Below are 56427 nucleotides of genomic sequence, written 5' to 3' on the forward strand. Positions count from 1 at the left end.
CCTTGACCTGACCGCCGAAACCTTGAGATAGCCTGTTCGTTCCGGCCGCAGACGGCCGCCAACCGCCCTCCCCACGGAGCCTGTCAGTGACGCAACAGCGCGCGACCAATGTCAGCGCCAGCGGCGACGCGCCGGATCAGGCTGCGGCCGGCGGTCCCCACTCCCCGCTGGAACAGCCGGGCAGTCCGACGCTGATCGCCCTGATCGTGGCGGCGGCGTTCTTCATGGAGATTCTGGATGCGACGATCATCGCGCCGGCGATCCCGGAGATGGCCAAGAGCTTCGGCACCACCGCCGTCGCCGTTTCCACCGGCATCTCCTCATACCTGATCACGGTGGCGATCTTCATACCCGCCAGCGCCTGGCTGTCGGACCGCTTCGGCGCCCGGAACGTCTTCACCTTCGCCATCGCCCTGTTCACGGTCGCTTCGGTGCTGTGCGGCTTCAGCCAGACCCTGGAGCAGTTCACGCTCGCGCGCATCCTGCAGGGCATCGGCGGCGCGATGATGTCGCCGGTCGGCCGCATCGAGGTGATGCGACGCACCGACAAGGCCCAGCTTCTGCGCACCATCGCCTTTCTGACATGGCCCGGCCTCAGCGCACTGGTGGTGGGCCCGCCGCTCGGCGGCCTGCTGACCACGTATCTGTCGTGGCGCTGGATCTTCTTCATCAACGTGCCGATCGGTATCCTCGGCATCGTGCTGGTGCAGGTTTTCTTCGATCGCGCCCGCAGGACCGCCGTCCGGCGGTTCGACCTGCTGGGATTCGCCCTGAACGGCGGCGCACTCGGCACGCTCATCTACGGCATCGAAAGCGTCAGTCGCAACGAATCGTGGATCGCCACGGTCGGGTTCATCGGCCTCGGCGCGATCCTCGGCTTTTTCGCCATCCGCCATGCCTTGACGCATCCGGCACCGCTGTTGTCGCTCGGTCCATTCAGCGTTCCCTCATTTGCGATCGGGACGCTGACCGGCGGCGGCCTGTTCCGCCTGTCCGCCAGCGGCACCGCCTTCATCCTGCCGGTGATGTTCCAGGTTGGCTTCGGCACGACGGCGTTCGCGGCCGGACTCTTGGTCGGCTGCTACCTTGCAGGCGATCTCGGCATCAAGATTGTCGCGAACCAGATCGTCCGCCGATTCGGTTTTCGCAACACCTTGCTCGGCGGCACCCTGGTCGTCGTGCTGGTCAGCATTCCGCTGCTGTTGATCAATGCGCGCACCTCGCTCTGGATCGTCATCCCCGTCCTCGTCGCCGTCGGTGCCAGCCGCTCGGTGCAGTTCACGGCGCTGAACTCGTTGATCTTTGCAGAGTTGCCCGCCGAGCAGATCGGCAGCGCCTCCGCGTTGAACAGCATGTCGCATCAGGTGTCATCCGGCATCGGCGTCGGACTCGCCGCGGTGGCGCTGGCGCTGTCCTCGCTGTCGCAAGGGCACGGCGGCGGCTCGTTGAGCATGCTGGACTTCCGCGTCGCCCTGGGCTTCACGCTGTTGCTGGCCCTGGCCGCGGTGCTTTTCTATAGTCGGATGTCACCGCAGACCGGGATGCAGGTGACGGGACATCGCCCGCGTTGATTGAACGAACCACACCATGACCGAGCGCGACCGTTATCCGAAGCGGCAGGACCAAAGACGGCCCGGCGGCAAACCTGCCGGCAAGGACCGCTGGCCGCGCAAGGGCGCGCAGCGGGGCTCGTTCCGCCGCGAACGCGCGGCCGACGACACTGTCATTCTCTATGGCTGGCATTCGGTGACGCTTGCGCTCGCCAATCCGAAGCGGACCATCCGCAAACTCTACGCCACCGAGAATGCTTTGCGGCGGCTGATGGAAGAAAACATCGCTCCGCGCGTGGCGCCGGAGATCGTCCGCCCCGATCAGATCGCGGCGAAGCTGTCGCCGGATGCGGTACATCAAGGATTGCTGGCGGAGGCCGATCCGCTGCCCGCGCCGACCATCGACACGCTTCCCGCCGAGGGTATCGTGCTGGTGCTCGACCAGATCACCGATCCGCACAATGTCGGCGCCATCCTGCGCTCGGCGGCGGCGTTTGCGGTGAAGGCGATCGTCACCACTGCCCGCCATTCACCGGAGGTCACCGGCGTCCTGGCCAAATCGGCCTCCGGCGCCTTGGAACTTGTTCCGTTCGTGACGGTCCAGAACCTCGCCCGCGCGCTGACCGAGCTGAAGCAGCGCGGCTTTCACACCGTCGGTCTCGACAGCGAAGGCAGCGAGAATTTGAACGCGGTGGCAATGAGAGAGCCGCTGGCGCTGGTGCTCGGCGCCGAAGGCAAAGGCCTGCGCCAATTGACGCGCGAGACCTGCGACGTGGTCGCCCGGCTCGACATGCCGGGCGAGATCAAGAGCCTGAACGTCTCGAATGCAGCGGTGCTCGCCCTCTATATCGGGGCGAGCAAGCTGGGACTCGTGCGCTGATCAGCGATAGCGATGCGGCCCGCGCTGCTGACGATGGCCGTACTGATGCGGCGCGACCGAATAGCGCGGCGACTGATAATGATGGCGGTGGCCATAGCGGACTGACGAACGCGCCCCAACCGCACGCGGCGCATAGCCGTAGCGCGGCGCGTAAGAACGATGCGTCGCGTAACGGACACCGGAGCGATAGGCCCGGCGATAGCTATACACGACCGGTCCCGACACCGCAGGCATGCCGTGATAGTAGTGGTGCGACGGATGCGCGTACGGCCCGCCGGTGTAACCATAGTAGCCCTGCGAATAGCCGCTCCAGCCCGCCACCGCGCGCTGCTGATAGCTCGGCGCCGGCGCGAACAGGCCAGGCCCCGTATAGGTCGGCCCCCGGTCCACGTAGTAATATTGCGGCTGCGCGGCATAGTACCGGCGCTGTTCCGGAAGCCGTCCATAGTGCCAGCCGCCACCCCACGAACCGCAAGGGGAATAGACCGGCTGGGCGCAGCCCGAGTAACTGGGGCTGTAACCGTACGGCGCGCAGCCGCCACACCCTGCTGACGCCGGTGTAGATGTCGCAACCGCGGCCAGCGCCGCCGCTGCCAGACCCATCAGATAGTGACGCATCGTGTTCTCCTGTTCGTGACCCTTACGGGTCTTGTTGCTGCTTGACGCTTGGTTCGGCTTTTCTTGTGCCTGTTGGTCTGATCGCATCCCTCTTCAGCGCGAACGCCGGTAGCGGTCGCGGAAGTCCGGCGCGTAGATGATCGGCGGAGGCTCTGTCGGGATCGGCTCGAAACCACGCGGCGATTCCGTCCCCCAGGATCGCTCGAAGCGCTCGGCCTGCGGCAACCGGCGGGGCGGCGTGTTGATCTCGTAGCGCCCATAACCCGGGCGCCGACCAGTGCGTGGATAGTAATGCCCGGTGGGCGGCGGCGCGAAAACCGGCCAGCCATAATAGACCGTCGGCTGGATGCGAACGTCCTTGCCGAGCCCCCAATCGCCCTCCACCACTGCGAACGAGGCATCCATCCCATTGATGACGATCGGCACGCCAGGACGCGAAGGAATCACGACCACCGGCCCGGTGTCGGCCATCGCCGTCACCGCCGTCACCATCAAGATCAATCCTGCAATCGTTGTCCGCATCGGTATGCCCAGAACTTGAGGCAACTGTAATTCAATAGGCACGGACAAGGGTTAAGGCTGCGCCGGAATGTGCCGGTAAGCCTAACGCGTAAGCATTGGGATCATTCAACTGTGCCGGCGCGCATACGGAGAATCGTTAACAACACGGGTATGGAACAACCGTGCGAGCCGCCGCCCTGCGGGAACGGCCAAAACACCGGCAAACACCCGCTGACACGGTCCATCCGGGCGGAATTTCATGAATGACGACCTTGTCGTAGCCGGGCGGCGCTGGTAGCTCTTGCCCCGTCGCCGGCTTAGCTCAGCGGTAGAGCAGCGGTTTTGTAAACCGAAGGTCGGGGGTTCAATCCCCTCAGCCGGCACCACCAGACATCACGATTGCAGATGATAGTGCGCACGTTGCATGTGCGCCGATTTTCAAGCGCAGCCGTTCCCTGGCGTAATGGCGAGCGGCGAACGCAACCGGGCCCATTCACACGATCGACCCGGCATCCGACCAGGACCAACGGCTGTCTCCCGCTTCCAAGGCAAACGCCACGACGAACGTGGTCCGGCGAAACAGAGTGTCCGTGCCGAAAAGATGAAAGGCTGCGCGATCAGAAAGCCCGGCGCTTCGCCATGACAGGGACCGGCATCCGCCGGTCCTCGATAAAAGCATGCACTGCGCCAGCGACAAAGGCGGCGAACAAGAAAGCAAACAAGGGCGCAACAAGGCCCCCGAGCAGCAAGGCCGCGGCCAAGACCATCAGAGCGACTGGGGAGAAGATACCGTTCATTGCAGGTTTCCCAACAAATGCGTTTGCGTTCTGAGCTGCGATGCCTGTCAGGCTCACCGATCCGTGCGGCGTAAGTTTGACAGGATCGCGAAAAATGCTGCCCACAAAACAGGCGTGTGACAATGTCGCAAACGGAAGCGGACTCGCTTTTCCACTAGAAGCAAATCACAATCGCAACCAGCAACGCCGGAACACACACGCGTTCGTTGGTACTCTGCCCACTCAGCGAGCGATCACGAGACGGCCCTTCACCTGTCCTGCGCGCAACCGATCCAGCGCATCATTGACGCCATTGAACGAGACCGTCTCCACCGGCATCGGCTTCACCTTTCCGGCCTTGACCAGCGCGATCAGGTCTTTCAGCTCCTTGAGATTGCCGACATAGGAGCCGCGAACGGTGATCGCGCGCAGGACCACGAGCGGAATCGACAAGGTGATGTCGCCGCCAAACAGGCCGACGACGACGTAGGTGCCTCCCTTGCGCAAGACGCCGGTCGCAAACTCCGCCGTCGCCTTCGCGCCGACGAAATCAACCGCGGCGCCAACGCCGCCGGGTTGTGCCTGCAGCGTCGCAACCGCTGCTGCATCGCGCGGGTCGACGGTGAGTTTCGCACCATTGGCCATCGCCAACTCGCGCTTGCCGGGATCGATGTCGGCGACGGCGATGTTGCGGTAACCCAGAGCGTTCGCGATCTGTAGTCCGCTCAGTCCGACGCCGCCGAGCCCCATGATCAGCAGCATATCCTTGTCCTTGTCGATGTCGACCTTACGCAAGGCGCTGTAGGCGGTGATGCCGGAGCAGGCGTAGGTCGCAGCCAGTGTCGGATCGATTCCGGACACGTCGATCAAATGCTTGGGATGCGGCACGAGGCATTTCTCGGCATAACCTCCCGCACGGTAAACTCCGAGCGACGACGGCTTCGGGCAATAGTTCTCCTCGTCGCGCAGGCAGATGTCGCACGTTCCACAGCCAAGCCACGGATAAACCAGGAAGGTCTTGCCGATCTCGCTGTCGGCAATCGGCGCATCGGGGCCCTTGGCGATCAGCCGTCCCAGAACCTCATGGCCCATCACCACCGGCGTCGAAACGCCGCGATCGGCCAGACTCAGCGTCTTGCCGCCGCCGAGGTCATAGTAGCCGTCCTGAATGTGCAAATCGCTATGACAGACCCCGCATCGCGTGACCTCGACCACCACCTCGGTCCCGCGAGGTTGCGGATCGCTCAATTCGATCTGCTCGACCGGCTGGCAAAACATCTTCACCGCGTAAGCGCGCATATCGCTCCTCCCTCACGTCCCTGTGCCCGGCTCTCGGACATGGCTGTCAATGCCATGAGGCCCGACGCGCTGGCCATGAGTCAAGCGAGGAACTCCGGGTGACACGCCGGCAGGTGCGCGGTGATAGATGGCATTGTCCCGGACGACGGGCGCGAAGATTTCCTCAGGCGCGGGTTACGCGACTTTGATCTGCCAGGTATCGCTCGCCTCTTTCGCCTTGAGCAGCACCTCCTCATGCGTCAGGGCGTGGAAGCTCTCGATCGGAGCCGGTCGCGCGATCAGATAGCCCTGCGCTTCGTCGCAGGACTCTTCTTTCAGGAACTGAAGTTCAGCGGCGGTTTCGACGCCTTCGGCCGAAACCACGAGCCCGAGCCCGCGTCCAAGGTTGAGAACCGCACGCACGATGGCTGCCGCCTGCTCATTGGTGTCCACCGCGCTGATGAAGGAGCGGTCGATCTTGATCTTATCGAAGGGGAACGTCCGCAGGTTGGATAGCGAGGAATATCCCGTCCCGAAGTCATCCATGGCGATGCGGATGCCGAGCGCCTTCAGGAGCCGCAGTGTCGTCAGCGCCCGGTTGAGATCTCGAATGAGTGCGGTCTCGGTGATTTCCAGTTCCAATTGCTGCGGCCGCAGGCCTGTCTGCAACAGGATATTGTGCAGTTCATGCGCGAAGTTCGGATTATAGAGTTGCACGGCCGAGACGTTGACGGCGATCGTCAATGCCTGCGGCCAGGCCGCAGCCGCGCGACACGCCGTGCGCAGAACCCAATCGCCGATTTCCAGGATGGTCCCGCTTTCCTCAGCGATGGGAATGAAAACCGTCGGGGAAATGTCTCCGCGGGTCGGGTGCTTCCACCGCAGCAGCACTTCGAAGCCGCTGAACGTGCCGTTCCTGATGTCGAACTGCGGTTGATAGGCCAGGTGCAATTCATTCCGCGCAAGGGCCTGGCGGAGATCGAAATCGAGCATCTGACGCTCACGCAGTTCGACCTGCATGTTCGACTCGAACAGATGGAAGGTGTTTCGACCATTCGCCTTGGCGCGATAGAGCGCGATATCCGCGTAGGTCAGCAGCGTTTCCCGGTCCTGCCCGTGCTGTGGATAGAGGGCGATGCCGATGCTGGTGGACACGCCTGCGGCTTCGTTGGCGTCACAAGCCGCGAGCAGAGCCTGCAGGATGGCTTTGGCGAGATCGACCGCGGCCTGTTCGTTCTTCAGCCCTGGCGCCAGAACTGCGAACTCGTCGCCGCCAAGGCGCGCCATGATTTGGCGCCCCTTCAAGACAGCGGACACCCGGTCGGCGACCGTCTGAAGGACCTTGTCACCCGCCGCGTGGCCGAACAGGTCGTTGACCTCCTTGAAGCCATCCAGATCGAGGCACAGCACGGCAAGAGTCTCGCCCGCACACACTGTAGCGATGTCCTGATCCAGCCGCAGATTGAAATGGGCGCGGTTCGGCAAGGACGTCAGTCCGTCGTGCAGGGCCAAGAAACGAATATGCCGCTCGGCCTCCTTGCGTGCACGCAGGTCGCGGACGGCAATCACCCGATGCGGCCGCCCACCGAACTCGATCGGCCGCGGTATCAGTTCAACCGGGGTTTCCGATCCATCGACATGATGGACGACCGTTTCGATCGACTGATCGCCGCCGGAGAGGATTTGCCCGCAAGCAGGTTCCGGCAAACAGCTCTCGAGCCGGACACCGAGGAGCTCCGACTGCGTCCGGCCGGTCAACAGCGTGAAGCTCGTGTTGGCCGAAACCACCTCGTCGCCGTCGCAAACCAGAAGTCCCTCGACAGCCGCGTTGGCAAGATCGCGCATCAGGCCGATCTCATGCTCGGCACGATGCCGACGGCGATCGAGCACGATTCCGGCCAAGGCGATCGCGATGATGAAGAGGCTCGCGAACGCAAGCGCGGCGGCAAGCCAGCCTGCCGGCAGCATCAGCTCGGAGATCGGGACTGTCGTGTCGGGGAGGATCGAGACCGCCCCCATCGCAGTGAAGTGATGGCTGCAGATGGCCAGCGTGAGCAGAAGGGCGCCGCTGATCTTCCAACGCTCCGCCTCACCATGCAGCCCAACCACGAGCGCCGCCGCGCCGAACGCAATGCCAACCACGATCGAGGCGACGACAAGCGGCTGGTCCCACAGGATCATGCCCTGGACATCGAATGCCGCCATTCCCGTGTAATGCATCGCGGCAATGGCGATCGCGACCACCGCGCCACCGAGCGCCGGCCCGTAGCGCCAGTCCGCGATCAGCGCAACGGCGAATCCCAGGCAGGTGAGCAGTATCGCCGCGACCAGCGACAGGCTGGTCAGAACAGGATTGAAGCCGCTCGGGATGTTCGGCTCGTAAGCCAGCATCGCGACGAAATGGGTGGCCCAGATGCCGAACCCGGTCGACAGCGCGGAAACCACCAGCCAGAGCCAGCGCATCCGGCCGCGCGATTTGCGCGCATGACGCAGCAGCGTGATGGCGGCAAACGAGGCGACCGCGCAGATGATCGCAGCCAGGAGCACCAGCCGCAGATCATGTGCCGTCGCGATGCAATTGTAGACCTTCAACATGGACGGAAGCCACAATGCGAGTGTCGATCGTCAACGTTAGACGCATCCGACGCTAAGATGCGTAAACATTGAAGATTAGCCGTCGATGGAGTTATTGCCTCCTTAAGCAGTTCCGCAGCATTTGCGAATGACGCGACTTATTCCACAAATTCGGTACTCCGCTCCGTCCTGCGACTCAGGTGTAGCGCGGATGCAATGCGCCGTCGGTATCGATATAAGGCCGATTTCGGCCAAACCGGTCGCCTTCTTCGAGGCTGCACCTCATCAGATCATCTTCATCCAACCATCATCGCGGCCGTCCAAAACGCTGGCGCGGAACACCGGATGATCAGATTCCCCGGCCGCCCATCCTCAAGCCAACTGGCGAACGGCAGCCGAACTCGTTTTGCGACCGCATGTTGGCAGCCGGCAGACGCCGCGATGCAGGCGCGGTTTGATTACGCCTTCGAGATAAGCGTTGCCTCGCACCGGAGCGCACGATAGTCATGCCGCGCTTTCGCAACGTGAGTAGCGGCCGGCCATGATTCGCCACATCGTCTTCTTCAGCGCCAAGGACAAAGCCGAGATCAATCAAGTGATCGACGGCCTGTCGATCCTGACCGGCATCCCACACGCTCGTAAGCTGGAGGTTGCCCGCAACAAGAAGACGGACCAGCTCGGCAACGATATCGACGCGGTGGTCTATGGGGAATTCGACGACGAAGCGGCGCTCGCTGCCTTCAAGGCACACGAACTCTATCATGAATCGATCCGCCGGGTGCGGCCGATCCGCGAGCTGCGGTTCGCAGCCGATTACGACACCGCGAAGGATATCCGTCAGACTGCCGTAAAGGCCGACTAGACACGCTGCCGATGGCCGGAGCCGGTTCGGCATCGATCCCGCCCGCGCCCTGGTCCACCATCCCAAGCATGCACAGGGAAATCCGATCCAGCGGCGCTGGACCGGATTGCTCCTCATCGTTCGCTAGCTTGCGTACAGACCGCTGATGATCGGCAGTCGGGCGGCGCGCAGCGCCGGAAACAGGCCGCCGATCAGCCCGACGATCAGCGCTAGCGCAACACCCTGAACCATCAGCGCCGGGCTGAGCTTGAAGTCGAACACGACCTGCGTGAAATTGCCACCGAGGGTCGAAGCGGTGACGCCATCGAAGATCAGGTAGGTCGCAGCCGCACCCAAGAGACCACCGACCGCAGCCAGCAGCAGCGACTCCGCAAGCGTCCCGACAAACGCCGGAAATCCGCCGAAGCCGATCGCCCGCAAAGTCGCGATCTCCGTCGCACGCGCCGCGACCGACGAATACATCGTGTTTAGCGCACCGGCGAGCGCACCGAAGGCCATCGCGATCGCCAGCGGCCAGCCGAGCTTCTGAATCAGGTCGGAGGTTTGCGATGCCTGTTCGGCGAAGTAGGCCGCTTCCGACTTGACGTCCAACTTCAGCCGCGGATCGTTGTCACTGTAACTCTTGAGTTCGTTCAGCGCCGCAGGGCTCGTCAGCCGCGCGCGCACGGTCTGAAAGATGTTGTTGCGATTGAACAGGCTCTGCACCACCGGCAGGTCCGCCCAGATCTCCGATTCGAACACGCTGCCGCCCGCGTCGAACACACCGACCACGGTCCACCGCGTCGTCCCGAACGACACCGTGTCGCCGAGTTCGAAGCCTTCGAACTCCCGCTGCAACGACTTGCCGACCACGATCTCGTTGCTGCCGCTGTGGAACATGCGGCCCTGCGCCATGGTCACGCCCTTGCGCAACGCTGCGCCCTGCTCGCCGATACCGCGCAACGGGAGATTGGCCTTGGTCTTGGTGGAACGCTTGATCCCATCGACCACGAGATAAAGCTCCGACGAGATCAATGGCTTGCCGTCGGTGCCACGGGCGATGCCCGGTCCATCCTCGATCAGACGCATCTGATCGCGGGTTACCGTGCTGTTGATCTCGGCTTGCGAACCCGCGCGCAGGATGATGGCGATATCGTCGGCACCGGAGCCGGCGATAGTGCGCTGGAAACCATTGGCCATCGCCAGGAACGCGAGCAGCACCACGACCACGAGCGCAATCGCGATCACCGTCGACAATGACAACCAGCGCCGCTGCGGGATGCTCCTGAGGTTGATGGAGGTGACCGCCGCCACCTGACGCCAAAGCGAGCCCATGACTTAACCTCTTCCGAGCGCGGCGGCGATCTGCAGCCGCATGGCGTTGATGGCGGGAATCATGCCGGTGATCAGGCCGAGCGCGATCATCAGGCCAAGCCCTTGCAGGACGATGTCCCAAGACACCGAGAACGCAGGCGCGACATTCTGAAGGCTGGTGCGCAGGGCCATGGTCGCTAGCCAGGCAAGCACGAGCCCTGGTATACCGCCGAGCAAGGCCAGCAGGATGGATTCGCCGAGCACCATGCGCAGGATGCGCGGACCGGAGAAGCCGAGCGTCTTCAAGACGCCGATCTCGCGAGTCCGTTCGCGAATCGACAGCGCCATGGTGTTGCCGACGATCATCAGAATGGTGACGAACGCGGCCCCCACCACCAACGTCACGATCAGCGCGATGTTGCCGAACTGCGCGGCGAACGCCTTGCCGAACGCCTTCTCGGTGTCGGTCGATGTCTCCGCGCTGGAGTTGGCAAACATCGCATCGATCGCCTTGGCGACGCGATCATTGTTCTCAGGCGCCGTGGTCTGCAGGATCATCCAGCCGATCGTGTCCTTGCCGAACGATCGGGTTTCGTCGAAGTAATTGTATTGGAACAACAGGAAGTTGGTATCGACGTGCTCGGCCTTGCCCTTGACGATGCCGGCAATGGTGAAGTCCCAGGTCTGTCCGCCGCTCCGCTGGGAGAAGATGTTGCTCTTCAGCGGAATGCGATCGCCGACCTTCCATCCCCATTTGCGCGCGAGCGCCTCACCGACCACGGCGCTGCTGCGGTCACGGATGAATGCCTGCAAGGCATCCGGCGCAATATCGAATTCGTTGCGGTAGACATCGAAATACGTCGCCGGCTCGATCGCCAGCGCGATGATGAAGTTCTTCGGCTCCTGATAATACCCGCCGAACCAGTTGGCGAAGGTAACCTGCCGCACTCCCTCCACCGCCCGCACCCGATTGAAATAGGCAATCGGCAGCGGCTGGGTGAAATTGATCTTGTTGACGGTGATCAGCCGATCGGCGGCAGCGCGATCCTCGCCCGCATTGAACGCGCGATAGAATCCGGCCAGCACGCCGAAGATCAGGAACGCGACCAGGATCGAGACGATCATCAGGATCGCGCGCAGCTTGCGGCGGAAGAGATTCTTCCGCACCAGGTCGAAGTCGTTCACGCGGCCAGCTCCCGTTCGACGAAACGGCCCTTGTCGAGGTGCAGCGTCCGCTGCGCGTATTGCGCGGCGGCCGGGTCGTGCGTCACCATGACGATGGTCTTGCCGAGTTCCTTGTTGAGCAATTGCAGGATCGACAGGATTTCGTCAGCGGAGGTGCGATCGAGGTCGCCGGTCGGCTCGTCGCAGAGCAGCAGGTTCGGATCGGAGACAATGGCGCGAGCGATGGCGACGCGCTGCTGCTGACCGCCGGACATCTCGCGCGGACGGTGCTTGACGCGATCGGCAAGACCGACCACCGACAGCGCGGTATTGACGCGCGCGGCGCGGTCCTTGCCGCCGAGTTTGGTCAGCAGCAGCGGCAGCTCGACATTCTGCGCCGCCGTCAGCATCGGCATCAGGTTATAGAACTGGAAGATGAACCCGACGTTCCTCGCGCGCCATGCCGCAAGCTGGCCTTCGGACAACCCGTCGATCCGCTCGTCGGCGATGGTGATCTCGCCTTCATCGACATGATCGATGCCACCGAGCAAGTTCAGCAGCGTGGTCTTTCCCGAGCCCGATGGACCCATCACGGCGACGAAATCGCCGCGCGGGATCGTGAAGTCGAGATGATCGAAGATCGAGATCGTCTCCTTGCCTTTGGTGAAGCGCTTGCTCACGCCGGCAAGGCGAACCATCGGAGTTTCCGGTGTCACTTTAGTCTCTCCTCGGGTCGATTGGAGCTAGTTGGCCGCGGTCGTTTCGGTGGTCGCCGCCGTGCCCGCCGCAGCGCGCAGGAACGTCACCTTCACAGCCATGTCGGGAAGAATACGCGGGTCCTTCTGCTCGAAGCGAATGCGGACTTTCACCGTCGCCTTCTCGCGGTTGGCCGTCGGCACGATCGCGATCACCGAAGCGGGAATCGTCCAGCCTGGATAAGCATCGAGCACGGCGTTGACCGCACCGCCTGGCACCACGCGGCCGATGAAAGCCTCGTTCACATCGACTTCGATCTCGATCGAATCCATGTCGACGACGGTGCAGATGCCGGTTCGGGTGAAGCCGCCGACCGACATCGGCGAGATCATCTCGCCGGGCTGCGCGCTACGATCGACGATCACGCCGGCGAACGGCGCCCGGATCTGATGTTTATCGAGCACCGATTTGCTGCGGGCGGCATCGATCTTGGCGGTTTCGAGTTGCGAACGCGCCTGACGCAGTTGCGCCGTCAGGACGCCGACGCGTGCCTGCGCCTTGGTGAAGTCGGCTTCGGTCGCGACGTTCTTCTGCTGCAGCGCTTCGACGCGCGACAGGATTCGCGTCGCGTCCTGCAGATCGGCATTGATCGCGCTGATGGCCGCGTCAGCCGCTTCGACGCGCGATTGCGCGAGCTGATAGTCCTTTTCGGCCAGCACGCTGTCGAGACGCGCGACCACCTGCCCTTCGGTGACGCTCATGCCCTCGTCGATGTAAACGCCGACCACTTTGCCGGTGATTTCGGCCGCCACCGTCGCCTTGCGACGGGCGACGACATAGCCCGAGGCAGACAGATTGCCTGCCTCGCTCGGTGTCACCGGCTGCGACGGCGTTTGGAGCTGAGATTGCGCCGGCGCTTGTGTCGGCGCGTCGGACTGCGCAACCTGTTTCGTCGGCTCTGAGGAGCCGAACCCCGTCAACGCATAAGCCGCGAACGCCAGCACGGCGCAGCAGACGACGACAGCCGCCGCGATCGGCATCCAGCGGCGGCCGGACGGCGGCGGCGCTTCAGGCGCGCTGCGATCGATGGTCAGCGAGCGCAACAGTTTGGCCTTTTCCTCACTCATCGTAACCTTGCCCCAACCTCAGCCATCTGCGTCGTCCCGCACGGCGCTCTCATTCTCACGTTGATAGCCTTGCTCGCAGTGCGCCTGCATACCCCGCCACACCTCGACTGGCCCCCAGCCCTCCTCGGTGATACGGCGGACCAGATCGTTGACGAAATCGATCTCGGCCTTCAGCAGGGCCGAACGATACTCGCTCTCGACCATGAAGATTGCAGGAAATTTCTGTCCTAATAGCGGCGCCGGAAGATCCTGATTAGGTTCAGCAAGCTCACCTAACGTCATATCCGACAGCTGGCCGGCCAGCGCCTGCATCTGGGTCAGATTCTCCGACAGCCGCTGCACGCGCTCGCGCAGCATGGCGACGGCTTCGTCCGGCGGCAGCACCGGCAGCAGCGACAAGGCCGCCTCGAACTGGACGAACTCCTTCGCCGGCTGCGCAATCAAGTCACGCATCCAGCTCCGTAGCAGATCACGCCCCGCCGGCGTCAGCGCGTACACGGTCCGCTCCGGCCGCTTGCCGTCGCGAGAGGTCTCCTTGGGCCGGATCAAGCCACGGGACGTCAGCAGCTCGATCACTGTATAGAGCGTCCCGTACCGCAGCTTGATGCTCTCGTGCTTGTGTCGATGCTTGAGCGTCGCTGCCATCTCGTACGGATGCATCGGACGTTCAAAGATCAACGCCAGCACGGCCAGCGCCAGGGGATTTGACCGAGTCTTCGCGGACATGGGCGACTAATATCCGCATCCAATATATCCGTCAACGGATAAACGGTGGCGTACTATCAATTGCCCGTCCCTCGGACAACCCGTCCGGAGTGGAAGACATCGCGGCGAGATGCCGCCGCCCTCCTATTCGTTGATGAGAATTCCGCCGCGTGCTGGCAGGCTGGCTAAAACGCGATGGAGAATGGCTCCATAGGCACAAATGCATCGTCGGGAGGGCCTCATGAACCGCTGGGTATCCGTCACACCTGCACCGACGGGCGACTATGCAGCGGACAGCGTCCGCTTTTCCCGCTTCTGGCTCGAAGGCCTGGCGTGCCTCGACACTGCTCCGCCCCGCCTTCAACGTGATGCGTCCGACAAAGACGCCGCCGACGCGCTGCTCCGGCAGGCCCGCAGCACGCGGCAAGACTTCCTGCGCGCCCATGCGGCAAAGCTGTATCGCGACCTCACTGACGATCTGCAAACCTTCCGCCGGGTCGAGGAACTGGCGACACTCGCTGCCGCGAAAGTCCCAGGTCTCTGCCCGAGCCCCGATTACATCGCGCGCGAGGCGGCGTTGCCCCAGGCCGGCAAGGATGGCCACGAGATCGACCAGGGCCTGTTCTTCCATCATGTGCTCGCCGACACCGATTGCGGCCGGCATCTCTGTCACGCGATGCTGTTGCCGCGGCGGGAAGCGCTCGACCAGCTCGACCTTCTCAAGCGGCATGGCCACATCGATCTCGGTGCCGCGATGGTGGAGCGCCGAGGCAAGGCTTCGTTCGTGACGATGAACAACAGCCGCTACCTGAACGCCGAGGACGACGGCACGGTGGCCGCCGTCGAAACCGCCGTCGATCTCGCTTTGCTCGATCCGGCAACGTCGGTCTGCGTGCTCCGCGGCGGCGTCATCGAGCACGGCAAATACGCAGGACAGCGGGTGTTCTCGACCGGCATCAACCTCACTCACCTCTATCGGGGCCGGATTTCCTACCTCTGGTATCTCATTCGCGATCTTGGCTTCGTGAATAAATTCTATCGCGGTATCGCCAGACCCGAGGCCATTCCGGACGACGTGCATGGCGAGACCATCGAGAAGCCTTGGATTGCAGCAGTGGAAAAGTTCGCCATCGGCGGCGGCTGCCAGTATCTGCTGACGATGGACTACACCATCGCGGCGAGCGACGCCTACATGACACTGCCCGCCCGCAAGGAAGGCATCGTGCCGGGCGCCGCCAATCTGCGGCTGCCGCGCTTCGTCGGCGATCGCATCGCCCGCCAGGCCGTGATGACCGGACGCCGCATCGATTGCGACAGCCCCGAAGGCCTTTTGATTTGCGACCGCATCATCGCGCCGGATGACATGGACGGCGCGATCGACGGAACCGTCCACGCCCTCACCACCTCCGGCGTCGTCGGCATTGGCAGCAACCGCAAGGCCTTCCGCGTCGCGCAGGAGCCGCTGGACCTGTTCCGCAACTACATGGCCGTGTACGCGCGCGAGCAAGCCGCCTGTCATTTCTCGCCGGCCCTGATCGACAATCTCGAGCGCTTCTGGAACGCGCGTGAGCGCGCCGCATGATCCACCGATTGTGACCGTTTACCGCTCGTCGAGACGGCGTATATTTCGTTCAACGAACATGAACGGGAGGCCCGGATGGAGACGCTCAGCCACGTCATCGGCGAGGAGCAGCCGCCTTTGCTGGAGCATACCATCGGCGAGGCGCTCGACATGGCCGTCGCCAAATGGCCGGACGCCGAGGCGCTTGTCTCCGCGCACCAAGGCCTGCGCTTCACCTGGACGCAATTCGCCCGCAAGGTTGATGATTTCGCCGCAGGACTGCTGGCGCTGGGGCTCCGCCCCGGCGATCGCGTCGGCGTCTGGGCGCCGAACTGTGCGGAATGGACCATCGCGCAATTCGCCACCGCGCGCGCCGGCCTGATCCAGGTCAACATCAATCCCGCCTATCGCACCTCAGAGCTCGAATACACGCTGGCGAAGGTCGGCGTGCAGGTGCTGATCTGTACGGATCGATTCAAGACCAGCGATTACATCGCGATGGTCGAAGGCCTCGTGCCCGGAATCGCCACATCGGCCGGCCAGCCGCTGAATGCGGCGAAACTGCCGATGCTGCGCCATGTCATCCAGATCGGCGGCACGGCGCGCCCCGGCTGGCTGATGTTCGATCAGGTGCCGTCGCTCGCGACCGCCCGGGAGCGAGCGCAGCTTACCGCGATCGGCCCGACGCTCGACCGCAACGATGCGATCAACATCCAGTTCACGAGCGGCACCACCGGCTTGCCGAAGGGCGCCACCCTCTCCCACCGCAACATCCTCAACAACGCTTACTTTGTCGGTCTCGGTATGGGCCTGCGCGAAGGCGATCGCCTGTGCGTGCCCGTTCCGCTCTATCATTGCTTCGGCATGGTCATGAGCAATCTCGCCTGCCTCGTCCATGGCGCGACCATGGTTTATCCCTCCGATGCATTCGACCCGATCGCGGTCCTGCGAACCGTCGAGGCCGAGCGCTGCACGGCGTTGCATGGCGTACCGACCATGTTCATCGCCGAACTGGAACATCCCGAATTCGAACGCTTCGACCTGTCCTCCTTGCGCACCGGCATCATGGCGGGCTCGCCCTGCCCGATCGAGGTGATGAAGCGGGTGATCAGCCGCATGCATATGACCGAAGTCGGCATCGCCTATGGCATGACCGAGACGAGCCCGGTCAGCTTCCAGACATCCAACACGGATTCCGTCGAACGGCGGGTCTCGACCATCGGCCGCGTGCAGCCGCACCTGGAGGTGAAGATCATTGATGCGGCTGGAGCCACCGTGCCGCGGGGAACAGCCGGCGAGCTCTGTACCCGCGGCTATTCGGTGATGCTGGGCTATTGGAACGATCCCGAGAAGACCACCGAGGCCGTCGATGCCGAGGGCTGGATGCACACCGGCGATCTCGCGGTGATCGATGCGGAGGGCTACGGCAACATCGTCGGCCGGTTGAAAGACATGGTGATCCGCGGCGGCGAGAACATCTATCCGCGCGAGGTCGAGGAATTCCTGTTTCGCCATCCCAAGGTGGAGGATGTGCAGGTCGTCGGCGTCCCGGATGCCAAATACGGCGAGGAAATCTGCGCCTAGATCAAGCTGCGCGCGGGCGAAACGTCGAGCGAAGACGAGATCATCGCCTTCTGCAAGGGGCAGATCGCGCACTACAAGGTGCCGCGCTATGTGCGCTTCGTCGATGGCTTCCCGATGACGGTCACCGGCAAGATCCAAAAATTCCTGATCCGCGACGCGATGATCGAGGAACTGAAGCTGCGGATTCAACAGACGGCTTAGACATCGATCCTCGAAGATCGAGACGCCGCAACGCTGTCTAGCCGCGCTTGGTCTCGGCAATCGTTCGCATGTTGTCGAGCGCGTGACCGAACAGACGCGCATCATGTTCGGCGGGATAGACCGCGTAGGCCGGCAACAGGAATTCCGGGGCGTCGCGAACGACCGTGAGCATCTTCGTGCGCAGATGGCGCTGAATGGTTCGCATCGGGAAATAACCCGAGCCGCCATTCAGCAACACATGCTGCAGCCCGAGCCAGCCGATGTTCGCCGTCACGGCAGCGCCCTCGTAGTTCGGAAACAGCGCGCCGTGCCGCGCCTGAAATTCCGGCCCCCAATCGACGTAGACGTAACCAGGTTGCGGCTCCGGCTTGCTCCGGCGATCGGTCGAGACCAACACGAGCCTCTCCTCGAACAGCTGTTCCACCTTCAGCCCCGGACGGCTCTGTGGCGTGTACATCACGCCGATATCGACGCGCCCCTCGACCAGTCCTTGCATGATCTCGGCCTCAAGGCCGATTTCGGCCCGAACGGAGACATCCGGACTGCGCGTTCGCATCAACGGCAGCCACTCCAGCAGGAACTCCTCCCAAAGACCGATGCGGCCGCCCACCACCAGCGTCCCCAGGAAACCTTTCGGAATGCCGATGTCGTGACGCGCCTGCTCGACCGTTCTCACCAGCGTCGAAGCATGCCGCTGGAACTGCCGCCCCGCGGCCGTCAGCGTCGTGCCAGCCTTGTTGCGCACGAACAGTTCGCAACCGAGCTGCTGTTCCAGCGTTTGGATCCGGGTGCTGACGGTCGATTGACTGACGTGCAGGCGCTCGGCGGCGTTCACGAAATTGCCGACCGCGATCACAGTCAGGAACGTGCGTGCCAGCTCGGTGTCCATTTGCGTCTCCGGGATTTCCGGAAGTTTATATCGGATTTATCGATAGTAACCGCCATTTTAATTCGTTTGTCAAAACCATCGAACGGCCTACGCTGTGAATCGCCGCCAATGATCCATCGAACAATTCATAGGCTGGCACCGAAACGCGAAAGGGAGCGACGATAACCTCATGCAGGCATCACAACCGGTCATCGACGCGCTTCTTGCGACGGCTTCGGACGCGATCATGGCGACCGATCGCAACGGAATCATCCGTTTTTGGAATCCCGGCGCGGAACGGATCTTCGGGTTCTCGGCCGCTGAGGCCGTCGGCCAGTCGCTCGATATCATCATTCCCGACAACTTCCGGAAGCGTCACTGGGACGGCTTCGAACGTACGATGCAAACCGGCCAAAGCCGGTACGGCGCCGGCGACCTCCTCGCGGTACCGGCACTGACGAAAGACGGCCGGCGTCTTTCAGTCGAGTTCACCATCGCCATCCTGCGCGATGCACAGCAACAGCCGTCGGGAACGGTGTCGATCCTGCGTGACGTATCGCAGCGCTTCGAGGAGATGCGTGAACTGAAACGCAAGCTTGCGGCACGGACGGCGACAGGCTGAACACCGGTCGCGCCGGCGCCGACAGGAGGACGATATGACCAGCCTGAATACGGAATTCGAGAACTTCCTGTACGCGCCGGTCGTTGACCAAGACGGACTATCGCTCAGCGTGATTTCGGCGCTCGCGCGGCAAGGGCTCGATCCGTGGGAGGAGTCCGCACGGCTGAGCGGCCTGTCCGAACAGGAGGCGGCGAACAGCCTCGCCGCGACACTTTGGACGACGGCCAGTGCCCATCTCTCGCCAGAACAAGCAAGCGTACTCGCGACCCAACTCGTCAAGCGGCTGCCCGCGCCGGGCGCCGTGGTCGAACCTCCCGGTATGACGGTGGAAGCGGACGTGATGGTGGTCTGGCTGGTCTACGGCATCTTCATGGGCCTGGCATCGATTTCTGGCGCGGCCCAGCAGACGCGATACCAGGACACGGCCGCCACGGTCGCACAGCATGAAAGCGCCGCGCAGCATCAACCTCACGCGACCGAGGCCAAGGTGAGATAAGCCATGGTCGCAATTGGCGGGGCGGGAGTGCTCCCCGATCTTCCTGCCCCGCCAATCTTTCTCCGACGATCAGACCACACCCATCGCCCGCATCGCCTCTGCCACCCGCACGAAGCCTGCGATGTTGGCACCGAGCACGTAGTTGCCCGGCGCGCCGTACTCTTCGGCCGTCGCCGCGCAACTGTCGTGAATGCCGTGCATGATCTTGGCGAGACGCTCTTCGGTCTCTGCGAATGTCCAGCTATCGCGCGACGCATTCTGCTGCATCTCCAGCGCCGAGGTGGCAACGCCGCCCGCGTTCGCGGCCTTCCCCGGCGCAAACAGCACGCCCGCCTCCTGAAAGGCCCGCACGGCTTCCGGCGTCGAGGGCATGTTGGCGCCTTCTCCCACCGCGATGACACCATTCTTGATCAGCGCCGCAGCATCCTTGCCGGTCAACTCGTTCTGGGTGGCCGACGGCATGGCGATGTCGCACGGCACCTCCCAGATGCTCCCCTTCTCGATATAGCGAGCGCCCTTCTTCAGCGCGGCATAGTCTGCAATACGGCCGCGTCGGACCTCCTTGATCTCCTTGACGAGATCGAGGTCGATACCAGCCTCATCGATCACATAGCCATTCGAATCCGAACAGGCGATCACCGTGCCACCAAACTGCCGGATCTTCTCCATCGTGTAGATCGCGACGTTGCCGGAGCCGGAAACAACCGCGCGTTTGCCGCTGAAGTCACGGCCGATCGTCGCCAGCATCCGTTCGACGAAATAGACCGCACCATATCCGGTCGCTTCGCGCCGCGCGCGCGAGCCGCCATAGACCAGGCCCTTGCCGGTGAGCACGCCCGCTTCGTAGCGATTGGTGATGCGCTTGTACTGGCCGAACAGGTAGCCGATCTCGCGCCCGCCAACGCCGATGTCGCCCGCCGGCACGTCGGTATATTCGCCGAGGTGGCGATAGAGTTCGGTCATGAATGACTGGCAGAACCGCATGATCTCGCCGTCGGAGCGATCCCGCGGGTTGAAGTCCGAGCCGCCCTTGCCGCCGCCGATCGGCATTCCGGTCAATGCGTTCTTGAACGTCTGCTCGAAGCCGAGAAACTTGATGATGCCGAGATTGACCGACGGGTGGAAACGAATGCCGCCCTTATAAGGACCCAGCGCCGAATTGAACTGCACGCGGAAGCCGCGGTTGATATGCACCTGGCCCTTGTCGTCCACCCAGGGGATGCGAAAGATGATCTGCCGCTCCGGCTCGCAGATCCGCTCGATCAATGCATCGTCGGCATAGTCCGGATGCTTGGCGATCACCCGCCCGAGGCTTTCGAGGACCTCGCGCACCGCCTGGTGGAATTCTTCCTCGCCGGCATTGCGGCGAAGCACATCGGTAAGAATGGGCTCCAGCTTTTCGTCCAGATTGACCAACATGTCCTCCGCGGTAGCGCCGACGGCCGATCCGTCAGCCTGCAATCTTGTTTGATGGCGCCGCCGCGCCCGACAGGCGGACAATCTCGTCCGACGTCAGCGAACGCACATCCCCCTTCGGCAGATCGCCAAGCTGGAGACCGCCGATCTGCACGCGTACGAGACGCGTCACCTCCGCGCCGAGCGCCGCGACCATCCGCCTGATCTGCCGGTTGCGTCCCTGATCGAGAACGATGTCGAGCCAGGCAGCGCGCGGTCCTTCGCGCAGAAGCGAGGCGGACTTCGCCACCAGCCGCTCGCCACTGTCGTCGATGCCTGCGGTCAGCGCCGACAGGAACCCCTCATCAGCAAGCCGATCGATCTTCACATGATAGCGCTTATCGACATGGGAGACGGGATCGAGCAACCGGTCGGCCCAAAGCGTATCGTTGGTCAGCAGCAGCAGCCCTTCGCTCGCCTTGTCGAGCCGGCCGACGGCCGACAGATACGGCACATCGTGGCCAGCCAGGCAGTCGTAGACGGTGCCGCGCTGTTGCGGATCGCTGCGGGTGGTGATCAGGCCGCGCGGCTTATTGAGCATCAGATAGTGTTTGCGCGCGGCCATCACCGGCTCGCCATCGACGGTGATGACGTCGCGGGCCATGTGCACCCGCATCGCTTCGTGCTTGGCGGGTTGGCCGTTCACGCGAACCCGGCCGGCTGCGATCAGCGCCATCGCGGCGGTCCGAGAACAATAGCCGAGCTTCGACAGCGCGCGCGGCAGGCTGGCCACGTTCGCGTCCAGAGGCTGCGACGGGAACCTCTTTGCTGCAGGGCGACGCGAGGCGAAACCTGCGGAACGGCCCGATGGAGTGCGTGGTGAACGCACGGATGCTCTCTCGATAATCGACTGTTTGGAGAACCCGCGGCGCGGGCTGGCGATCATGCGGCATGGATGGCTTGGGATGGCTTGCGCGAAGCGATCCAACCCCGAACCCACCGGTCGTAACCGGGGGATTCGGGCTAAATCAGCAGGATAAGCCTGCCGGCGCCATTGAGGCGTTGCCGCTGGTGTGATGCGCGCATCCGGAACGTCTGAATAAAAGCACCGGCAAAGTCAACTGGACCAAAGAACCACTAGGCTTGACAGCCTCCCTGCCCTGGAACACCGTTGCCGACGGTTCCTGGAACGGATTGCCGGGCCATGATACGTCGGCTCCGGCAACATGGCCGGCAGGGAGCAGGGTATGGGCGAGAAAAGCACGCTGCCACGACCGGAGCTCGACCGCCGCATCGCCATTCTGCGCGACAACATCCGCCAACTGATCGAGCAAGCGGCGGCCGCGTCCGGCGGCGAAACCGAAGAGCGGAATGCCGCCCGGATCGCTCAGCAAACCGAAGAGCTCGAACGGCTGGTCAAGGAACGGGACGCGCTCCCATGATCGCCGCTCTCCCGACCGCCTCCCCGTCATGCCCATGCTCGACGCGGCCATGACAAAGTGAATCGCTCTTCGAACCGTCAGAGCAGGCTTGTAAATGTCGATCGCTGTTTCGGTCAGCCTCTCAGGATCAATCGGCTGAGATCAGCTCAGGTCTCGGCGCGGCGGAAACGCTCGCCTTTGCGCAGCAAGACGCCCTGCCCGTTCGCGATGCCAAGTTCGAGGCTCTCCGCGATCCGCTGCGCCCGCTCGATGAAATGATCCGCCGCCTTCGGCGGGCACACCTCGCGCGCGGTCGTCTCGAACAGCGCCAGCCAGCGATCGAAGTGGCGCGCATCGACCGGCAGCGGCAGATGCTTGCGCATCGGTTGGCCGTTATAACGTCCCGTCATCAGCGCGACCGAGGACCAGAACGCAAACATCTGTTGCAGATGCGGCTCCCAGTCGGTGATGCGTGCGGCAAAGACCGGGCCGATCAACGCGTCCTCGCGAACGCGGGCGTAGAATCCGCGAACCAACCGCTCGATCATCGCCTCGTCGATGCCGGTTTCCCGCTGGATCGCCTCCGCAATATCGGCGCGCCCCTGATCGGCGGACCTCACTGGAACTGTCATGCTCGATCCCTGATTGGAAGCCCTCTCTACCAAGAGCCGGGCGCGCATGTCGACCACCCAGGCAGCCTCGATCTCCCACGTCGGCTCGACTTACTGTTCCCATGTTGACTATTGCGTGCTGGCGCTCTGCAGGCCGATTGCTTATGAGGTTCCAAAAATGGAGTCTCAACGATGACAAATAGAACAAACGATCAAGACTCGCTGGACGAAGATTTCGACAACTGCGCTCTGCCGCTGGTACGCCGTGTCTATGCCTTGCTGGGGCGAGACGACAGCAAGGTGCGCTATGGCGATCCCCTGCCGCGCGGCTGGCACTTCATTCTGTTCACGCCCACGGCGCCGCAAAACGTGCTTGGCGCCGACGGTACGCCCACCAACAAGGGCGCCGTCACGCCGCCCGGGCTGCCGCGGCGCATGATGGGGGGACGCAGGTTCACATTCTTTTCCGATATTCCGATCGGCGCCGATGTCCGCCGCGTCAGTGAAGTCGTGTCGTCAACCGAGAAGACCGGTCGCTCCGGCCGCTTCATGATTACGACCACGCGCCAGCTCCTCTACGTTGCCGGCCAAAGCAAGCCCGCGCTGCAGGAAGACACCGATACGCTGTTCCGTGAACCGGCCTCGGCCAATGCCGCCGCGCCGGCAACCGATAGGCCGGTCGAGCGCATCGCTGATGTCCGCGAACAGGTCGCGATCGACGAGACGATGCTGTTCCGCTACTCGGCCTGTACCTTCAACGCGCACCGCATCCACTATGATTATCCATACACCACCGGAACCGAGGGTTATCCGTCGCTGGTCGTGAACGCGGGCCTGACCGTGCTGCTGCTGCGCGAATTCGGCATGCGCCACCTGAACGATGCCGCACTTGCCACCATGACGACCCGCAACAGCCGACCGATCTACTGCGGCACCCGTATCCATCTCTGCGCCCGCGCCGTCAATGGCGGCTACGATCTCTGGGCGGAAGATGAGCAGCGGCACGTCTGTGCCGAGGTCGGTTTGCGACAATCATAAAACAGCAACGATAGCATCACAGCGCGCTGCCACGACGGCCCCTTGTCACGATCGACCTTTGCGCCGATGCCAGATCTTCACTGTCGGAACGCACTGCAAACCACAGCGTTACCGGCATGTCATGAGAGTCACGCTTGAGAGCCCCGTTTTGCCGGGATCGCACGTCGCAGCCGCCGACTCCCTCGTCGCGCCGCGCCGAAATGTCGCAAAAGTCAAAACGTCGTACGACAAAAGACGCGCGAAATATCTTCACACATTAGCGTGATGCATCAAACTCCAGCTCAGGCTGTATAGTCGCGATGTGTTCACGTCAGCCATGCTGTCTGACATTCGAACCGTCTGCTTGCTTCATCCGCTCGGGAGACTCTCATGGCACGCTTGTCCATCAATGGCATCACTCATGACGTCGACGCTGATCCCGATACGCCGCTGCTCTGGGTCCTTCGCGAACAAGTCGGCCTGACCGGCACCAAATATGGCTGCGGCATCGCCCAATGCGGTGCGTGCACCGTGCACATCGACGGAGTCGCGACACGCTCCTGCAGCATGCCACTCAGCGCCATCACTGAACAGCAAAAGATCGTCACCATCGAAGGCTTGTCGCCGGATACCAGTCATCCGATTCAGAAGGCTTGGCTCGCGCTGGACGTGCCGCAATGCGGCTACTGTCAAACCGGCCAGATCATGGCGGCGGCAGCCTTGCTGCAGGCTACACCGAAACCGACAGACGAACAGATCATCAGCGAGATGACCAACATTTGCCGCTGCGGCACCTACAATCGCATCAAGGCGGCGATCAAGCTCGCCTCTTCGACGATGGCCGGCTGAGGTTGGAGGCACGCATGACGATCACCGCACGCAACGCCATCGAACTCTCCCGCCGCAACTTCCTCGTCAACACCGCCGCTGCCGCAGGCGGCCTCGCCATCGGCTTCCATATTCCCTTCGGCACGACCGCTGCGGCCCAGCCCGCCGCAGCCGCCACGCCGGAGATCAACGCCTGGGTGGTCGTCAAGCCGGACGACACCGTCGTCGTCCGCATCGCCCGTGTCGAGATGGGACAAGGCACCCTCACCGGTCTCGCGCAACTTGTCGCCGAAGAGCTCGAATGCGACTGGGACAAGGTGACGTGGGAGTACCCGACCCCCGGCCAGAACGTCGCCCGCGGCCGCGTCTGGGGCAACTTCCAGACCGCCGGCAGCCAGGGTATCCGTCAGTCCAATGAATATGTCCGCAAAGGTGGCGCGGGCGCACGCCTGATGCTGGTGCAGGCCGCCGCCAACGAGTGGAAGGTGCCAGCCTCCGAATGCACCGTCGCGAAGGGCGTCATCACCCACGCAGCCTCCGGCCGCTCGACCACCTATGGCAAGGTGGCCGAAGCCGCAGGCAAGCTCGAACCGCCGAAGGACATTCCGCTGAAGGACGTTAAGTCCTGGACCATCGCGGGCAAGCCGCTGAAGCGGCTGGATACGCTGGACAAGACCAACGGCAAGCTCGTCTACAGCATCGATGTCAAGCTTCCCGGCATGCTCAATGCGGCGCTCAAGAATTGCCCGGTGTTCGGCGGCAAGATCAAAAGCTTTGACGCCGCGAAGGTTCAGGGCATGCCGGGCGTCAAGAAGGTCGTTCAGGTCGCCGATACGGGCGTCGCCGTTGTCGCCGACACCTGGTGGCGCGCCAAGACCGCCCTCGATGCCCTTCCGATCGAATGGGACGTCGGCCCGAACGGCAATGTGCAGAGCGCTGATATCGAAGCGGCACAGAAGGAGGGCCTTACCGCGACCGACGCCTTCCTTGGCAACCAGAATGGTGATGCAAAGGCCGCACTTGCGAGTGCGGCGAAGACGGTCGAGGCCGTCTACGGCTTTCCGCATCAGCACCACGTCACCATGGAGCCGATGAACGCCACCGCGCTCTGGACCGAGGACAAGTGCGAGGTCTGGACGGCGACGCAGAATGGCGAAGCAGCGCTCGCCACCGCAACGCAAGCCTCGGGCCTGCCGACCGCGAAGAACGAAGTCTACCGGCATCATCTCGGCGGCGGGTTCGGCCGCCGCGCCACCAGCCACGACTTCGTCCGCTATGCCGTGCTGATCGCCAAGCAGATGCCCGGCACGCCGATCAAGACCATCTGGTCGCGCGAGGAGGATATGACGCATGGCGTCTATCATCCGACCACGCAATGCCGGCTGGTCGGCGGCTTCGATGCGGCCGGCAACCTGACCGCACTGCATATGCGGATTTCCGGACAATCGATCCTCGCCGGCGTCAACCCGCAAGGCCTGCAGAACGGCCGCGATCCGACCAACTTCCAGGGCCTCAACCCGCAGGGGCCGGAGGGCCAGTTCGGTTACACGGTGCCGAACCTGCTGATCGACCATGCGATGCGCAATCCGCATGTGCCGCCGGGCTTCTGGCGCGGCGTCAACAACAACGAGAATGCGCTCTACCTCGAATGCTTCATGGACGAGCTGGCGCATGCGGCCGGACAGGACCCGCTCGCATTCCGTCGCAAGCTGATGGTCAATCACCCGAAGCATCTGGCGGTGCTGAACGCGGTTGCGGAGAAAGCCGGCTGGGGCACGCCGACCCAGCCCGGCGTGTTCCGCGGCATCGCCCAGCACATGGGCTACGGCAGCTATGTGGCCGCCTGCGCCGAGGTCTCCGTCAGCGACGGCGGCGTGCTCAAGATCCACCGCATCGTCGCGGGAACGGATTGCGGTACCGCGGTCAATCCGCAGCAGATCGAGGCACAGATCGAAGGCTCGTTCGTCTATGGCCTGACGGCGATGCTTTATGGCGATATCACCATCAAGGATGGCCGCGTCGAGCAGGAGAATTTCGACACCTATCAGATGATGCGGATGGACGAGATGCCCGCCGTCGAGTCCGTCATCATGCCGTCTGGAGGCTTCTGGGGCGGCGTCGGCGAACCGACCATCTGCGTCGCAGCGCCTGCGGTGCTGAACGCGATCTTCGCGGCGACCGGCAAACGCGTTCGTCAGATGCCGCTGTCGAAGACCAGCCTGCGCAAGGTTTGAGATCCTTGCCACTAACGGCGGCCGTTGCAGAACGGCCGCGGGAGACCTGATCATGCGACCATTGCTCGCCAGCACCGCGGCACTGCTGCTCATGATCGGTGGGGCTGCCGCCCAGTCGGCGGCCCCCGCGGGCGCATCCTCATGTTCGGGTTGCCACGACGCGAAGAATGCCGGCACCTCGCTACCGCCACTGAAAGGCCGACCGGCAGCAGAGATCGTTTCTTCAATGCAGGATTTCCGCGAGGGCAAGCGCGAGGCGACGGTGATGGGCCGCATCGCCAAGGGTTTTTCCGAGGAGGAGACCCGCGCAATCGCCGCGTGGCTCGGCCAACGCTGAGGACACGACCGATGACCGCAACCCTCGACCGCCGTTCGCTTTTGAAATCGGCCGCGCTGCTCGGCGCATCGGCGGCGTTCGCGCGGCCAGCCGCGGCGCAGACGTCGGCGCGCGTCGTGGTGATCGGCGGCGGATTCGCCGGCGCTACCTGCGCCCGCGAACTGAAACGCGGCGGCGTCAGCGTAACGCTGGTGGAGCCGAACGCGACCTACACCGCCTGCCCGTTCAGCAACGGCGTGCTGGCGGGGTTGCGGCCGCTATCGGCGCAGCAGTTCGGCTACGACGCCCTGAAGGCGGATGGCATCACCATCGGCGCGCAGAATGCCACCCGTGTCGAGCCGCATGCGAAGCGCGTCACCCTCGCGGACGGAGCAACCCTCGACTATGACCGCCTGGTGCTGGCACCTGGCATCGATCTCCGCTTCGACGTGCTGCCCGGCTACAACGAAGAAGCCGCACAGGTCATGCCGCATGCCTGGAAGGCGGGCGCCCAGACCACGCTGCTGCGCAGCCAACTCGAGACGATGGAGGACGGCGGCACGGTCGTCATCTCGGCGCCGGCCAATCCGTTCCGCTGTCCGCCTGGGCCGTATGAACGGGCCAGCCTGATTGCGTATTACCTGAAGACGCAGAAACCACGCGCGAAGCTGATCATCCTCGACGCCAAGGACAATTTCTCGAAGCAGACGCTGTTTCAGAACGCCTGGAAGGCGCTCTACCCCAATCTCGAATGGATATCGCTGTCGTCCGGCGGCAAGGTCACCGAAGTTGATGTGAAGGAGAAAACGCTCGTCACCGAGTTCGGCAAGCACAAGGCCGATGTCGCCAACGTCATCCCGCCGCAGCGGGCCGGATTGATCGCTCCCCTTGCCGGCGTGGCCGATCGCAGCGGCTGGTGCCCGATCGATCCGGTGACCTTCGAATCCAAGCAACAGCCGGAGATCCATGTCATCGGCGACGCCTGCATCGCCGGCGGCATGCCGAAATCCGCCTTCTCCGCCAATGCCCAAGCGAAGGTTTGCGCGGCCGCGGTGCTCCGCCTGTTGCGGGGCGAACAGGCGATCTCACCGAAACTCATCAATACCTGCTACAGCCTGGTCGCGCCCGACTACGGCATCACCATCGCCGGCGTCTATCGTCCGGCGAACGGCCTGCTGACCGATGTCGAAGGCGCGGGCGGCGTCAGCCCGCTCGATGCTCCGGCCTCGTTCCGGGCGCTCGAAGCGACATATGCGGATGCCTGGTTCAAGACGATCACATCGGAAGTCTTCGGCTGACCGCATCGCGCTGATGCTGGCGGCTTTTACCTGCGTGGTGAAACCGGCATCCGCAGAGCCGCTGCGGCCGTTCACCATCGATGGCGACAGCATTCCGCAGTCGTTGACCGGTACCAAGGGCGATAGCGGACGCGGGCGCGCGATCGTCGCCGACCGCCAGGTCGGGCTTTGCCTGCTGTGCCACACGGGCCCGTTCCCGGAGCAGCGCTTCCAGGGAACGCTCGCGCCCGACCTGCGCGGTGCCGGAACGCGCTGGAGCGAAGGCCAGCTCCGGCTGCGGCTGGTCGATAGCAGCAAAGTGACCCCCGGCACGATCATGCCCGCCTACTATCGCATCGCAGGCCTGACACGGGTCGGCGCCGCATGGCAGGATAAGCCGGTGCTGACGGCGGAGCAGATCGAGGATGTGATCGCTTATCTGATGACATTGAAGGACACGCCGTGAGCTCTGACCGCCTCATATCGATGACACGTCGCAGCGCGCTCGCCGCAGGCGCCGGTGCGCTGGCCATCCTGGTCGCGCGGCCGGCTCGCGCCACCACGGAGACGATGCAAAGCGCGGTCCGCAGTTTCACAGCCGGCGCGGAGATGAAGTCCGGCCGCATCACATTGGACATCCCACCGCTGGTGGAGAACGGCAACTCGGTGCCGCTCGCCCTCACCGTGGAAAGCCCGATGACCGCGGACGACTACGTCAAGACCATCGCCGTCTTCAACGAGAAGAACCCGCAGCCCAATATCGCCACCTTCCACCTGTCGCCACGCTCCGGCCGCGCCTACGTCTCGACGCGCATCCGGCTTGGCGACTCGCAGACCATCATGGCCGTGGCGCAGATGAGCGACGGATCGTTCTGGTCCGGCTCTGCCGATCTCGTCGTGACGCTCCCGGCCTGCGTGGAGAACTGACCATGGCCCGCGCCCTCATCAACGTTCCCGCCAAGGTCAAACGTGGCGAAATCTTCGAGATCAAGACGCTGATCTCGCACCCGATGGAAACCGGTTACCGGCCGAAAGGCGACGGCACGTTTTACCCGCGCGACATCATCCAAACGTTCGTCTGCACGCTGAACGGCGAGGAAATCTTCCGCGCCGACCTGTTTCCGGCGATCGCCGCCAACCCGTTCATCACCTTCACGACGACGGCGACCGAAGGCGGGCTTTTGATGTTCTCATGGACCGACGATCGCGGCGAGACCGCGATGGAGTCGGCCAAGCTCGTCGTCGAATGACGACCAGCCGCCGCCCACCGCCTCTCGTGCTCCTGCCTGCGCTGCTGTGCGCGGCAACGCTTGCGATCGCGGCCGACAACGGCGACAGCCGTCGTTCCGGCTTCGATGACATGAGCCCGCCCTTGCAGGCGATGCAGCGCGAGGATGTCACCAACCCCGGCATGCTGTCCGTGCTGGAGGGACAGATGCTCTGGAGCACGAAAGCCGGTGCGGCGGGGAAATCCTGCGCCGACTGCCATCGGGACGCGTCAGTCAGCATGAAAGGCGTTGCCACGCGCTACCCCGCTTATGATGCAACCACGCAGCGTCCGCTCGACCTGGAGGGAAAGGTCAACGCCTGCCGCGAAACCCAGCAGCAGGCCGAGCCGTTCGCCTGGGAGGACAGCAAGCTGCTAGCGCTGACGACCTATGTCGCAACCCAATCGCGCGGCATGCCGATCGCGCCGCCAGACGATCCCCGTCTCGAACCATTCCGCAAACGCGGCGAGACGCTCTACAACCAGCGCCAGGGTCAGTTGAACTTCTCCTGCGCCAACTGCCACGACAGCCACCCGGGACAGAAGCTCGCCGCCGCCACGATCCCGCAGGGCCATCCGACCGGCTACCCGATCTATCGGCTCGAATGGCAGAGCATCGGCTCGCTACAAAGGCGGTTACGCGGCTGCTTCGTTGGCGTGCGCGCCGAACCCTACCCCTACGGCGCACAGGAATATGTCGACCTCGAACTGTTCCTGATGTCCCGCGCCAAGGGCATGCCGATCGAGACGCCTGCGGTCCGCCCCTGACCGGCGCTTAGCCGCTCTTTCGAGCCTGCGCTTCAGCGGCGGCTTCCTCCGCGATCCGCTGGAAGATCCGCTCACGGCGCGTCAACCACCAGCTATGCTGCTGCGGCCAGGATTGGTATTCGCCCTGCGCCGATAGCGCGACCTCGGCATGCAACGGCCAGTTCGGATTGTAAAGCGCCTCGCGGCCGATCGCGATTAGATCGGCATCACCTGCCTGAAGGATCTGTTCGGCGTGCTCGGGCTCGACGATCAGTCCCACCGCCATGGTGCTGACGCCGGCGCTGCGGCGAATCTCGGCCGCGAACGGCACCTGAAAACCGAAGCCGCGACGCAAGCGGACGTTCGCTGTCGATGAATCGTGCAGCGAGCCGGACGAGCAATCGACAACGTCGATACCTCGCTCCTTCAGCCCGGCCGCGAACCGCACGCTGTCTTCGATCTGCCAGCCGCCCTCATCCACCGCCGAGATGCGGTAGAACACCGGCCACTCCTTCGGCCACACGTTACGGACAATCTCGGCCGCCTCATAAGGCAATCGCGCCCGCCCCTCGAACGATCCACCGTAGCCATCCGCGCGCAGGTTGCTTTGCGGCGAGAGGAAGGTGTGCAGCAGATAACCGTGCGCGCCATGCAGCTCGGCAATCTGGAAGCCGGCATCAAGCGCGCGCAGCGCCGACGTGCGCCAGGCTTCCAGCACCTCGCGGATTTCGGTGGCGGACATTTCCGCCGGGACCGTCCGCACCGGGCTCGCCGACACCGCGCTCGCTCCGATCGGCATCCAGGGGGTCTCGCCCCGCACGATGTCCGCGGCCGTCAGCGGACCATGGCCATCCCAGGGCCGTTGCGTGCCCGCTTTCCGGCCCGCATGCGCGAGCTGAACCGCCGGGATCGCGCCATGCTGCTTGATGACATCGGTGATCCGGCGCAGCGGCGCCACCTGATCATCGCGCCACAGGCCGAGATCGCCATAGGTGATGCGCCCGCGCTCCTCGATCGCGATCGCTTCCGAGAAGATGATCCCGGCGCCGCCCAGCGCGAATTTGCCGAGGTGGAGAAGATGCCAATCCGTCGGCAAGCCGTCGCGGCCGGAATATTGCAGCATCGGCGCGATGACCGTGCGGTTGCGCGCCGTCAGCCCGCGCAACGTGATCGGGGTAAACAACAAAGGCTTCATGATGGTTTTCGCTCTGTCTTCAGTCGTTGATCCGCGGCCGATGCCGCCGCTTAGTCGATCCTGGCGCCCGAGCTCTGCACGAGCTCCCGCCAGTAGGGAATGTCGCGCGCAATGTAGTCGGCGAACAACGATGGCCGTGCATCGAATGCCGCATCCGCGCCAAGGTCCAGAAGCCTTTGCTTGATCGCCGGATCGCCTAGCACTTGGCCGAGCGTCGCATGCAGCTTCTCGACGATCTCGCTCGGCGTTCCTGCCGGTGCCAGCAAGCCGTACCACGTCGCGATCTCGAAACCCGGCAGGCCTGCCTCGACCGTCGTCGGCACGTCCGGAACGGTCGCCGAACGTTCGGGGCTCGCGACCGCAAAGGCCTTGATCTTGCCTTCCTTCAGGAACGGCAGCGCGATCGGCGGCCCCGCGAAAACGATCTGAATGCGATTGGTGATCAGGTCGGTCATCGCCGCCGGCACGCCGTTGTAGGGCACATGCACCATCTTGGTCTGCGCGACCTTGTCCATCAGCACGCCCGCCAGGTGCGGCGTCGAGCCGAGGCCTGACGAGCCGTAGTTCATCTCGCCCGGCTTCGAGCGGATGTAGGCGATCAACTCCGGCAGGGTCTTTGCCGGAATCGATGGATGCGTCGTGATCACCAGCGGAAACGTGGCGATCCGGGAAATGGGGACGAAGTCCTTGATCGGATCGTAAGGGACCGACTTGAACAGGCTCGGGTTGATCGTCAGCGGCGCAAGCCCGAGCAGCAGCGTATAGCCGTCCGGCGTTGACCGCGCGGCGGCGCCGAAGCCGACGTTTGATCCCGCACCGGGCCGATTTTCAATGATCACCCGCTGGCCGAGCAGTTCGCCCATCTTGTCTGCGACCACGCGCATCAGAATGTCGCCGGGTCCGCCAGCGGCAAGCGGAACGATCACCTGGATCGGCCGCACCGGATAGTCGAGGGCCTGCGCGGAACGCGGCGTGGCCGCTGCCGCGAGCACCGCGATGCACAGCACCGCCCGCCGGATGAAAGCGTTTCTTCTTGTTGTCACGACAACCTCCCATGACGATTGCAGGGGAGCACCTAGCAACGGCGATCTATTCAATCCATGATTGAAGCGTGCTATCTGATATCGACAAATTCTATCGGAGCAGACGCGCCTGGACCTCGATCAGATCAGACACTTCGTCCGAATAGCCGAGCTTGGCAGCTTCAGCCGCGCCGAGGCAGCGCTCGACATCTCGCAGCCCTCGCTCAGCCGGCAGATCCGCCTGCTCGAACAGAGTCTGCACACCAAGCTGTTCGCGCGGACGGGGCGCGGCGTGACGCTGACGGCTGCGGGCGCGGTCTTCCTGCCCCATGCACAAGCCATTCTGGAATCGGTCAGCCGCGGCGAAACTGCGCTGGCCGAATCCAGCAAAGGCCTCGCTGGACGGATCGTGATCGGCCTGCCGCCGCGGATCGCGCGGGTCATCACCGGACCTCTCGTCGAGGCGTTCCGCAAACAATTCTCACAAGCGTCCATCGTCATCGCCGAAGGCCTCAGCCCGATCCTGGTGGAAGGTTTGAAACTCGGGCGGATCGAACTGGCACTGCTGTTCAATGCGCCGAACGATCCGCAGCTCGTTCTCGATCCGCTCTGCGAGGAAGAGCTCGTGCTGGTCGGGCATACCGCGAATCGCAGGCGGCTGCCGTCGCAGATCAAGTTCGACCGGTTGTCGCAATTTCCTCTGATCCTGCCGCCGATGCCGAACTCGGTCAGGGCGTCTATCGAGACTGCAAGGCAGCGCGCCGGCGTACATCTCGATATCGTCGTCGAGGTCAACACGATGCACGCAATCCTCGATCTGGTCGAACGTCGCGTGGGCTTCAGCGTCATTCCGCGTGGCATGCTGCTGGAAGCCAAGAACGGCAAAGGGTTCGAGTTTGCGGATATCCGCTCGCCGCGATTGCTGAACACGGTGCTGCGCGCGACCCCTGCCCGGCTGCCGATCACCAAGCTGGGACGGGAGACGCTGGCTTTGCTGGATCGGCTTCGCGTCCCCAACCTGCTCGGCGCGCGGCAGATCGCGCGATAGCGGCTAAAGCGCGATGAGATTGGTATGAATCATTCTCACGCTTTAGCTTATTGTTTAAGCATGATCTTTCGGAAAACCGCTTCGCACTTTTCCGGATGATGCTTTAGCGTCTCGCCGACTGGGCATCGAACGGAATCCGGATCGTCGCACACAAGCCGCCAAGCTCGGACCGGCCGAGGTCGAGCGACCCGCGATAGTTCTCGGCAAGATCGCGCGTGATTGCGAGGCCGAATCCGGTGCCGGGCTGGGTCTCGTCCCAGCGCTGGCCGCGCGCGATCTGCGAAATCAGCTCGGGCGCGAGCCCCGGCCCGTCGTCCTCGACGCGCACCGTCAGGACGCCCGTGGTGACGGCGACGGTCAGGTCGATGCGGCTCGCGGCCCACTTGCGCGCATTGTCCAGCAGATTGCCGAGCATTTCCGTCAAGTCGCCGGCCTCTCCGGCGAACATGGCGTTCGGTGCGACATGGCAGGTCCAGCGCAACGACCGTTCGTGCGGCAGCCGTTCGAACGCGCGTACGGTCTTTGTCGCGATCGGCTCGACGGCGATGGCTTTGCGGCCGAGCGCTGCCGCAATCCCCGCCCGCGCGCGCGCCAGGACCCGATCGACCTGCCGGCGCATCTGCACCACCTGCTCATCGATCGATGCCGCCAGCTCCTTGCGGCCGTCCCCCGCGGCCTGTCTTGCAACGGCGCTCAGCACGGCGAGCGGCGTCTTCAGCCCATGCGCCAGGTCCCCGGCATGGGTCTTGGCACGATCAACAGCGGCGTCCTGGAAGGCGATCAGACGGTTGAGATCGTCCACCACTCGCTGCACTTCACCCGGAAAGCTGCCGCTCAAGGCGCGGCTTGTGCCGCCATGGATCGCCTGCAGGCCGCGGGCGAGATCGTCGAACGGCCGCAGCGCCAGGCGGATGAAGATGGTCATGGCGCCCGCGAGAATGACGCCAAGCGCGACCAGCGACAAGACCAGCAGCCGGAACAACGACCGCTGAGATTCGGCGATGTCAGCACGATCGATCGCGGCGATCACCTGCAGCGCGACGTCCTTCTCGCCGTGTTCAGCAACGGGGACGGAAATGTCCTGGATCACCGCCAGCAGCTTCGCCTTGTCCGGCCCGTCGATGTCGGCAACCCTGCGCTCCTTGTTGGCGCCATCCGCCGGCGCGACGAGGACAAAATCCCACAGCGAGCGCGAGCGCGCGCGCTGTCCGTCAGCATTGCCGACCTGCCAATAGAGCCCGCCATAAGGCGTCTCGAAGCGCGGGTCCGGCGGCTCCACGTCAAGAACCGGCGTGCCGCCCGCATCGATCCGGACCTGCGCAGTGACCACCTTGACGATCTGACCAAGCTCGGACGCTGCGCGCCGTTCGATCTCCTGGTTGAAGATTGCCTGCAAACCGAAAGCCGCGAGAGTCAAAGCCAGCACGAGCAAAGCCGCTGCCGCCGACGAGAGACGGAGAAACAGCGACGATGTTTTCATGCCGGCTCGTTGGGAATGCAGTAGCCATGGCCCCGGCGGGTTTCGATCAGCGGGAAGCCAAGCTTCCTGCGCAAGCGGGCCACCAGCGCCTCGATCGCGTTGATATCGCGATCGGTATCGCCCGCATGGATGTGTTCGAGCAGTTCACCCTGCGACATGGTCCGTCCGCGATGCAGCAGCAGATACGACAGCAGCCGGTATTCCATCGTCGATAGCGACAGCGCGCGGCCATCTACTGTGGCGGCGCGCGCCCGCGTATCGAGCTCGAGCGGCCCCGACCGGATCACCGATGAGGCCTGCCCGGCCGCGCGGCGGGTGATCGCCCGCAGACGGGCAACCAGCTCCTCCATCTGGAAGGGCTTGGTGAGATAGTCGTCGGCGCCCGCGTCGATCCCCTCGACCTTTTCGCGCCAACCGTCACGCGCCGTCAGGATCAGGATCGGCGTCGCGATCCCTGCGCCGCGCAGCCGCTTGAGAACGGAAAGACCATCCAGGCGCGGCAGACCGAGGTCGAGCACGATCGCATCGTAATCTTCCGTTTCGCCCTTGAACCAGGCATCGTCGCCGTCGCTCGCCGTATCGACGGCATAGTTCGCGGCTTCGAGCCCCGAGCGGACATCGGCAGCGATACGCGGCTCGTCTTCAACGACCAGGACGCGCATGGTCAATCCACCTTGATGACGGCAAGCGTATGCGCATTGATCTCCACTTCGCGGCGGCGTCCGGCCGGCGTCAGAATCTTCACCTCGTAGACCCAGACCCCATCCTCGCGCTCGAGTTCGACTTTGACCACCTCTCCCGGAACCTCCTCGCGTGCGACCGCAAGGACGTCCGATAGCGGACGAATGTCGCCACTCTTGAAGGCATCCAGCGCACAATCCTGGCTGCGCTTGCACTCGCCCTTGCGGTCGTCGCCATGCGCACCATGGGGCGCTGCGACGGCCACACCAAGCAGCAGCAAAAACGAAACCATGACCCGAAGACGCATCATCTCACTCTCTTATCGCCTGGCCGATCACCGGGGAACCGATCTTCACTTATAAGTGAGCCGGTTTGACCGGGAATCGGCGCGGTGCGGCGCCGCGCTGGGCCGCGTCGGTCTGCCGCATCGATTCCCGTCGATCTCCGGCTCCCTGACTAGCTTCCCATTCCGCACCATCATAAAGCGGATGTGCGGTGCTGAGGCCCGCGATTGCGAAGAACAAGATCAGGAACGGAACGAAGGCCTCCGTATCGATCGCGAGCGCAGCGAAGACCGGCACGGCCACGAAAACAAGGAACGGTATGGCTTGCATGGAACCCTCCTATGCGGTGTCGCGAGGAAGCTAGCGCACCGGACCTGACAGCTCCCTGACACCGGCTGTCAGGCTCACATCGCCGCCGACCTGCCATGGTCGGATCGTAGCCGGCACGCTCGGCCGGCACTGACCACACTTTTGGGACCGCTTTGGGAAAGGACTCTCCGATGAAATACGCCCTGCTCGCGCTTGCGACCGCCACGATCGTCTCCACCGCTCAGCCGGCTTCGGCCGATGACATCCGCTGCAACGCGTCGGCCCAGGCGATGCCGATCGAAACGGCAATCGGCAAAGCCGAACAGCTCGGCTACGCAGTGAGCGAAGCCAAGCGCAGCAAAGGGTGCTGGAAGATCGAGGGTTATGACCGCAACGGCGCGGAGATCGAACTCATTCTCGATCCGCAGTCGGGCGACGTCATGAAGCCCAGCCGCTGGCGCCCGCCGGCAGTCAACCCAGGCTAAGCGCTCAATCCGGGCTAAGACGACCTGCCGGTCGTGACCATCGGCGCCGTGCAGACACCTGGACGGCGCCGCATCCACGTCTAGGCACCTATCCACTCACCTGCGCCGGTCATTGTGGTTCGAGCGCCAGCGCCTTGATGTCGGCTTCCCACTTCTGCGCATCGGTGTGGATATAGGCTGCGATCTTGTCCGGCGTGATCGGCCATGGTTCGATTCCCATCGGCCGGATCTTCGTCAGAAAATCCTGCTCTTTCGTGGCCGCGAAGACGAGATCCTGGATCGCCTTGATCGCGGGCTGCGGCGTTCCCGAGCGCACGAACAGCGCGACCCAGGTCTCGCCGCTGACCGACGGCATGCCCAATTCCTTGAAGGTCGGCAGGTCCGGCGCCAGCGTTGAGCGCTCGTCCTGGGCGATGGCGATCGCCTTCATCTTGCCGCTCTCCAGGAACGGCGCGCCGGCGGAATAGGCGGTGAACATCATCTGGATGTCGCCGGTCAGCAATGCCGTGGCGAGCTCAGCCGCCCCTTTGTAGGGAATCTTCTCGATCGTCAGCCCGGATTCTTTCAAGAAGCGATCGGTCAGAAGCTGATTGGGGCCGCCCGGCGCCAGGATGCCGATATTGAGCCGCGCCTGATTCGATTTCGCATAGGCCTTCAACTCGTCCATGGTCGAGACGCGCAGGCTCGCCGGCACGAACAGGATGTACGGATGCTTGGCAACCGGTGCGATCGGCACGAAATCCTCGGCGCGATATCCCGGATCCTTCACAAGCAACAGGTTCGTGTTGATCGGCGTCGTCGAGATCAACATCGTATAGCCGTCCGCCGGCGCCTGCTGCACGTAACGGATGCCGAGCAACGTGTTGCCGCCTGGCTTGTTCTCGATGATCAACGGCTGGGGAGAATGCTTGCGCATGCTGTCGGTGAGCGCGCGCGTCAGCGTGTCGTAAGGTCCGCCGGCGGAATACGGCACGACGAACGATAGCGGCTTCGACGGAAAGGTCTGAGCAGCGGCCGGTCCTGCGAAAGCCGTCAAAGCCAGCGCAACCGCGCCGGTAAAACCAAGATACCGCATCGCTCCCTCCGGAATTCGGTTATCGATTTTTCCGAAATGCTATCGCCCAGAGCAGATTTGGGAACGCTGAAAAAATCAAACGCCGTTTGAGTTTTGATAAGGTCCGTCTCGCGGTCCGTCGCACGGGCTCTTGCACACAAGCCTATTGCGGAGCATCCGGATTGCTCCTAGCGTTGCGTCACAAATGCGCAAGGCATTGCGCGAAAAACAAAGTCAGGGAGGCCTGCATGCAGGTTGGTCGTATTCTGTGCGCGATGGCGTTTGCATGGACGCTTGCATTGACGCCGGTCGCCACTCCGGCAAGAGCCCAGGACACGATCAAGATCGGCGCGACGTTTCCGATGAGCGGCAGCAATGCGGAGATCGGCGAAATCTTCGCGCGTGCGGCCAACCTCGCCGCCAAGCACATCAACGCCGACAAGATGCTGTCGAAGCCGTTGCAGATTCTCGTTGAGGACAGCCAGGCGACGCCGCAAGGCGGCGTCGTCGCCATGAACAAGCTCATCAACGTCGAAAAGGTGCCATACGTCCTGAGCGCTTATACGGCCGTGTCGAAGGCGATTGCTCCGCTCGGCGATCGCGCCAAGGTCGTGAGCATCAACGGTGGCGCGGTCGGTCCCGACCTCGCAGAACTCGGCCAGTATTTCTGGAACGTCATTCCGCTCGTCAACTTCGAGGCCGAGGTGGCGATCCCCTACGTCGTGAAGGAACGGGGCCTGACCAATGTCGCGCTGATCTTCGTCGACGATCCGCTCGGCGAGGCCGTGCAGAAGGTGCTCCGCGCGGAAGTGCCGAAAGCCGGCGGCAAGCTGGTCGGCGAAATCCAGATTCCCCGCGCGGCACAGCAGTTCGCGTCAATCGCCGCAAACGTCCGCCAGCTCAAACCCGACGTGATCTACATCGCTTCGTTTGGAACGCAGCAGGCGCAGATCATCAAGCAGCTGCGCGACAATGGCGTCAGCCAGCAGCTCATCGGCTATTCCGGTTTCTCGATTCCGACCATTGCCGAACTGCCCGAGGCCAAGGGCACGTTGTATACGACCCAGTCCGCCGATTTCAGCGCCAGTCCGCTCGGCCAGCGTGTTGCGAAGGAGTACAAGGAGCAGACGGGCAAGGACGCCAACGCCTACGTCGCGAACTATTACAACGCAGTTCTGCTGTTCGCGAAACTGGCGCAAGCCCTCGAGAAGGAAGGTAAACCGATCACCGGCGACAACCTGCTGGCGCAGCGCCGGGCGACACCGAGCTTCGACATGATCGGCGGAAAGATGGAATTCCGACCCGACGGCACGGTCGCCATGCCGATCCAGATCCAGGAGATCGACGGCACCGGTCCGGGCAAGCGGGTGAAGTAGCGTCCAGCAGCACATCCGATTTGCTTCGATGATCCTCCTCCAGCTTCTCGTCAACGGGCTGCAGCTCGGCGCAATCTACGCGCTGACTGCCGTCGGCTTCTCGCTGATCTTCGGTTCGACGAAGATCTTCCACGTCGCGCATGGCTCCGCCTTCGCCATCGGCGGCTATGTCTACTGGTGGTGCGTGGCGAAGGCCGGCATCGCCGCGCCGTTCGCGGCGCTGCTGGCGATCCTTGCCGCTGCCGCCTTCGGCCTGGTGATGGAGAGGTTCGTCTACCGGCCGATCCAGCGGCATGAAGCGTCGTTCTTTACGGTCTTCATCGCCGCATTCGGCGTACAGATCATCGTGCAGAACCTGATCGGATCGCTGATCGGGCGCGGCATGGAAACCGTGAGCACGCCGCTCAGCCGCAGCGTCGAAATCCTGCCGGGTCTGTTCGTCGCGCCGATCGCGTGGATTTCGCTGGCGGTCGCCCTGGTTCTGTTCTCGGCGTTGTCATGGTTCCTGAACCGGACCAATGTCGGCACGGCGATGCGGGCCTTGTCTGAGAATCCAGACCTGGTGCGCGTGTTCGGCCTCGATCCAGGCCGGATCGCCCAATACGCGTTCATGATCGGCTCGGCGATCGTCGTTCCCGGCGCGATTTTCACGGCGATGACGGCCGGCCTCAATCCGGCGATCGGCTCGCATGTGATGCTCGTCAGCCTCGCCGCGACCATCGTCGGCGGCATCGGCAGCGTGCGGGGCGCTGCGTGCGGCGGCTTTCTGCTTGGCCTCGCCGAGAACCTCGCCTACTGGAAACTCGACCCGCAATGGAGCGAGGCGGTCACCTTCATCGTGCTGTTCCTGTTCATCATCTTCCGCCCGGCCGGATTCTTCGGCCGCCCGGTCGGGGCGAAGTGAGGGACCCGCGATGCTTGCCTATATCATCAACCTCGCGATCCTGATCGGCATCAACGCCATCCTGGCCGTCACGTTGAACTTCATCCTCGGCTATGCCGGCATCTTCTCGATCGCGCATGCGGTGTTCTTCGGCGTCGGCGCCTACACCGCCTCGCTGGTGGCAATGAAGTTCGGCGCGGGCTTCATACCCGCAACGGCCGCCGGCATGCTGGTGAGCGGCATCCTATCGCTGGCGCTGGCGCTTCCCGCCCTGCGAGTCCGCGGCGAGTACTTCGTTGCGGCCTCGCTCGGCTTGCAGATGCTCGCCGTCACCATCTTCTCGGAGTGGAAGCCGGTCACCGGCGGCATCGGCGGGCTGATCGGCATTCCGCCTGCGACGATCTTCGACTTCGCCTTCACCGATCCGCTGCATTTCCTCGGCCTGACGCTCGTCTGTCTGGTGCTGGTCGTGCTCGCCATCCGCCAGCTGGTGCGATCGAGCTTCGGCCGCAGCCTGAAGGCGATCCGCGACGACGAGGTGGCGGCGTCCGCATTCGGCAAGAACGTCGCCGTGATCAAGACGCTTGCGGTCGTGGTCTCGTGCTCGCTCGCGGCGGTTGCCGGCTCACTGTTCGCCTTCTATCTCAGCTTCATCAATGTCGAGAGCTTCGTGCTCGATGTGTCGGTGCAGGTGATGGCGATGGTGATCATCGGCGGTACGGCGACGTTGCTCGGCCCGGTGATCGGCGCCATTCTCGTGCTGCTGCTGCCGGCGCTGCTGAGTTATCTGCCCTACCTGCCGCCCACCGAGATCGGCTCGATCCAGCAGATGATCTACGGCCTCGCCATGGTGCTGCTGATGATCTTCCGTCCCGCGGGCTTGTGGGGTTTCCAGGATTCGGAGGCGCGCAAGGCATGAGCGGCGAAGTCCTGCTGGAAACGAGAGAGCTGTCGAAGACATTCGGCGGCTTGAAGGCCGTCAACAACGTCTCGCTCGCCCTGCGTGCCGGAATCGTCACGACGCTGGTCGGTCCCAATGGCGCCGGCAAAACCACCCTGTTCAACGCCATGACCGGGCATCTGACACCAGATCACGGCAGCGTCACCTGGCTCGGCAAGCCGATCCTCGGCCTGCCGCATTGGCAGATCGCCCGCCTCGGCATTGGCCGCACCTTCCAGGACCTGAAGCTGTTCTCGCACATGTCCGTGCTCGAAAACGTGACGACGGTGACGGAGACCGGCTCCTGGCTCTGGCAGTTCGGCGGCGAGAGCGCCCGCGCGACGCGGCGCGAGCGGATCGAACGCGCGCTGGAGAGCACCGGCCTCGCCGGCAAACGGCGGACGCGCGCCATCGACCTCTCCTATGCCGAGCGGAAATTCCTGTCGATCGCGCGCATCATGGCCGCAGGCGCGCGGCTGTGGCTGCTCGACGAGCCGGCTTCCGGCCTCGATCCCGGCTCCTATGAGCGCTTCCTCAACCTGCTGCGCAGCGAGGTGCGGCAGGGCGTGACGATCTGCATCATCGAGCACAATCTCGATATCGTCCAAGGCATCTCCGACCGCATCGCATTCCTCGACCAGGGCAAGCTGCTCGCCGAGGGCGAGCCGAAGACGATCCTGTCCGATCCGGCGCTTGCCGCCATCTATTTCGGGGAGCGGTCCGCATGAGCACGGCAGCGGTCCTGAAAGCGGAATCGCTGGTCGTCGGCTACGGCGGCAAGCCGGTGCTGACCGGGGTCTCGATCGACCTGCGCCCGAGCGAGGTGCTGTGCGTGATCGGCCACAACGGCGCGGGCAAGTCGACCCTGATGCGGACGCTATTCGGACTCGAGCGGCCGACCGCAGGACGCATCCTGGTCGACGGCGAGCCGCTCGCCAACCACGCACCGCGCACCCTCGCCACGCGCGGCATCGCCCTGATGCCGGAGGGGCGAGGTATCTTCCCTGGCCTGACCGTCGCGGAAATCTTCAGCCTCGGCCTTTGGTCCGCTAACGTGCCAAAGAACGAGCACGAACAGCGCGTGTCGTTCGTGCTCGACGTGCTGCCGCCGATCAAGAATTTCTATAACAAGCGCGCCGGGCTGTTGTCCGGCGGCCAGCAGCAGATGGTCTCGATCGGCCGGACACTGCTCTCCCGCCCGCGCTGCCTGATCATGGACGAGCCTTCGATCGGCCTCGCGCCGAAGCTGTTTCAGGATCTGCTACAACCGATCCGGGCCCTGCAGCAGGAGCGCGGCATGTCGATCCTGCTGGTCGAACAGAACGTGCGCGAGGCGCTGAAGGTGTCGGATCGCGTGGTTGTGATGAAAGCCGGCCAGATCATCCTGGAAGCCCAGCCGGACGACCTTGCCGACAATGCCCGCCTGATGGAGCTTTATTAGCCGCTCATACGCCGATTTGACCCGCCTCCCGGAACCGCCGCGGCCCCTATACGGATAGCCTGGCGGGCCGGATCGATGCGTCCGATGCCGAAACGATTGACGACCCTCACCTCGCCAGAGCATTTTCCGGCGGATTGCCTGACGAGGAACCTCCTTTGCGATACCAGCTGCCGTCTCTCAATGCCCTGCGCGCGGTCGAGGCCGTGGGCAGGCATGGCAGCATTTCGGGCGCGGCAAAGGAGCTGCGGGTGTCTCCCGGGGCCGTCAGCCGACAGCTCACCCTGCTGGAGGCACACTTCAATTGCGGGCTGTTCGTCCGCACCCAGCGTGGCCTGATCATCAGCGAACGGGGCCAGGCCTACCTGCGGCAGGTCAGCGAGGCCTTCGACCTGATCGACGAGGCCAGCACCAACCTGCTCGGCCGCAGCAACAAGAGCACCCTGTCGGTGCGGGCCTTCGGCACCTTCGGCACCGAGTGGCTGCTGCCGCGCCTCAACGAATTCGAACGCAAGCACCCCGAGATCGAGATCACGCTCAAGGCCCAGCTCAAGCTCGTGGACTTCGATACCGAGGACGCCGACGTCGGTATCGTCATCGGCCTCGGCAACCTCGCCAACATCGACTACGAGATGCTGTGCACGCCGCACTATCTGCCGGTTCTCAGCCGCGCCCTGCTCGAGCGGCATGGTCCGATTTCCTCGCCCGACGACCTTGCGAAGTTCCGCCTGCTGCATTCGATGGGCACGAGCTTCGGCTGGAAGGATTGGCTCGACGCCGCCGGTGCGACGGGGGTGGATGGCGACAGTGGTCACCAGATGCAGAACTATTCGCAGGTCTACTCGGCGATGCGGCAGGGCGCGGGTGTCGCGCTCGGCCAGCTTCTGCTACTCGGTGATGACGTGATCTCCGGCCATCTCGTCGCGCCGCTGAACACGATGATCTCCGGGCGCAATGGCCCCTACTACATCGTCTGGCCCAAGCGGCGGCGCGTAAAGGCGGAGGTCGAGGCGTTCCGTTCATGGCTGATCGACGCTGTGCAAGCCGCAGCGGCCCGGCAAAAGGCCGCGTTACCGAAGCTGCGGCTCATCGCATCGAAGACATACAAGGCCGAGAAACGCAGCCAGGCTTGAGCGCGCAGCGCAACCATCTGCCAAAAGTGCAAACGCTTCGCGGCCTGATCCCCGCAACCGCGCGCTCGCTCCGGCCTCGATCCAACCACCCTTACGTGCCCGGCCGCGCGACCTCGACCTCCTTGCTGGTGATGAACTCCAGCAGCACCGGAATGCCCTCCTTGGTCTTCTGGATGCCGCGCTGGATCGCCGGGATGATATCCTCCGGCTTCGTCACCCGCTCGCCGTAGCCGCCGAACGCCCGCGCCATCGCCGCATAGTCGCCGGAAATATCGGTCGAACGGTACTTCTCGGTGGAGACCGGCATCACTTTAAGTTCGATCGCCATGCTGAAGTTGTTCAGCAGGATCGACATGATCGGAATCCGCTCACGCACGGCGGTCTCGAAATCCATGCCGGTGAATCCGATCGCCGCATCGCCCCACACGTTGATGCAAAGCTTGTCCGGCTTGGCGAGCTTCGCGCCCATGGCGAGACCGAGGCCATAACCGAGCTGGGTCGTCTTGCCCCAGCCGATGTAGGACAGCGGCTCGACCGACTTCCAGAACGGTGAAAGCTGGTCGCGGGGACTGCCCGCATCGTGGGTGATGATGGTGTTACGGATATCGACCGTGTTCTGCAGGTCCCACAGCACGCGATACGGATTGAGCGGCGCGTCGTTGCTGGTCAGCTTCGGCATCCATGTCTTCAGCCACTCCGCATGCAGCGCCGCGATCTCGGCCGCAACCGGCTTATGGTCGCGGTCGTCGGTCACGGTCTTGCCGATCTCGTCAAGCAGCGCATCGAGCACGAGGCCGGCGTCGCCGACCAATCCGACCTTCGCCTCGACGTCCTTGTTCAGGTGATCCGGATCGATGGTGGCGTGGATGATGGTCTTGCCCTTCGGCATCGCCACGCCGAACGAGGTCTCGGTAAAGGAACAGCCGACACCGAAGATCACATCCGCGTCGGCGAGAAACTTCGTCACCGCCCGCGGTAACGCGAGACCGCCGGCGCCGAGCGACAGCGGGTGCGTTTCCGGGAACGCCGACTTGCCGCCGAGGCTGGTCACCACTGGAATCGCAAGCCGCTCCGCGAGTTTGCGCAACTGCGGCCAGGCTTTTGCGTAATGCACGCCCTGGCCGACATACAGCACCGGCCGCCGCGCGCTGATGAGCAACGCGGCCGCGTCCCGCACATGCTGCGGATCCGGGCCGGAGCGCGTGCGCAGCACCGGCGTATAGTTCAGCGGCTCCGCCACCTCCTCGTTCCACATATCGGATGGGATTTCGACGACCACCGGTCCACCGCGACCATTCTTCAGCCGGGTGAAGGCGCGCCGGAAGATGTTGCAGACTTCGCTGGCCAGGATGATCGGCTCGGTCGATTTCGCGAACGGCTTCATCGCATAGGTTGAGCTGAAATTCGGATCGATGTGGGCAAGCCGCCGCGGATAGCCCATCGGCAGCACCAGCACCGGCACGGATTCGCCATAACACTGCGCCACGCCGCCCATCGCGTTCTCCGCGCCCGGCCCATGCTGCATGCAGAACGCGCCGATGGTCTGCCCCGACGTCACCCGCGAGATCGCATCCGCCATGTGCACGCCGATCCGCTCCTGCCGCACCATCACCGGACGGATATCGGCCGCCGCCGCATACTCGATCAGGTGGTTGACCGGATAACCGCACAGGATCTCGATGCCCTCGCGCTTCATGATTTCGGCGATCGCCGCCCCAAGTTTCATGTCAGGCACTCCATCTGCTGCATCTGCGTCAACGGCGAGCGATCTCCGGCTCACTCCTTGAGATCGTAGCGATAACTCTTCGAGACGATGCGCCAGCCATCGCTCAGTTTCATGGCGACCAGATAATCGGTGAAATAGCGCGGCGGCAGCTGGCAGCGCACCTTGATGAACGCTGTTGATTCATCCGAACGGTCGAGAGTGACGATGAAGTCGTCGCGTGGCTTGCCTTCGGCTTTGGCCGATGGACGCTTGCGAACCCGCTCGAGCCAGTCCGGCAGGCTCAGCACCTGCAGTTCGCCCTTCTCCAGCCAGCGCAGGTCGGCCGTGGGATGGAAGACCGCACCGAGCTTGTCGGCATCGCCCTCATACAGGCCATCGAAATAGAGCTGGATAATCGCCTCGGCGCTGGAACGATCGTAGGACACGTCTGCCTCCCCCGCTTATTCTTTTGGCCAAATGACCTTGGCCAAGTGGCCTTTGGCCGGGGAACTGTAGCGGCTTTGCCGGCCAGAACCAAATGCCCCCTTTCCACAGCATGGGAGAGTTGCGCGTTGACCGACATATCCGGAAAAATCGCAACCGCCGCTTTGCAATTGGTGCCCCAGCGTTAGGATAGCCCGCATGTGCTCCCGCGTAGGGAGCCGCAGGCGTTCGATTTTTCAGATTGCCATTCGTAACAATGAGAACAAACGGTCCAAGGAACGACACGCGATGAACATCCACCCTGACATTGCGGCCCTGGTCGGCACGATCGATTTTGATCCGGACGCCCTCAAGGCAAAATATCTTGCCGAGCGTGACAAGCGCCTGCGGCCGGATGGCGTCGGCCAGTACATCGAGGTCAAGGAGCAGTTCTCGCGCTACATCGAAGACCCGTATGTGGAGCCGGGTTTCACCCGCGATCCGGTGCATGACGACGTCGATTTCGCCATCATCGGCGGCGGCTTCGGCGGCCTGTTGATGAGCGCGCGGTTGCGCGAGGCCGGGTTCGAGAAGCTTCGCGTGATCGAAAGCGGCGGCGACTTCGGCGGCACCTGGTATTGGAACCGCTATCCAGGCGCCATGTGCGACGTCGAGTCCTACTGCTACCTGCCGTTGCTCGAGGAACTCGGCTACATCCCGAAGCACAAATATTCCTTCGCGCCGGAAATCCTCGAACACAGCCGCCGCATCGCGCGCCACTATCGACTTTACGACGACGCATTGCTGCAGACGAGCATCAGCGGCCTGCAATGGGACGAGGCGGACCAGCGCTGGATCGTCTCCACCGATCGCGGCGATCGCTTCCGGGCGCAGTACGTGGCGATCGCCAATGGCCCGCTCCATCGGCCGAAGCTGCCGGGCATTCCCGGCATCACCGAATTCAAGGGCCATACCTTTCACACCAGCCGCTGGGACTATCGCTACACCGGCGGCGACAGCTACGGCAATCTGACCGGCCTCAACGACAAGCGCGTCGCCATCATCGGCACCGGTGCGACCGCGGTGCAGTGCATCCCGCATCTCGGCGCCTCCGCCAAACAGCTTTACGTCTTCCAGCGCACCCCGTCCTCGATCGACGTCCGCAACAACCATGAGACCGATCCGGCCTGGGCCGCCACGCTCGAACCCGGCTGGCAAAGGCGGCGAATGGAGAACTTCAACATTCTGGTCAGCGGCGGCGACCAGGACGAAGACTTGGTGCATGACGGCTGGACGGACATCTTCCGCAATCTCACCGGTAAGGCGGCGCTGGAAGCCTCAAAAAGGATCGGCCGGCGGCTGACGAGCACGGAGCGGGCCCAGCTGCTGGAACTCGCCGACTATAAGAAGATGAACCAGATCCGCGACCGCGTGGATCAGATCGTCAAGGATCCCGCGACCGCCGCCGTGCTGAAGCCATGGTATCGGCAGTTCTGCAAGCGTCCCTGCTTCCATGACGAGTACCTGCAGACCTACAACCGCCCGAACGTCACACTGATCGACACCAGCGGCAAGGGCGTCGAACGGATGACCGAGGACGGCGTGGTCGCGAACGGACAGGAATACAAGATCGACTGCCTCATCTTCGCGACGGGGTTCGAGGTCGGAACGGCTTTCACCCGCCGCGCCGGTTACGAGGTGGTGGGCCGCGACGGCGCCAAGCTCTCCGACCACTGGGGCAATGGCATGCGGACGCTGCACGGCATGACCGCGCATGGCTTCCCGAACTGCTTCTTCGTCGGTCGCAGCCAGGCGGCAACCACCGTCAACCTGCCGCTCTCGCTGGAGAACCAGACCCGCCACATCACCTATATCGTCACGGAAGCGCGGGCACGCGGCTACAAGACGCTCGAACTCACGCCCGCCGCTGAAGAGGCTTATGTGCAGGAGGTGCGACGGCTGTCCGGCATCGGCGAAAACTTCTATCGGGAATGCACGCCGGGCTACTACAACAGCGAGGGCGCGCCCGGAAACAAGAACGGCTTCTTCTCCGAAACCTACGGCGCGGGGTCGCTGGTGTTCTTCGACATGCTCGACAAGTGGCGCTCGGAGGGCAAGCTCGCCGGCTTCGCGCTGCGCTAGCGTAGCCCTGCGAGACGCCTCGCGGTCAGGCGCGGCACATCAGCTTGAGCGTGACCGCGAAGCGGATGCTGCGCCGGCCGGTGAAAGCGGTGGCGATTGCCTCCGCACCATCGGCGTTGCACGATCCGGACAATCCCATACCGACCTCCTGACCGCCGAACAGCGAGAGCGCGGGATCGGCCGGCGTGTGCTCCTGGCTGACGATTTCACCTTTCCAGCGCCCCTCGGACGACGAGTATGAGCCCAGGTAGTAGAAAAACGCGTCGCCGCCGAGAATGCAGCCGTCCACCATCACCATGACGCCGGTGTTGCCACCGGCCACGCCGTCGAGCGCATGGATGTGGATCGCATAGAGCCCATTGGCGAGCCCGCCTTCGCCGACCGTGCCGGCCAGCGGGCTTTCCTCCTCGCGCAGCGGTCGCATCACCGCATTGAAGACGCCGGGCGCCTGCGGCGAAGAGCCCTCGAACTGGAAGGCATCATCCCGCGCGTGACCGCGCACGGCGATTGATGCCACATCGGAACCGAGCATCGCTCGGTAGTTCGGATCGTCATGATGACGCTGGGTTGAAATCTCTGCGACAATTTCGCCATCCACCTCGCGGTAGGTGCCGATATGCGCGAACGCGGAGTTGCCACCGAACATCCGTCCGCCGCGCGCGTACATCACGCTGCGCCCCGTCGCGTCACCGAACCGATATTCGACCTTGTAAAGTCCGCCAAGCCGCACGCCCGCCATCCCACGATGCCACTGCGACACATCGCCCAATGCGAACCCGTGATAGGGGCAGCTGGGCTAACCCCTTGAGCTGCAAGCCGCTCCGGAACCGTAGCACGGATATATCGCAGCTTGCGGCCGTCATCCGCCTGGGCCCGGCAGGAATCATCATCAATTCGTGAACCTCCAGGCCCCCTTGCGTGACTCACATCACGATAGGTGCGGCCATCCAGCCCTAAAAGCCGCGGAGCAGTCGTTTTGAAGGTCTGGAATATGCAAGAATCGAAATCGCCTCTTCAGCTCCGCTCCGGAGATCGCGTCCGTCTCAATCAGCTCGGCAAGGAACGAAGCCCGAAGATCGCAGTGGAGACAGGCGTCATCGTCGGACGCACCCGCGGCTCCGGTTTCTATGTTCTGCTCGACGGAAACGCGACGCCAAGCCTGTTTCACCACACCTACATCGATCGTGACGAGGACGTACCGAGCCCGAGCGTCACCTCATCATAGAGGCCGGCTACGCATGAGAAGTGATCCGGAAAAGTGTGAAGCGGTTTTCCGAAAGGATCATGCTCAAACTGAGATGAAGCGCGAGGACGATTCGTCCAAATCTCATCGCGCTTTAGGACCTCGTTAGATGGTATCGAATAGACATCAAGACTAGCCCTCGCTCGGCCTGCCCTGGATGTTCAAGATGCCCCCTGCCGATCGGCGTAAAGCCCCGCGCGTTGACTTCTCGCACGACCTGCCGGCCCGTATGATCGCGATCGACGGCACCTGGCACCATGCGTGTTGGATTTCCGACATCTCGGAAAGCGGGGCCAAGCTGCAGATCGACGGATCGATCGCCATGCCGCGTTCGACGGAATTCTTCCTGCTACTGTCGGGCACCGGAACAGCGCATCGACGCTGTGAACTTGCCTGGATCAATGGCGACCAACTCGGCGTCAAATTCGTGCGGCATCCGGCCAAGCGCACGGTCGCAAGAACCGCCAGCCGCCCGCGGGGCTAACCCACAAGCGGCTGGATATGGCTTCCAGCGACTGTCCCGCTATGACACCGCAGCCGGCGCCTCGGCGGCCGATTCAACAGGCTTCTCCGGCGGCTGCTTGATGCGGAACCAGGCCACATACAGCGCCGGCAGGAACACGAGCGTCAGCAACGTGCCCGCGATGATACCGCCCATCATCGCATAGGCCATCGGCCCCCAGAACACCTCGCGCGCGATCGGGATCAGCGCCAGGCTCGCCGCAGCCGCCGTCAGCATGATCGGCCGCATGCGGTGTTCTGTCGCTTCGATCACGGCGTGCCACGGATCATGCCCCTCACGCCGCAGTTCCTCGATCTGGACGATCAGAATGACCGAGTTGCGGATCAGGATGCCGATCAGGGCCAGCACGCCCAGGATCGCGACGAAGCCGAGCGGCGCGCGACTCGGCAGCAGCGCGGCCACCACGCCGATCAGCCCGAGCGGGGCCACCGCCACCACCAGGAACAGACGCTGGAAGCTCTGCAGCTGGATCATCAGCAGCGTCGCCATCACGAACAGCATGACCGGCACGATCGCCGCGATCGGCCCTTGCCCCTTGGCACTTTCCTCGACGGCGCCTGCCGTCTGCACCTGATAGCCTTCCGGCAGTTGCGCGATGAACGCGTTCACGGCGGGCGCAAGCTGGTTGACCACCGTTGCCGGTTGCAGGTCGCTGATGAGGCCGGCCTTGATGGTGATGGTCGGCTGCCGGCTGCGCCGCCACACCACCGGCTGCTCGATCTGATACGCGAACGTCGCGACCGCGGCGAGCGGCACCGCCTGCCCGCCCTTGGCCGGAAGCTGCAGGTTCTGGAAGGTTTCAAGCGAGTTGCGTTCGGCGGCGCGCGCGCGGCCCACCACGTCGACGAGATAGATGCTGTCGCGGACTTGGGTGATCGCCGATCCGCCGACGACACCATTCAACGACGATGCAATGTCTTCGGAGCTGACGCCGAGCTGGCGCGCCTTGTCCTGCAGCACATCCACCTTGACGACGCGCGCGGGCTCGTTCCAGTCATAAACGACGCCGCCGACATTGGGATTCTTGCCGACGATGCTGGCGAGCGATTGCGCATAGTCGCGCACCTTTTGGATCTGCGGCCCGCTGAGACGATACTGGATCGGCCGTCCGACCGGCGGACCAAGGTCCATCGCCTTGACGAACGCGTCGATGCCGACGAAGTCACGCTGAATGATCGCATTCAGCTTGGCCCGAACCCGCTCGCGCGCTTCCAGGCTCTTGGTCACGATGATGACCTGGCCGAAATTCGGACTGGCGGGCTGCACGTCGAACGACAGCACGAAGCGGACCGCGCCCTGCCCGACATAGGACGACCAGCGCTCGATGTCGTCATCGCCCTGCAGGTGGGTCTCGAACCGGTCCATCAGCGTCTTGGTCTCGGCGATCGACGCGCTTTGCGGCAGCGTCCAGTCGACGATCAGCTCAGGCCGATCGGACGCCGGGAAAAACTGCTGTTGGACGAACCCCATGCCGACCACCGACAGCAGGAAAAGGGCCGCCGTTGCGCCGATGGTGAGCCAGCGATGGCTGACCGCCCAGAGCAGCAGGCGCGAGAACGCGGCGGCGAAGCGGCCCGGCCTCTCGTCATGCTTCTTCATCGTCTCGGGCAGAACCGTAACACCGAGCAATGGCGTGAACAGCACAGCCACCACCCATGAGACAATCAGCGACACGGCGATCACGACGAACAGCGTGAAGGTGAACTCACCCGCGGCGCTGCCGTTCAGACCGACCGGAATGAAGCTGGCGATCGTCACCAGCGTCCCGGTCAACATCGGAAACGCGGTATGGGTGTAGACATAGGTCGCGGCCTTCCTCAGATTGTCGCCGACCTCGAGCCGCGCCACCATCATCTCCACGGCGATCATCGCGTCGTCCACCAACAGGCCGAGAGCGATGATCAGCGCGCCGAGTGAAATGCGCTGCAACGAGATGCCGAGATAGGCCATCGTCAGGAAGGTGATCGCCAGCACCAGCGGGATCGACAAAGCAACCACGAGACCGGCGCGCATGCCGAGACTGACGAACGAGACCGCGAGCACGATCACCACCGCCTCGAACAGCGCGCGGGTGAAGCCGCCGACCGCCTCCTCCACCACCACCGGCTGATCGGAGACCAGATGCACACCGACACCGATCGGCAGCTCGCTTTCGATGATCCGCATCTTCGCCTTTAGCGCCTCGCCGAACTCGAGCAGGTTCGCGTTCGGCTTCATGCCGATCGCGAGCCCGATCGCCGGCTGCCCCTTGAAGCGGAACAAGGAGGATGGCGGATCGGTGTAGCCACGGGTGACCGTCGCCACGTCGCTGAGACGGAAGAAGCGGTCATTGATGCGGAAGTTGACTGCCCGCAGGCTCTCCTCGGAAGCAAACTGCCCGCCGACCCGCAGCGCCACCCGTTCCGGCCCCGCCTGAATCACGCCGGACGGCGTGATCGCGTTCTGCGACTGCAGCGTGCGGATGATCGCCTGCTGATCGACGCCGAGTGCTGCGATCTGCCGGGTCGAGAACTCCAGATAGATCACCTCGTCGCGCACGCCGATCAGGTCGACCTTGCCGACATTCGGCACAGTGAGCACCTGTGCCCGCACGTTCTCGACGTAGTCCCGAAGCTGGCGCGGACTCAGCCCGTCGGCGGTGAAGGCGTAGACGTTGCCGAACACATCGCCGAACCGATCGTTGAAGACGGGGCCGACGATGCCTTGCGGGAAGTCGCCACGGATGTCGCCGATCATGTTGCGGACGCGCAGCCAGGTCGGCGTCACATCGCTGGCCTTGGTCGTATCCTTCAGGTTGACGAAGATCGTGGTCTGGCCCGGCGTCGTCATGCTCCTGGTGAAATCGAGCGACTCCAGTTCCTCGAGCTTCTTCTCGATCCGATCGGTGATCTGGCTGATCGTGTCTTCAACCGAGGCACCCGGCCATTTGGCCTGGATCACCATCGTCTTGATGGTGAAGTTCGGGTCCTCCTCGCGGCCGAGATGGATATAGGAGAAGATGCCAGCGAGCGTCGCCGCGATCATGAAATACCAGACCAGCGAGCGGTGGCTGAGCGCCCAGTCCGAGAGATTGAAGCCCTTCACGGATTTGCCTCTTGCGCAAGTTTCACGGTCTGCCCCGGCTTAAGACTGTGGACGCCGGCAATCACCACTCGCACCCCCGCCGCCAGTCCATCGACGACCTGGAAATCCTGATCGTTGCGCTCGGCAACTTTGATCTCTTGCAGGCTGACCGTCTTGCTGGCGGGATCCACGGTCCAAACCATGGTCTTGCCGTCGCGCTCCAGCAGCGCCGAGGCCGGCAACTGGATCGCCGGCTTCGACGACGTGGTCAGGTAGGCGGTAATGGTCGTGCCGAGACGGAAGTTCTCCGGCGGCTTGTCGAGCGTGATCTTGACGCGCCGGGTCCGCGTGGTGGCGTCGGCCTGCGGCGCGACCTCGCGCACCTTGCCGTCGATCATCAGCGTGGGATCGACCTGCAGCGCAACCTCGAAGCGCGCGCCAGGCGCAAGCGTGTTGGCGATGTCTTCAGGCACGTCCACCACCGCCTCGCGAATATCGGGGCGCGCCACGGTGATCACCGCCTGCCCCGGCGAAACCACCTGCCCCACCTCCGCATCCACCGACGTCACGATGCCGTCGAAGTCGGTGCGCAGCTTGCTATAGCCGAGTTGCTCCTGCGCTTTGGCCAGGTTGGCTTCCGCCTGCGAGACCATCGCCGTTGCCGTCTGCTGCGCCTGTTGCGCGCTTTCGAACTCGGCCCGCGTCGCCGTGTTCTGCTGCAGCAGGATCTGCTGGCGGCCGAGAACGCCGGAGGCATTGACCAGACGCGCCTGCGCGTTGGCGACGTCGGCTTGCGCGGTGCGCACACCCAATTCCAGTGCGACCGCGTCGATCGCGGCGAGCTGCTGGTCCTTCTTGACCATATCGCCGACATTGACGTCGCGGGCGATCACGCGGCCGAGCACACGGAAGCCGAATCCGACCTTGTATTGCGGCTCGACCGTTCCGGCAAAACCGAGCGTACGCTCGCTCTGCGGCGCCACCACCATCGACAGCACGGGGCGCACGGGCGGCGGCGGCTCCTTCTCCTTGCAGGCGGTGAGCGCGCATGCGATCGCAGCCGATGTCAGAAGAGCGGTGGAGGCTCTCATGGCTTGGGCTTTGAGGGCTTGTGCTTTGAAGGCTTGGGCTTTGAAGGCTTGGGCTCTCATGGCTTGGCACTCCCAGCCAGCGCCACGATCTGGTCAGGCCGCAGCAGATAGGCGCCGCGAGTCACCACGATATCGCCAGGCTTGAGGCCGTCGCGGACGACGATGTGCTGAGTCTCGAACGCATCGACCGTGATCGGCTTCAGTGATGCCGCCTTGCTTTGCGGATCGACGACCCACACCGCCGGACGGCCGTCGTGCGAGAACAGCGCGCTTGCCGGCAGCACGATGCGGCTGCGGGCCTTGAACTTGCCGGAGCCCACCACGGCCGCACCCAGCGCCATCGCCGGTGGCGGATCGTTGATCGTGACCTTGACCCGAATCGTCCCCATCTGCGGATCGATGGTCGGCGAAATCTCGCGGACGGTGCCGGACGCGCGCACGGACGGATCGCTCACCAGCGTCAGCTCGATCGTCGGATCACCCGGTTCGCGCGTCAGGATCAACTCGTTGATGTTGAAGACCGCATCGAGCGCCCCATCCTGCGCCAGCGTGAAGATCGCCTGCGCGGCCTGCACGATCTGGCCGACTTCGGCGTTCCTGGCGGTGATGACGCCTGACGCGCTGGCGTGCAATTCAGTATAGCCGAGCTGGTCGCGCGCCGTCGCAAGCTGCGCATTGGCAGAGTCCATCGAGCCCTGCGCGGTCTTGAACACCTGCTCGGCTTGATCATAGTCGCGCCGGGTCGTATAACCACCTTCGAGCAGCGTTTTCTGTCGTTCGAAGGTTGCCGTTGCCTGTTTCAGGCTTGCCTGCGAGGCCTCGACGGACGCTTGGGCGGCATTGAGATTGGCGATCTGTTCCTGCGGATCGATCTTGGCCAGAAGATCCCCCGCCTTTACTCGGCTGCCGACATCGACCTTGCGCTCGATCAGCTTGCCGCTGACCCGAAACGACAGATCGTTCTGGATGCGGGCCTTGACCTCCCCGGTCAGTGATACCGTCGGCGAATAATCGCTGAGCGTGGCGACTTCGGTGACGACACTCATCGGAGTCTGGGGCGGTGCGGCCTGATCCTGACATCCACCCAGCGCAAACGTCAGTGCGAGAGCAACGAATCCTGGCAGGCGCCACGGTTTTGGAAGCATCGCCCTGCACCCCCTGCATTCAGCAATCATCTCAGCCTGACTCGACCGCTCTTAACAGAAATCCGGCACACAAGAAATCACGCGAGAACCGGCCCTCGGGCCGCTCCGCGACATGGTGGGACCTGCGCTTTCCGAAAAGATCATGCCGAAAACAAGAACTGAAGTTGGCAGCACCGAGGCACTACAACGGGCTGCATCACGATCGAAGGAGACCTCAATGTTGGAAAATCACGATTCATTGGTTGTCATCACCGGTGGCCCCGGCTCAGGCAAAACCACGTTGATCGACGCGCTGGAGGCTGCCGGCTTCGCGCGCACGCATGAGGCCGGACGAGGCATCATCCAGGATCAGGTCGCCATCGGCGGTACGGCGCTGCCATGGAGCGATCGGGCCGCCTTTGCCGATTTGATGCTGAGCTGGGATATGCGGTCCTACCACATGGCCGCGCGGCAGGCTTCGCCGCAGGTTCCTGTGTTCTGCGACCGCGGCGTCCCCGACGTGCTCGGCTATTTGCGTCTGTGCGGCCTGGACGCGCCTGCCCATGTGCGGAAGGCGGCGGAGCTTTTCCGTTATCACCGGCGCGCGTTCATCACCCCGCCCTGGCGCGAGATTTTCGCGCAGGACGACGAACGCCGGCAGGATTTCGCCGAAGCCGAGCGAACCTACGCCGCCTTGGCGCAAACCTACACCGACCTCGGCTACGATCTGATCGCGCTGCCGTTCGCCCCTGTTCCTGCGCGGCTGCAATTCGTGCTCGACCACGTTGCGGTCGCTCGGCCGGCGTCCTAATTTGACCTCACAGGAGTTGAACGACGTATGAGCGCGCCGCCGCACGCTGCGGCAGACGTCATACGCTGACGCAGACAAGGATACGCATGACCGACGCCATTGATGCGAAGACGTTCTGGCGGGCCTTGGGATCTCGCGCCATCGGGGTTGCGATCGTCACCGCCAAGGGCGCGAACGGTCCGGCCGGCTTCCTGGCGCTGTCCGCGACGCACCTCACCGCCGATCCTCCGACCATGCTGGTGTCGATCGGCCAGAAGACCTCCGCTCTCCCGGTCATTCTCGAGGCGAAGCATTTCGCGATCAACTATATCGGGCGCGACCGCGAAGACCTGGCAAGGGAGTTCGGGGGTCAGGGAACACTGAAAGGCGCGGATCGTTTCGACGCCGGCGAATGGACCACGCTCGCAACCGGCGCGCCGGTGCTGAATAGCGCCGTTGGTGTGCTCGACTGCGAACTGGAAGAAACGATCGAACGCCACGCGACCATGATCGCGATCGGAACGAT

Annotated in this window: 55 protein-coding genes, 1 tRNA gene and 1 pseudogene (1 of these 57 cut by a window edge); 31 read left to right on the top strand and 26 right to left on the bottom strand. The window is 63.7% G+C overall.

The features are described 5' to 3' along the window. The first annotated feature begins 86 nt into the window (after nucleotides 1–86). Nucleotides 87–1571 carry an MFS transporter gene (locus X566_RS22410; RefSeq protein ID WP_051444426.1) on the top strand — a complete coding sequence of 495 codons (1485 nt, stop codon included), beginning with the start codon at nucleotides 87–89 and terminating at the stop codon, nucleotides 1569–1571. A 16-nt stretch (nucleotides 1572–1587) separates the two neighbouring features. Further along, entirely contained in the window at nucleotides 1588–2430 is an 843-nt protein-coding gene (gene rlmB / locus X566_RS22415) for a 23S rRNA (guanosine(2251)-2'-O)-methyltransferase RlmB (RefSeq protein ID WP_034471749.1), read from the top strand. Here the strand turns inward: rlmB and X566_RS22420 are convergent, their stop codons facing one another. Beyond that, nucleotides 2431–3048, bottom strand: coding sequence for a hypothetical protein (locus X566_RS22420; RefSeq protein ID WP_034471751.1), 618 nt, complete (start codon nucleotides 3046–3048; stop codon nucleotides 2431–2433). It abuts the gene before it with no gap. 93 nt (nucleotides 3049–3141) lie between these two features. Next, complete coding sequence (locus X566_RS22425; protein ID WP_244434853.1) at nucleotides 3142–3540, bottom strand: hypothetical protein; 399 nt, start codon at nucleotides 3538–3540, stop codon at nucleotides 3142–3144. A 320-nt stretch (nucleotides 3541–3860) separates the two neighbouring features. Between X566_RS22425 and X566_RS22430 the strand changes: the two genes are divergently transcribed. Continuing rightward, nucleotides 3861–3935: transfer RNA gene (locus X566_RS22430), tRNA-Thr, on the top strand. A 231-nt stretch (nucleotides 3936–4166) separates the two neighbouring features. Here the strand turns inward: X566_RS22430 and X566_RS22435 are convergent. The 3 genes from X566_RS22435 to X566_RS22445 all read right to left on the bottom strand — a co-directional run bounded on the left by X566_RS22435 (nucleotide 4167) and on the right by X566_RS22445 (nucleotide 8198). Further along, complete coding sequence (locus X566_RS22435; RefSeq protein ID WP_034471757.1) at nucleotides 4167–4346, bottom strand: hypothetical protein; 180 nt, start codon at nucleotides 4344–4346, stop codon at nucleotides 4167–4169. Nucleotides 4347–4568: 222 nt separating this feature from the next. After that, the gene (locus X566_RS22440) at nucleotides 4569–5624 is read right to left on the bottom strand and encodes an alcohol dehydrogenase (protein ID WP_034471760.1); all 1056 of its coding nucleotides are present in this window, start codon (nucleotides 5622–5624) and stop codon (nucleotides 4569–4571) included. 174 nt (nucleotides 5625–5798) lie between these two features. Next, nucleotides 5799–8198 carry an EAL domain-containing protein gene (locus X566_RS22445; RefSeq protein ID WP_034471763.1) on the bottom strand — a complete coding sequence of 800 codons (2400 nt, stop codon included), beginning with the start codon at nucleotides 8196–8198 and terminating at the stop codon, nucleotides 5799–5801. 520 nt (nucleotides 8199–8718) lie between these two features. Between X566_RS22445 and X566_RS22450 the strand changes: the two genes are divergently transcribed. Next, entirely contained in the window at nucleotides 8719–9039 is a 321-nt protein-coding gene (locus X566_RS22450; RefSeq protein ID WP_034471766.1) for a Dabb family protein, read from the top strand. Between the two features lie 123 nt (nucleotides 9040–9162). Here the strand turns inward: X566_RS22450 and X566_RS22455 are convergent, their stop codons facing one another. Genes X566_RS22455 through X566_RS22475 form a run of 5 tightly spaced genes read right to left on the bottom strand, consistent with a single transcriptional unit; the run spans nucleotide 9163 to nucleotide 14045 of the window. Next, nucleotides 9163–10353 carry an ABC transporter permease gene (locus X566_RS22455; protein WP_034471768.1) on the bottom strand — a complete coding sequence of 397 codons (1191 nt, stop codon included), beginning with the start codon at nucleotides 10351–10353 and terminating at the stop codon, nucleotides 9163–9165. A 3-nt stretch (nucleotides 10354–10356) separates the two neighbouring features. Next, the gene (locus X566_RS22460; protein ID WP_034471770.1) at nucleotides 10357–11517 is read right to left on the bottom strand and encodes an ABC transporter permease; all 1161 of its coding nucleotides are present in this window, start codon (nucleotides 11515–11517) and stop codon (nucleotides 10357–10359) included. Further along, complete coding sequence (locus X566_RS22465; RefSeq protein ID WP_034471772.1) at nucleotides 11514–12194, bottom strand: ABC transporter ATP-binding protein; 681 nt, start codon at nucleotides 12192–12194, stop codon at nucleotides 11514–11516. Before X566_RS22465 ends, X566_RS22460 begins: the two co-directional genes overlap by 4 nt. Before the next feature lie 45 nt (nucleotides 12195–12239). Beyond that, complete coding sequence (locus X566_RS22470; protein ID WP_051444427.1) at nucleotides 12240–13319, bottom strand: efflux RND transporter periplasmic adaptor subunit; 1080 nt, start codon at nucleotides 13317–13319, stop codon at nucleotides 12240–12242. Between the two features lie 18 nt (nucleotides 13320–13337). Continuing rightward, nucleotides 13338–14045 (bottom strand): PadR family transcriptional regulator, encoded by a 708-nt coding sequence (locus tag X566_RS22475; RefSeq protein ID WP_051444428.1) that lies wholly within the window; start codon nucleotides 14043–14045, stop codon nucleotides 13338–13340. Between the two features lie 220 nt (nucleotides 14046–14265). On the opposite strand from X566_RS22475, the gene X566_RS22480 reads away from it, so the two are divergent. Together X566_RS22480 and X566_RS22485 are read left to right on the top strand one after the other, a co-directional pair. After that, on the top strand, nucleotides 14266–15606 hold the full coding sequence (locus X566_RS22480; protein WP_081740503.1) for an enoyl-CoA hydratase/isomerase family protein: 1341 nt from the start codon (nucleotides 14266–14268) through the stop codon (nucleotides 15604–15606). 75 nt (nucleotides 15607–15681) lie between these two features. Further along, nucleotides 15682–17370, top strand: a pseudogene (locus X566_RS22485) (AMP-binding protein). Nucleotides 17371–17407: 37 nt separating this feature from the next. Here X566_RS22485 and X566_RS22490 read toward each other — a convergent pair. After that, complete coding sequence (locus X566_RS22490) at nucleotides 17408–18259, bottom strand: LysR family transcriptional regulator (protein ID WP_034471775.1); 852 nt, start codon at nucleotides 18257–18259, stop codon at nucleotides 17408–17410. A 169-nt stretch (nucleotides 18260–18428) separates the two neighbouring features. Between X566_RS22490 and X566_RS22495 the strand changes: the two genes are divergently transcribed. Together X566_RS22495 and X566_RS22500 are read left to right on the top strand one after the other, a co-directional pair. Further along, nucleotides 18429–18860, top strand: a complete 432-nt coding sequence (locus tag X566_RS22495) for a PAS domain S-box protein (RefSeq protein WP_034471777.1) — start codon at nucleotides 18429–18431, stop codon at nucleotides 18858–18860. Nucleotides 18861–18894: 34 nt separating this feature from the next. Beyond that, the gene (locus X566_RS22500) at nucleotides 18895–19356 is read left to right on the top strand and encodes a hypothetical protein (protein WP_034471779.1); all 462 of its coding nucleotides are present in this window, start codon (nucleotides 18895–18897) and stop codon (nucleotides 19354–19356) included. A gap of 69 nt (nucleotides 19357–19425) precedes the next feature. Here the strand turns inward: X566_RS22500 and gdhA are convergent, their stop codons facing one another. Together gdhA and X566_RS22510 are read right to left on the bottom strand one after the other, a co-directional pair. Continuing rightward, nucleotides 19426–20775 (bottom strand): NADP-specific glutamate dehydrogenase, encoded by a 1350-nt coding sequence (gene gdhA / locus X566_RS22505; protein ID WP_152540026.1) that lies wholly within the window; start codon nucleotides 20773–20775, stop codon nucleotides 19426–19428. 31 nt (nucleotides 20776–20806) lie between these two features. Beyond that, nucleotides 20807–21544, bottom strand: coding sequence for a pseudouridine synthase (locus X566_RS22510; RefSeq protein ID WP_244434854.1), 738 nt, complete (start codon nucleotides 21542–21544; stop codon nucleotides 20807–20809). Nucleotides 21545–21998: 454 nt separating this feature from the next. Between X566_RS22510 and X566_RS22515 the strand changes: the two genes are divergently transcribed. Then, nucleotides 21999–22193, top strand: a complete 195-nt coding sequence (locus X566_RS22515) for a hypothetical protein (RefSeq protein WP_034471790.1) — start codon at nucleotides 21999–22001, stop codon at nucleotides 22191–22193. 146 nt (nucleotides 22194–22339) lie between these two features. Here the strand turns inward: X566_RS22515 and X566_RS22520 are convergent, their stop codons facing one another. Beyond that, nucleotides 22340–22804: a group III truncated hemoglobin gene (locus tag X566_RS22520; protein WP_034471793.1), complete on the bottom strand. Its 465-nt coding sequence runs from the start codon at nucleotides 22802–22804 to the stop codon at nucleotides 22340–22342. A 171-nt stretch (nucleotides 22805–22975) separates the two neighbouring features. Between X566_RS22520 and X566_RS24125 the strand changes: the two genes are divergently transcribed. The 9 genes from X566_RS24125 to soxA all read left to right on the top strand — a co-directional run bounded on the left by X566_RS24125 (nucleotide 22976) and on the right by soxA (nucleotide 30490). Beyond that, nucleotides 22976–23821 (top strand): hypothetical protein, encoded by an 846-nt coding sequence (locus X566_RS24125; RefSeq protein ID WP_051444430.1) that lies wholly within the window; start codon nucleotides 22976–22978, stop codon nucleotides 23819–23821. A 369-nt stretch (nucleotides 23822–24190) separates the two neighbouring features. Then, nucleotides 24191–24649 (top strand): (2Fe-2S)-binding protein, encoded by a 459-nt coding sequence (locus X566_RS22530; RefSeq protein WP_034471796.1) that lies wholly within the window; start codon nucleotides 24191–24193, stop codon nucleotides 24647–24649. Between the two features lie 14 nt (nucleotides 24650–24663). Beyond that, on the top strand, nucleotides 24664–26862 hold the full coding sequence (locus X566_RS22535) for a molybdopterin cofactor-binding domain-containing protein (RefSeq protein ID WP_034472806.1): 2199 nt from the start codon (nucleotides 24664–24666) through the stop codon (nucleotides 26860–26862). A 52-nt stretch (nucleotides 26863–26914) separates the two neighbouring features. After that, nucleotides 26915–27199 (top strand): c-type cytochrome, encoded by a 285-nt coding sequence (locus X566_RS22540; protein ID WP_034471798.1) that lies wholly within the window; start codon nucleotides 26915–26917, stop codon nucleotides 27197–27199. An 11-nt stretch (nucleotides 27200–27210) separates the two neighbouring features. Beyond that, complete coding sequence (locus tag X566_RS22545; RefSeq protein WP_051444431.1) at nucleotides 27211–28476, top strand: NAD(P)/FAD-dependent oxidoreductase; 1266 nt, start codon at nucleotides 27211–27213, stop codon at nucleotides 28474–28476. Nucleotides 28477–28489: 13 nt separating this feature from the next. Then, a complete protein-coding gene (gene soxX / locus X566_RS22550; protein WP_034471800.1) occupies nucleotides 28490–28921 on the top strand; it encodes a sulfur oxidation c-type cytochrome SoxX in 432 nt (143 codons plus the stop codon). A gap of 20 nt (nucleotides 28922–28941) precedes the next feature. After that, on the top strand, nucleotides 28942–29382 hold the full coding sequence (locus X566_RS22555; RefSeq protein ID WP_034472812.1) for a SoxY-related AACIE arm protein: 441 nt from the start codon (nucleotides 28942–28944) through the stop codon (nucleotides 29380–29382). 2 nt (nucleotides 29383–29384) lie between these two features. Continuing rightward, on the top strand, nucleotides 29385–29705 hold the full coding sequence (gene soxZ, locus X566_RS22560) for a thiosulfate oxidation carrier complex protein SoxZ (RefSeq protein WP_034471802.1): 321 nt from the start codon (nucleotides 29385–29387) through the stop codon (nucleotides 29703–29705). Beyond that, complete coding sequence (soxA, locus tag X566_RS22565; RefSeq protein ID WP_034471805.1) at nucleotides 29702–30490, top strand: sulfur oxidation c-type cytochrome SoxA; 789 nt, start codon at nucleotides 29702–29704, stop codon at nucleotides 30488–30490. Before soxZ ends, soxA begins: the two co-directional genes overlap by 4 nt. 7 nt (nucleotides 30491–30497) lie before the next feature. Here the strand turns inward: soxA and X566_RS22570 are convergent, their stop codons facing one another. Together X566_RS22570 and X566_RS22575 are read right to left on the bottom strand one after the other, a co-directional pair. Beyond that, the gene (locus X566_RS22570; RefSeq protein WP_343213142.1) at nucleotides 30498–31664 is read right to left on the bottom strand and encodes an NADH:flavin oxidoreductase/NADH oxidase; all 1167 of its coding nucleotides are present in this window, start codon (nucleotides 31662–31664) and stop codon (nucleotides 30498–30500) included. Between the two features lie 50 nt (nucleotides 31665–31714). Next, a complete protein-coding gene (locus X566_RS22575) occupies nucleotides 31715–32707 on the bottom strand; it encodes a tripartite tricarboxylate transporter substrate binding protein (RefSeq protein WP_152540027.1) in 993 nt (330 codons plus the stop codon). 124 nt (nucleotides 32708–32831) lie between these two features. Between X566_RS22575 and X566_RS22580 the strand changes: the two genes are divergently transcribed. Continuing rightward, complete coding sequence (locus X566_RS22580; RefSeq protein ID WP_275451039.1) at nucleotides 32832–33734, top strand: LysR substrate-binding domain-containing protein; 903 nt, start codon at nucleotides 32832–32834, stop codon at nucleotides 33732–33734. A gap of 103 nt (nucleotides 33735–33837) precedes the next feature. Here the strand turns inward: X566_RS22580 and X566_RS22585 are convergent, their stop codons facing one another. From X566_RS22585 to X566_RS22595, 3 genes are read right to left on the bottom strand one after another with little or no spacing between them, the layout of a single operon-like run. Continuing rightward, the gene (locus tag X566_RS22585) at nucleotides 33838–35214 is read right to left on the bottom strand and encodes a HAMP domain-containing sensor histidine kinase (protein ID WP_034471810.1); all 1377 of its coding nucleotides are present in this window, start codon (nucleotides 35212–35214) and stop codon (nucleotides 33838–33840) included. Continuing rightward, complete coding sequence (locus X566_RS22590) at nucleotides 35211–35876, bottom strand: response regulator transcription factor (RefSeq protein ID WP_034471812.1); 666 nt, start codon at nucleotides 35874–35876, stop codon at nucleotides 35211–35213. Before X566_RS22590 ends, X566_RS22585 begins: the two co-directional genes overlap by 4 nt. Before the next feature lie 2 nt (nucleotides 35877–35878). Continuing rightward, nucleotides 35879–36205: a PepSY domain-containing protein gene (locus X566_RS22595; RefSeq protein WP_034471813.1), complete on the bottom strand. Its 327-nt coding sequence runs from the start codon at nucleotides 36203–36205 to the stop codon at nucleotides 35879–35881. Between the two features lie 474 nt (nucleotides 36206–36679). Between X566_RS22595 and X566_RS22605 the strand changes: the two genes are divergently transcribed. After that, nucleotides 36680–36973: a PepSY domain-containing protein gene (locus X566_RS22605; protein ID WP_051444435.1), complete on the top strand. Its 294-nt coding sequence runs from the start codon at nucleotides 36680–36682 to the stop codon at nucleotides 36971–36973. Nucleotides 36974–37082: 109 nt separating this feature from the next. On the opposite strand, the gene X566_RS22610 is transcribed toward X566_RS22605, so the two are convergent. Beyond that, on the bottom strand, nucleotides 37083–38048 hold the full coding sequence (locus X566_RS22610) for a tripartite tricarboxylate transporter substrate binding protein (RefSeq protein ID WP_051444436.1): 966 nt from the start codon (nucleotides 38046–38048) through the stop codon (nucleotides 37083–37085). 227 nt (nucleotides 38049–38275) lie between these two features. Between X566_RS22610 and X566_RS22615 the strand changes: the two genes are divergently transcribed. From X566_RS22615 to X566_RS22640, 6 genes are all read left to right on the top strand, one after another. Further along, a complete protein-coding gene (locus X566_RS22615; RefSeq protein WP_206538720.1) occupies nucleotides 38276–39403 on the top strand; it encodes an ABC transporter substrate-binding protein in 1128 nt (375 codons plus the stop codon). A 28-nt stretch (nucleotides 39404–39431) separates the two neighbouring features. Next, nucleotides 39432–40307 (top strand): branched-chain amino acid ABC transporter permease, encoded by an 876-nt coding sequence (locus X566_RS22620; RefSeq protein WP_034471819.1) that lies wholly within the window; start codon nucleotides 39432–39434, stop codon nucleotides 40305–40307. A 10-nt stretch (nucleotides 40308–40317) separates the two neighbouring features. Then, nucleotides 40318–41205, top strand: a complete 888-nt coding sequence (locus X566_RS22625) for a branched-chain amino acid ABC transporter permease (RefSeq protein ID WP_034471820.1) — start codon at nucleotides 40318–40320, stop codon at nucleotides 41203–41205. Next, nucleotides 41202–41954, top strand: coding sequence for an ABC transporter ATP-binding protein (locus X566_RS22630; protein ID WP_034471821.1), 753 nt, complete (start codon nucleotides 41202–41204; stop codon nucleotides 41952–41954). Before X566_RS22625 ends, X566_RS22630 begins: the two co-directional genes overlap by 4 nt. Beyond that, on the top strand, nucleotides 41951–42667 hold the full coding sequence (locus X566_RS22635; protein WP_034471822.1) for an ABC transporter ATP-binding protein: 717 nt from the start codon (nucleotides 41951–41953) through the stop codon (nucleotides 42665–42667). The genes X566_RS22630 and X566_RS22635 overlap by 4 nt, the downstream gene beginning before the upstream one ends. A gap of 155 nt (nucleotides 42668–42822) precedes the next feature. Next, complete coding sequence (locus X566_RS22640) at nucleotides 42823–43797, top strand: LysR substrate-binding domain-containing protein (protein WP_051444437.1); 975 nt, start codon at nucleotides 42823–42825, stop codon at nucleotides 43795–43797. Nucleotides 43798–43888: 91 nt separating this feature from the next. Here the strand turns inward: X566_RS22640 and X566_RS22645 are convergent, their stop codons facing one another. Beyond that, nucleotides 43889–45577: a thiamine pyrophosphate-requiring protein gene (locus X566_RS22645; protein ID WP_275451036.1), complete on the bottom strand. Its 1689-nt coding sequence runs from the start codon at nucleotides 45575–45577 to the stop codon at nucleotides 43889–43891. Beyond that, a complete protein-coding gene (locus tag X566_RS22650; protein ID WP_034471825.1) occupies nucleotides 45574–45948 on the bottom strand; it encodes a nuclear transport factor 2 family protein in 375 nt (124 codons plus the stop codon). Before X566_RS22650 ends, X566_RS22645 begins: the two co-directional genes overlap by 4 nt. 286 nt (nucleotides 45949–46234) lie before the next feature. Here X566_RS22650 and X566_RS22655 point away from each other — a divergent pair, with 286 nt between their 5' ends. After that, entirely contained in the window at nucleotides 46235–48067 is a 1833-nt protein-coding gene (locus X566_RS22655) for an NAD(P)/FAD-dependent oxidoreductase (protein ID WP_051444438.1), read from the top strand. 25 nt (nucleotides 48068–48092) lie between these two features. Here X566_RS22655 and X566_RS22660 read toward each other — a convergent pair whose 3' ends face one another. Continuing rightward, nucleotides 48093–48806 (bottom strand): GrlR family regulatory protein, encoded by a 714-nt coding sequence (locus X566_RS22660; protein WP_034471828.1) that lies wholly within the window; start codon nucleotides 48804–48806, stop codon nucleotides 48093–48095. 252 nt (nucleotides 48807–49058) lie between these two features. Here X566_RS22660 and X566_RS22665 point away from each other — a divergent pair, with 252 nt between their 5' ends. After that, nucleotides 49059–49292 carry a hypothetical protein gene (locus X566_RS22665; protein WP_152540028.1) on the top strand — a complete coding sequence of 78 codons (234 nt, stop codon included), beginning with the start codon at nucleotides 49059–49061 and terminating at the stop codon, nucleotides 49290–49292. A gap of 184 nt (nucleotides 49293–49476) precedes the next feature. Next, a complete protein-coding gene (locus tag X566_RS22670; protein WP_034472831.1) occupies nucleotides 49477–49794 on the top strand; it encodes a PilZ domain-containing protein in 318 nt (105 codons plus the stop codon). Between the two features lie 39 nt (nucleotides 49795–49833). Here the strand turns inward: X566_RS22670 and X566_RS22675 are convergent, their stop codons facing one another. The 3 genes from X566_RS22675 to X566_RS22685 are packed head-to-tail and all read right to left on the bottom strand — an operon-like array spanning nucleotide 49834 to nucleotide 55033. After that, a complete protein-coding gene (locus X566_RS22675) occupies nucleotides 49834–52917 on the bottom strand; it encodes an efflux RND transporter permease subunit (RefSeq protein ID WP_034471833.1) in 3084 nt (1027 codons plus the stop codon). Next, on the bottom strand, nucleotides 52914–53987 hold the full coding sequence (locus tag X566_RS22680) for an efflux RND transporter periplasmic adaptor subunit (protein ID WP_034471837.1): 1074 nt from the start codon (nucleotides 53985–53987) through the stop codon (nucleotides 52914–52916). Before X566_RS22680 ends, X566_RS22675 begins: the two co-directional genes overlap by 4 nt. A 56-nt stretch (nucleotides 53988–54043) precedes the next feature. Further along, on the bottom strand, nucleotides 54044–55033 hold the full coding sequence (locus X566_RS22685) for an efflux RND transporter periplasmic adaptor subunit (RefSeq protein WP_160170515.1): 990 nt from the start codon (nucleotides 55031–55033) through the stop codon (nucleotides 54044–54046). A 316-nt stretch (nucleotides 55034–55349) separates the two neighbouring features. Between X566_RS22685 and X566_RS22690 the strand changes: the two genes are divergently transcribed. Both X566_RS22690 and X566_RS22695 read left to right on the top strand, forming a co-directional pair. Then, entirely contained in the window at nucleotides 55350–55922 is a 573-nt protein-coding gene (locus X566_RS22690; protein WP_034471840.1) for an AAA family ATPase, read from the top strand. 86 nt (nucleotides 55923–56008) lie between these two features. Next, nucleotides 56009–56427, top strand: the 5' portion of a protein-coding gene (locus tag X566_RS22695) for a flavin reductase family protein (protein WP_034471843.1). The gene runs 64 nt beyond the window's last position; 419 of the gene's 483 nt are visible here — the first part of the coding sequence; the start codon lies at nucleotides 56009–56011; its stop codon lies beyond the right edge, outside the window.

Source organism: Afipia sp. P52-10, assembly GCF_000516555.1.
In the GTDB taxonomy this organism is placed as follows: Bacteria; Pseudomonadota; Alphaproteobacteria; order Rhizobiales; family Xanthobacteraceae; genus P52-10.

Excerpts from the sequence above, each read along its gene's own strand:
- rlmB (WP_034471749.1), top strand. The coding sequence starts at position 1,588 with ATGACCGAGCGCGACCGTTATCCGAAGCGGCAGGACCAAAGACGGCCC.
- X566_RS22420 (WP_034471751.1), bottom strand. The coding sequence starts at position 3,048 with ATGCGTCACTATCTGATGGGTCTGGCAGCGGCGGCGCTGGCCGCGGTT.
- X566_RS22425 (WP_244434853.1), bottom strand. The coding sequence starts at position 3,540 with ATGGTGACGGCGGTGACGGCGATGGCCGACACCGGGCCGGTGGTCGTG.
- X566_RS22435 (WP_034471757.1), bottom strand. The coding sequence starts at position 4,346 with ATGAACGGTATCTTCTCCCCAGTCGCTCTGATGGTCTTGGCCGCGGCC.
- X566_RS22440 (WP_034471760.1), bottom strand. The coding sequence starts at position 5,624 with ATGCGCGCTTACGCGGTGAAGATGTTTTGCCAGCCGGTCGAGCAGATC.
- X566_RS22445 (WP_034471763.1), bottom strand. The coding sequence starts at position 8,198 with ATGTTGAAGGTCTACAATTGCATCGCGACGGCACATGATCTGCGGCTG.
- X566_RS22450 (WP_034471766.1), top strand. The coding sequence starts at position 8,719 with ATGATTCGCCACATCGTCTTCTTCAGCGCCAAGGACAAAGCCGAGATC.
- X566_RS22455 (WP_034471768.1), bottom strand. The coding sequence starts at position 10,353 with ATGGGCTCGCTTTGGCGTCAGGTGGCGGCGGTCACCTCCATCAACCTC.
- X566_RS22465 (WP_034471772.1), bottom strand. The coding sequence starts at position 12,194 with ATGGTTCGCCTTGCCGGCGTGAGCAAGCGCTTCACCAAAGGCAAGGAG.
- X566_RS22470 (WP_051444427.1), bottom strand. The coding sequence starts at position 13,319 with ATGAGTGAGGAAAAGGCCAAACTGTTGCGCTCGCTGACCATCGATCGC.
- X566_RS22475 (WP_051444428.1), bottom strand. The coding sequence starts at position 14,045 with ATGTCCGCGAAGACTCGGTCAAATCCCCTGGCGCTGGCCGTGCTGGCG.
- X566_RS22480 (WP_081740503.1), top strand. The coding sequence starts at position 14,266 with ATGAACCGCTGGGTATCCGTCACACCTGCACCGACGGGCGACTATGCA.
- X566_RS22490 (WP_034471775.1), bottom strand. The coding sequence starts at position 18,259 with ATGGACACCGAGCTGGCACGCACGTTCCTGACTGTGATCGCGGTCGGC.
- X566_RS22495 (WP_034471777.1), top strand. The coding sequence starts at position 18,429 with ATGCAGGCATCACAACCGGTCATCGACGCGCTTCTTGCGACGGCTTCG.
- X566_RS22500 (WP_034471779.1), top strand. The coding sequence starts at position 18,895 with ATGACCAGCCTGAATACGGAATTCGAGAACTTCCTGTACGCGCCGGTC.
- gdhA (WP_152540026.1), bottom strand. The coding sequence starts at position 20,775 with ATGTTGGTCAATCTGGACGAAAAGCTGGAGCCCATTCTTACCGATGTG.
- X566_RS22515 (WP_034471790.1), top strand. The coding sequence starts at position 21,999 with ATGGGCGAGAAAAGCACGCTGCCACGACCGGAGCTCGACCGCCGCATC.
- X566_RS22520 (WP_034471793.1), bottom strand. The coding sequence starts at position 22,804 with ATGACAGTTCCAGTGAGGTCCGCCGATCAGGGGCGCGCCGATATTGCG.
- X566_RS24125 (WP_051444430.1), top strand. The coding sequence starts at position 22,976 with ATGACAAATAGAACAAACGATCAAGACTCGCTGGACGAAGATTTCGAC.
- X566_RS22530 (WP_034471796.1), top strand. The coding sequence starts at position 24,191 with ATGGCACGCTTGTCCATCAATGGCATCACTCATGACGTCGACGCTGAT.
- X566_RS22535 (WP_034472806.1), top strand. The coding sequence starts at position 24,664 with ATGACGATCACCGCACGCAACGCCATCGAACTCTCCCGCCGCAACTTC.
- X566_RS22540 (WP_034471798.1), top strand. The coding sequence starts at position 26,915 with ATGCGACCATTGCTCGCCAGCACCGCGGCACTGCTGCTCATGATCGGT.
- X566_RS22545 (WP_051444431.1), top strand. The coding sequence starts at position 27,211 with ATGACCGCAACCCTCGACCGCCGTTCGCTTTTGAAATCGGCCGCGCTG.
- soxX (WP_034471800.1), top strand. The coding sequence starts at position 28,490 with ATGCTGGCGGCTTTTACCTGCGTGGTGAAACCGGCATCCGCAGAGCCG.
- X566_RS22555 (WP_034472812.1), top strand. The coding sequence starts at position 28,942 with ATGACACGTCGCAGCGCGCTCGCCGCAGGCGCCGGTGCGCTGGCCATC.
- soxZ (WP_034471802.1), top strand. The coding sequence starts at position 29,385 with ATGGCCCGCGCCCTCATCAACGTTCCCGCCAAGGTCAAACGTGGCGAA.
- soxA (WP_034471805.1), top strand. The coding sequence starts at position 29,702 with ATGACGACCAGCCGCCGCCCACCGCCTCTCGTGCTCCTGCCTGCGCTG.
- X566_RS22570 (WP_343213142.1), bottom strand. The coding sequence starts at position 31,664 with ATGAAGCCTTTGTTGTTTACCCCGATCACGTTGCGCGGGCTGACGGCG.
- X566_RS22585 (WP_034471810.1), bottom strand. The coding sequence starts at position 35,214 with ATGAAAACATCGTCGCTGTTTCTCCGTCTCTCGTCGGCGGCAGCGGCT.
- X566_RS22590 (WP_034471812.1), bottom strand. The coding sequence starts at position 35,876 with ATGCGCGTCCTGGTCGTTGAAGACGAGCCGCGTATCGCTGCCGATGTC.
- X566_RS22595 (WP_034471813.1), bottom strand. The coding sequence starts at position 36,205 with ATGATGCGTCTTCGGGTCATGGTTTCGTTTTTGCTGCTGCTTGGTGTG.
- X566_RS22605 (WP_051444435.1), top strand. The coding sequence starts at position 36,680 with ATGAAATACGCCCTGCTCGCGCTTGCGACCGCCACGATCGTCTCCACC.
- X566_RS22610 (WP_051444436.1), bottom strand. The coding sequence starts at position 38,048 with ATGCGGTATCTTGGTTTTACCGGCGCGGTTGCGCTGGCTTTGACGGCT.
- X566_RS22615 (WP_206538720.1), top strand. The coding sequence starts at position 38,276 with ATGCAGGTTGGTCGTATTCTGTGCGCGATGGCGTTTGCATGGACGCTT.
- X566_RS22620 (WP_034471819.1), top strand. The coding sequence starts at position 39,432 with ATGATCCTCCTCCAGCTTCTCGTCAACGGGCTGCAGCTCGGCGCAATC.
- X566_RS22625 (WP_034471820.1), top strand. The coding sequence starts at position 40,318 with ATGCTTGCCTATATCATCAACCTCGCGATCCTGATCGGCATCAACGCC.
- X566_RS22630 (WP_034471821.1), top strand. The coding sequence starts at position 41,202 with ATGAGCGGCGAAGTCCTGCTGGAAACGAGAGAGCTGTCGAAGACATTC.
- X566_RS22635 (WP_034471822.1), top strand. The coding sequence starts at position 41,951 with ATGAGCACGGCAGCGGTCCTGAAAGCGGAATCGCTGGTCGTCGGCTAC.
- X566_RS22655 (WP_051444438.1), top strand. The coding sequence starts at position 46,235 with ATGAACATCCACCCTGACATTGCGGCCCTGGTCGGCACGATCGATTTT.
- X566_RS22660 (WP_034471828.1), bottom strand. The coding sequence starts at position 48,806 with ATGGCGGGCGTGCGGCTTGGCGGACTTTACAAGGTCGAATATCGGTTC.
- X566_RS22665 (WP_152540028.1), top strand. The coding sequence starts at position 49,059 with ATGCAAGAATCGAAATCGCCTCTTCAGCTCCGCTCCGGAGATCGCGTC.
- X566_RS22670 (WP_034472831.1), top strand. The coding sequence starts at position 49,477 with ATGCCCCCTGCCGATCGGCGTAAAGCCCCGCGCGTTGACTTCTCGCAC.
- X566_RS22680 (WP_034471837.1), bottom strand. The coding sequence starts at position 53,987 with ATGAGAGCCTCCACCGCTCTTCTGACATCGGCTGCGATCGCATGCGCG.
- X566_RS22685 (WP_160170515.1), bottom strand. The coding sequence starts at position 55,033 with ATGAGTGTCGTCACCGAAGTCGCCACGCTCAGCGATTATTCGCCGACG.
- X566_RS22690 (WP_034471840.1), top strand. The coding sequence starts at position 55,350 with ATGTTGGAAAATCACGATTCATTGGTTGTCATCACCGGTGGCCCCGGC.